Here is a 54,940-nt window from a genome sequence, read left to right as displayed (position 1 = left end):
CTGCTCTACTTGGTCCACGCCGCGCAACACCTGCTGGCCGAGGGCTCGAGCGTGGTCTTCATCACCAGCAGCGGCTCGCGCATGCCGTTGCCCAACTACGGCGCCCTGGGAATCGGCAAGGCGATGGCCGAGGCGACCATCCTCTATCTGGTCGCCGAACTGGCGCCGCGCGGCATACGGATCAACGCCGTCGCGCCGGGCCTGGTCCATACGACCTCGGTCGCGGCCATGGTCGGCAGCGAGGCGACCGCCGCCGCCGTGGTCGAACGCGCCGCCCGCGCCAGTCCCTCGGGCCGCGCCAGCCGCGACAGCGACTACGCCTCCCTGGTCGAGTACCTGCTGACGCCGGACGCCGCCTTCATCCAGGGCCAGGTGATCGCCGCCACCGGCGGGACGGGTTTGGTCGGCTGACTCGCCTTCTTCACATTTCCCCGCTATAGGCCGGCCGTCATGAACCGCGTCGCGCATCATCACGGCCATCACCATCCGACCTCGCTTGCGGGATCGGCCCAGGATCGCTTGGCCTAAAAGCGACCTCGCCCGAGCCCCCGCACCAGCGGATGGGGCTCGTGTTTTCTCAGCTCCATCCGTCGAACATTCCGCGCTTAAGGAACCCGACGATGGACTTCTGCACCCTCTCCCAAATGCGCCCGCGCCTTGCCGCGCGCGCCTTCTGCCTTTAGGCGAGCGGCATGACCGACGCTCCCCGCCCCGAGGCCCGCGCTCCGCGCGGTTTCAACGACCGCCGCGCCCGCGATCTGGCCGCCGAGCGCCAGATCCTGACCAAGGTCTCCGCCGTCTATGAACGCTACGGTTTCGAGGCCTTCGACACCGGCGCCTTCGAATATGCCGACGCGCTCGGCAAGTTCCTGCCCGACGCCGACCGTCCCAACGAGGGCGTCTTCGCCCTGCAGGACGACGACGAGCAGTGGATGGCCCTGCGTTACGACCTGACCGCGCCGCTGGCGAGGTTCGTGGCCGAGACCAAGGAGGGCCTGCCCAAGCCGTTCCGCCGCTACGCCTTCGGCACGGTCTGGCGCAACGAGAAGCCTGGCCCCGGCCGGTTCCGCGAATTCACCCAGTGCGACGCCGACACCGTCGGCTCGGCCCGGCCCGAGGCCGACGCCGAGATCATCGCCATGGCGGTCGAGGGCCTGGAGGCCGCCGGCCTGCCGACCGGCTCGGCGATCATCAAGATCAACAACCGCAAGCTCCTGAACGGCCTGCTGACCACGGCCGGCGTCAAGGACGACGGGCAGAAGCTGGCGGTGCTGCGCGCCGTCGACAAGCTGGACCGCCTGGGTCCGGAGGGCGTGCGCCTGCTGCTGGGTGAGGGGCGCAAGGACGAGTCCGGCGCCTTCACCAAGGGCGCGGGCCTGGCCGCCGCCGGCGCCGAGGCCGTGCTGGCCTTCACCGCCGCCGGCGCGGGCGGCCGCACCGAGACCCTGGATCAGATCGCGGGCATCATCGGCGGTTCGGCCGAGGGCGATGCTGGCCTGGCCGAACTGGCGGCGATCGACCAAGCTCTCAAGAGCCTGGGCGTCGGCGTCGAGCGCGCGGCCTTCGATCCGTCCATCGTGCGCGGCCTGGAATATTACACCGGCGCGGTCTTCGAGGCCGAGCTGCTGCTGAAGACCAAGGACGAGAAGGGCCGCGGCGTTCGCTTCGGCTCGATCGGCGGCGGCGGGCGCTATGACGATCTGGTCGCCCGCTTCACCGGCGAGCAGGTTCCGGCCACCGGCTTCTCCTTCGGCGTCTCGCGGCTGATCTCGGCCCTGCGCGCCGCCGGTCGCGACCTGGGCGACCAGGTCCGTGGCCCGGTGGTGGTCATCGCCTTCACCCCCGACGACATGACCCACTATTTCGAAGTGGTCACCGAGCTGCGCAACGCCGGGATCGCCGCCGAGGTCTATCTCGGCACGGCGGGCATGAAGGCACAGATGAAGTACGCCGACCGCCGGATGGCGCCGGCCGCCATCATGCTGGGCGGCGACGAGATCGCCGCCGGCAAGGTGACGATCAAGGATCTGGATCGCGGCCGCATGCTGGCGACCGACGTTGCCGATAACGCCGAGTGGCGCGAGCAGCGCCCGGGCCAGCAGATCGTCGACCGCGCCGACCTGGTCGCCACGGTCCGCAAGATCGTCGACGCTCAGAAGATCGAGGCGGGCAAATGAGGGCCGAGCCGAACCTTCCCCCCGAGGCGCTCGCCGCCATCCGCGCCCCGTTCCTGGCGACCGGCGCCGAGGCCGTCGACGCCCCGATCCTGCAGCCGCTCGCCCTGATCCTGGAACTGGCCGGCGAGGCGATGCGCGCGCGCTTGTTCGTGGTCCAGGCCGAGGGCGGGCAGGAAACCTGCCTGCGCCCCGACTTCACCGTGCCGGTGGTCCGCCAGCACCTGGACAGCGGCAAGCTGGCCGGGCGCTACGTCTATGAGGGCAAGGCGTTCCGCGCCTCGCCCGACGCCGACCGGCCCGAGGAGTTCCGCCAGATCGGCCTCGAGCGCTTCGACGACGCGGCCGCTCCCGTCGCTCCGGCCGACGCCGAAATCGCCGCCCTGGCCTGGACCGCCGCCCTGGCCGGCGGCCGGGACGACCTGTCGCTGTGGCTGGGCGACATCGCCCTGTTCGCCGCCTTCATCGACGCCCAAGGCCTGGCCCCGTCGCTGGCCGCTCGGCTGAAGCGGGTGGCGGCGCGTCCGCGCCTGCTGGCCGCCGAACTGGCACGCGCCGGCGCCGAACCGGAAACCCAGGCCGACAGCGGCAAGCTCGCCGGCCTGCTGTCGGGCCTGTCGGAGGCCGAGGCCGCGACGGTGCTGGAAGAGGTCTGGGCCCTGGCCGGGATCGACCCGGTCGGCGGTCGTGGCCCCGCCGCCATCGCCCAGCGCCTGATCCGCCGCGCCCAGGCCGCCAGCGCCCCGGCGCTGACCTTGGAGCAGGCCGACAGCATCACCCGCTTCCTGGCCGTGGACGACGCGCCGCAAGCCGCCTTCGCCGCCATCCGCGCCATCGCCGGGGCCAAGGCGTCCGCCCTGGACGGCGCGCTCAGCGACTGGACCCAGCGGCTGGACCTGCTGGCCCAGGCCGGCGTGCCGCTGGAGCGGACGCGGTTCGCGACCGCGCTCGGCCATGCCTTCGACTATTACGACGGCCTGACCTTCGAGGTCCGGTCCGCCGCGCTCCACCCCGACCGGGCGGTGGCGGTCGGCGGCCGTTATGACGGCTTGCCGGCGAGACTGGGTGGAGCGCCGGGCGCTCGCGCCGTCGGCTGCATGGTCCGGCCCTGGCGGGCCTGGACGGGAGGCGAGTCATGAGCAACCCCCTGATCCTGGCCGTCCCCTCCAAGGGGCGGCTGAAAGAACAGGTCGAGGCCTGGCTCTCCGATTGCGGACTGTCTCTGTCTGTCACCGGAGGATCGCGCGGCTACATGGCCGAGCTGAAGGGCGTTCCGGGCATCCAGGTGCGCCTGCTCTCGGCCGGCGACATCGCCGAGGCGCTGGACCTCGGCGAAGTGCACCTCGGCATCACCGGCGAGGACCTGCTGCGTGAACGCGCCGGCGACGTCGACGCCCGGATCCTGCTGCTGCGCGCGCTGGGCTTTGGCCGCGCCGACCTGGTGGTGGCGGTGCCGAAAAGCTGGATCGACGTCGAGAGCATGAGCGACCTGGAGGAGGTGGCCCACGACCTGCTGGCCCGCTCCGGCCGGCGCATGCGCGTCGCCACCAAGTACCTGGCCCAGACCCGGTCCTTCTTCGCCCGTCACGGCGTGGTCGACTACCGGATCACCGAGTCCGGCGGCGCCACCGAGGGGGCTCCGGCCGCCGGGTCGGCCGAACTGGTGGTCGATATCACCACCACCGGCGCGACCCTGGTCGCCAACGGCCTGAAGATCCTGGCCGACGGCGTGATCCTGAAGAGCCAGGCCCAGCTTACCGCCTCGCTGCGCGCCGACTGGAGCGGCGAGCGTCTGGCGGCGGCCGAACGGCTGCTGCGGGTGATCGAGGCCCGCGCCGCGGCCCATGACAGCGCCACCCTGGCCTGGCCCGCCGATCCTCGCGAGGCTCCGGTGGTCGAGGCCTTGATCGCCGACGGCGCCTCTCGGCGTCCGAACGGCCTGCTGGTGGCGGCCAGCCGCATCGGACAGGCCTCGCTGGCCCTGACCGCGGCGGGAATCGGTCCGGTCACCGCCTCGCGTCCGGACTTCGTCTACGAGACAGGTTGTGTTCCGTATAGCGAGCTACTCAAGCGGGTGCAGATTTGACGCTTGTGTCAAAAAGAATCCCTTTGTGGGCAAGAAGTGTGGCCCTCGCGCAAATCTGATCGAAATTTACCTGCGCCGATGGTTTGCGTGCATTGACTTGGGTCAGAAATTGCCGTTTTCTCAGTCCTGCGAGAGACATGGCGGCCAACAGATCCACCAGTCTCCGGCGTTTCGGGGAGGAAACGCCCGCTCTATATGAGCGACTGCTCAAAATAAGGCCCGTTGCGATTATCCCCCGCAACGGGCCAAATTTTTGCCTGACGTAAATTTTGACTCAACTGTCAAAAATGGCAGGTCGCTCGCCACTCGTCATCCTCCGGGCTCGCGAAGCGAGATCCGGGGGACCCAAAACGGGCTCACCACATTCTGCGAAATCAAGTTGGGTCCCCCCGGATCAGCCTTCGGCTGACCGGAGGATGACGAGGTGGGGTGGTGTCGGCCCCGTCGATGGCTCCATCAAGATAACGATGTTATATATATCCCGCGCGTAGGCGCTCAGGGAGCGAGCATCCATGGCTGAGGTAATCGTCGTCACCCCGACAAGCGCGCCGCGCCCGTTGAACATCGTGGGCGAGCAGCTCACCGTCCTGGCCTCGGGCGCTCAGACCGGCAGCTACGAGGTGTTCCATCAGGTTGGACCGGAGGGCAGCGGGCCGCCGCCGCACAATCATCCCTGGGACGAAGCCTTCTACGTCATCAAGGGCGAGATCGCCTTCGGCGTCGGCGACCGGGAACTGGTCGCCCAGGCCGGGACGTTCGTGCACCTGCCGGCCGGGACGACGCATTGGTTCCGGTTCGGCGCCGGCGGCGGTGAAATGGTGTCGATGACGTCCCGCGAAGGCGCGTCGCACATGTTCACGGACTTTGATCGCGAGATCTCACCGGCCCAGCCGGATCTGGGCAAGCTCATCGAGCTTGGCCGACCCTACGGTCTGGAAGTTCCGGCCTAGGCTTCGCCCGATGGCGGCGCGCTCGCGCCGCCATCGTCGCCCGCTACCAGATCCGAACCCGCTCGGCGGGCGCGATATACATGCCGTCGCCGGGCTTCACGCCGAACGCCTCGTAGAAGGCGTCGATGTTCTTGATCGGCGTCTGCACCCGGTACTTCGGCGGCGAGTGCGGGTCGGTGACCAACTGCTGGCGCATGCGGTCCTCGCGATACTTGCCCCGCCAGACCTGCGCCCAGCCGAGGAACACCCGTTGGTCGCCGGTCATGCCGTCGATCACCGGCGCCGGCTTGCCGCCCAGCGAGACGTGATAGGCGTCCAGCGCCAGCAGCAGCCCGCCCAGGTCGGCGATGTTCTCGCCCATGGTCAGTTCGCCGTTGATGTGGGCGCCGGGCAGCACCTCGACGGCCGCGTACTGCTTGCCGAACTTCGCCGCCTGGGCGTTGAACTTCGCCGCGTCCTCGGCGGTCCACCAATCGGTCAGCTTGCCGTCGCCGTCCGACTTGCGGCCCTGGTCGTCGAAGCCGTGGGTGATTTCATGGCCGATCACCCCGCCGATGCCGCCATAGTTCACGGCCGGGTCGCCTTGCGGATCGAAGAACGGCGGCTGCAGGATCGCGGCTGGGAAGACGATCTCGTTCTTCGTCGAGGAGTAGTAGGCGTTGATGGTCGGCGGGGTCATGCCCCACTCGTCGTCGTCCACCGGGCCGCCCAGTCGCGCGGCGCGGTAGTCCCACTCGAAGGCCGCGGCGCGCTCCATATTGCCGTAGAGGTCGCCGTCCTTGACGCTCAGGGCCGAGTAGTCGCGCCACTTGTCGGGATAGGCGATCTTCACCCGGAACTTGGCGAGCTTCTCCTGCGCCTTGACCTTGGTCGCCGGGCTCATCCAGTCGAGCTTGTCGATCCGCGCCTTCATCGCCGTGCGGATGTCGCTGACCAGGGCCTCCATCTTGGCCTTGCTGTCGGCCGGAAAGTAGGCCTCGACATAGAGCTTGCCCAGCGCCTCGCCGATGTTGTTGTCGGCGGCGCTGACGCCGCGCTTCCAGCGGGGCTGCTGCACCGGCTGGCCCGACAGGGTCTTGGAGCGGAATTCGTAGTTCGCCTGGTCGAAGTCTTTCGACAGATAGGGCGCGGCCTGGTCCACCACGTTGAAGGCCGACCAGGCCTTCAGGGTCTCGATCGGGGTCTTGGCGTAGATGGCGGCGATCTTCGGGAAGGCGGTGTTCTCGGCGACCACGACCCGCGTGGCTTTGGCGAGATTGGCGCCGGCCAGGTACTGCTTCCAGGCGAAGCCCGGCGCGTACTGCTCCAGCTGGGCGATCTCGAAGGGGTTGTAGGTCTTGTCGTCGTCGCGCTGCTCGGCGCGGGTCCACGAGACCTTGGCGATCTCGGTCTCCAGGGCGACGATGGCCTTGGCGTTCTCGGCGGGCTTCTCCCAGCCGGCCAGAGTCAGCATCTTGGCGACATAGGCCTCATAGGCGGCCTTCTGGGCCTTGAAGCGCTCTTCCAAATAGTAGTCGCGGTCGGGCAGGCCGAGCCCGCCCTGGGCCAGATAGGCCGTGTATTTCTCCGGGTCCTTGGCGTCGTCATGCACATAGGCGCCGAAGAACGAGCCGCCGAACTTGCGCATCGAGGCGCCCATCAGCCCGGCCATCTCCTCGCGGGTCTTCACTGCCCGCACGGCCGCCAGGTCGCTGGCTAACGGCTTGGCGCCCAGGGCGTTGACGGCCGCCTCGTCCATGAAGCTGCGATAGAAGGCGCCCAGCTTGGCCTCGTCGCCGGTCGCCGCCTTATTGGCCGCGGCCTTCTCGGACACGGCGCGCATCCGCGCCTGCGACAGTTCCTGCAGCGCGTCGAAGGCGCCGTAGCGCGACCGGTCGGCCGGGATCTCCAGCGTCTTCAGATAGGTCCCGTTGGCGTAGTCGAAGAAGTCCTGGGTCGGCGCGACGGCGGTGTCGCGCCCGGCCATGTCGAAGCCCCACGGTCCCATGCGCGGGGTCTGCGAGAGGTCCGGGAGGTCGGCGGCGAGCGCCGGGGCGGCCGTGGAGATCAGGACCGCCGCGGAGGCGGCGCCCAGCCAGAGGGTCTTCATGGAGTTGTGAGCCTTCGGAGCATCTTAGAAAGAAGGCGCGACCGTGGACCGGCCGCGCCCGTTCAGGCACGTTACTTTTTTGTTACGTTGGGCGTCCCGCTTCCCCTTTTCCTCCCCTGCGTAGCGGGGGAGGAAAGGCGGAGCCTACGCCGTCGCCGACAGCGCCTCGATCGCCTGGGCCTTGATGGCCTTGTAGTCGAGCTTGCCGTTGGGGGCGCGGACCACAGGGGCCAGCACCAGTTCGCGCGGCGCCTTGTAGTCGGCCAGCAGGCTCTTCACGTGGGCCGACAGTTCGGCCAGCGTCGGGGCCTTGTCGCCGATGAAGTCGACCACCGCGCAGATCCGCTCGCCGAAGCGCGGATCGGGCACCCCGACCACGGCGGCGTCACGGACGCCGTCGAAGCGCTTCAGGGCCTCTTCGACTTCCTCGGGGAAGACCTTCTCGCCGCCGGTGTTGATCACCTGCGAGCCGCGGCCCAGCAGGGTGATCGAGCCGTCGGCCTCGACCGTCGCCCAGTCGCCCGGCACGCTCCAGCGCGTGCCTTCGAAGACCCGGAAGGTCTTGGCCGACTTTTCCTCGTCCTTGTAGTAGCCGACCGGGGTGTGGCCGCCGACCGCCACCAGGCCGCGCACGCCCGAACCGGCTTGCACCCGCACGCCGTCCTCGGTGAACACCGCCGCGTTCGGGCCGGTGGCGAACTTCGCCGTGCCGGCCGCCGCCCCGCCGCCCGAGGTGGAGGCCGCCAGGCCCAGGGCCTCGGACGAGCCCAGGCTGTCCATCAGCATGATGTGCGGCAGGTGCTTCAACAACCCCTGCTTGTTCTCCAGGCCCCACATGGCGCCCGACGACACGATCCGGCGCAGCGAGGGCAGGGGCCAGCGGCCAGGATTGGCGTCCAGCACTTCCAGCATTGGGGCGGCGAAGGCCGGGCCGACGATGATCAGGCCCGAGACCCCCAGGCGATCGACCTCGTCGAACAGCTGGGCCGGGTCGAACCGGCGCGGAACCAGCGTCGCCACCGCGCCGCCGGAGATCAGCTGGCCGAACGAGATGAACTGGCCGGTGGCGTGCATCAGCGGCGCGACCGGAATGGTGATGGCCTGCGGCTCGCCGCTGGCGGCGTTGACGCTGGCGCGTTGTCCGGCCTCGTCGATGGTCTCCAGAGGCGCCAGGCCGAGCAGCAGGTTGGCGCCGCCGCCCAGGGCCTTGAACAGATCTTCCTGACGCCACATCACGCCCTTGGGCATGCCGGTCGTGCCGCCGGTGTACATGATCAGCAGGTCGTCGCCCGACCGGCCCCACGGCGCTTCGTAGTGATCGGCGGCGCGGGCGACGATGGCGTCATAGTCCAGCGCCCAGGCGGGAACCGGGTGGCCGGCCTCGGCGACCGCGATCCAGGCCTTCACCTTGGGCAGGCGGCCACGGACCTTCTCTACCATCTCGGCGAACGAGGCGTGGAACACCACCACCTCGGCGTCGGCGTTGTCGAACAGATAGGTCAGCTCGTCGCCGCCATAGCGGTAGTTCGTATTGAACGGGACCAGGCCGGCCTTGAAGGCGGCGAAATAGGTCTCGAGGTATTCGGGGCCGTTATAGAGATAGGCGGCGACCTTGGACTGCTTGGACAGGCCGGCCTCGACCATGGCCTGGGCCAGCGCGTCAGCCCGACGGTCGAAGTCTTTCCAGTTGATCGTCCGATCACCATGGATCAGGGCGGCGCGGTCGGGGGTGGCCTTGGCCACCGACTCCCACAGGTTGGCGTAATTCCAATCCATAGCGATCCTCCATTCTTAAAATATGGGGGGCATAGACGACAGCGCGGCCGGGGCTGTCAACGCTAGCCGAACGCCTGTTCGGACAACGGCTGCGGCGGGCTGGGCCAATCGACATTCGGCCGGAGGTGTTGCTTTTCTCCGCTCATCCCGGCGAAGGCCGGGACCCAGGTCGTAGGGCGCAAGATTTCAGGATTGTCCGCCAGCACGGCGGCTGCATCTGGGGCCCGGCCGTCGCCGGGATGAGCGGATGTGGTTGGGTGTTGCCCAAGGCCGCGGCCTTGGGGATGGCTGACCGCGGACTCAAGGGGCACCCGCTGCGCCCGCCCGCCATTTTTTCGCCCTCGACGGCCCCATTGGGCGGCCTAACGGCCTCTGCGTGGGTTACGCGAGCGACGTCCAGGCTTCATAGTGCCGCTCATCACATAAGGAGAGCGCATGGAAGGTCACGTTTCGCCCGGCGAATACAAGGACGTCATTCTGTTCCTGGCTACCGCAGGCGTGATCGTGCCCCTGTTCCGCCGCTGGCGGATCAGCCCTATCCTCGGCTTTCTTGGCGCTGGCGTCGTGCTGGGCCCCTTCGGCCTCGGCGCGCTCAGCGCGACCTTCCCCTGGCTCGGCTACCTGACCATCGGCAATCCGCAGGAGATCGCCCAGCTCGCTGAGTTCGGCGTGGTCTTCCTGTTGTTCATGATCGGGCTGGAGCTGTCCTGGGAGCGCCTGCGCCTGATGCGCAAATGGGTGTTCGGCATGGGCGCCCTGCAGGTCACGCTCTGCCTGCTGGCCATCGCCGTCGTGGCCATGATCTTCGGCCAGCCCCCGGCCTCGGCCGCCGCCATCGGCGCGGCGCTGGGGCTGTCGTCCACCGCGGTGGTCATGCAGATCCTGACCGAGCACAAGCGGCAGCACTCGCCGGCCGGCCGGGCGACCTTCTCGGTGCTGCTGTTCCAGGATCTGGCCGTCGCGCCGATCCTGGTGACCCTGGCCATCCTCGGACGCGGCGGCGACGGGGAGGGGTTCTCGCCCAAGCTGCTGCTGGCCTTCGCCCCGGCCGCGATCGGGGTGATGCTGATCGTCGCCTTTGGACGCCTGCTGCTGCGGCCGATGCTGAAGTCGGTGGCCCGCGCCAAGAGCGAAGAGCTGTTCATGGCCGCCTGCCTGCTGGTGGTGATCGGGGCCGGGCTGGTCAGCGCCCTGACCGGCCTGTCGATGGCCCTGGGGGCCTTCATCGCCGGCCTGCTGCTGGCCGAGACCGAGTATCGCCACGAGGTCGAGGTCACGATCGAGCCCTTCAAGGGACTGTTGCTCGGCCTGTTCTTCCTGTCGGTCGGCATCGGCCTGGACGTTTCGCTGCTGGCGGCCAAGCCGCTGCTGATCCTGGGCATCGCGCTCGGGCTGGTGACGCTGAACGCCACCGTCGTGTTCGGGCTCGGCCGGCTGTTCGGCCTCACCTCGCGCGGGGCGATAGAGGCCGGGCTGCTGCTCGCCGGCGGCGGCGAGTTCGCCTACGTCATCCTGGCCTCGGCCATGGGCGAGGGGATCGTGCCGCGAGGTCTGGGTCAGATGGTGCTGGTCTCCTCGACCATCTCGATGATGTGCATCCCGGTGCTGGCGGCGCTGGGGCTGAAGCTTGGCGGTCGCAAGGTCGGCGGCCAGGGCCTGTCGCCCGAACCCGTGATGCCTGAGGACGCCCTCGACGCCCCGAAGGTCCTGGTGGTCGGCTATGGTCGTGTTGGGCGGCTGGTCGGCGACATGCTGCATCGGCACGACATCGCCTGGGTCGCCGCCGAGCGCGACCCCCGGCTGGTCGAGGGCGCGCGTCACGCCGGCGAGGCGATCTTCTTCGGCGACGCCTCGCGGCCCGAGTTCCTGAAACGCTGCGGCCTGGAGAACGCCTCGGCCCTGGTGGTGACCATGGACGCGCCCGACGGGGTGGAGGCGATCGTCGCCACGGCGCGGGCCATGCGGCCCGACCTGACCATCGTCGCCCGGGCCCGCGACGCCCGCCAGGCGGCGCGGCTTTATGAGCTGGGCGCCACCGACGCCGTGCCCGAGACCGTCGAGGCCAGCCTGCAACTCTCGGAGGCGGTGCTGGTCGAGATCGGCGTGCCGATGGGGCTGATCATCGCCTCGATCCACGAGCGTCGCGACGAGTTCCGCAAGGCGCTGAACCGGCCCGAGGCGCTGGGAGGGCGCATGCGTCGTTATCGGCGAACGCAAGAAAGCTGAAGCTATTTGGGAACTAAGGTGCGGAGTCGACGTTGAGGCCTCGAGGGAAGCGAGGACTCGCGTCCTGGGCGAGGGGCTGAATGTCTTCTGAGGTGTGTGAAGATTTGACGGCGTACACTGGGCTTGGCTCGGTGACGGCGCCCGTGGTCGCCTCCCCTTTACAAGTTTTTACAAAGACTTCGATTGACCAGAGCGTTCACCTAGGGTTAGCGACTCAGGGTAAGATCAAAGTCTTGATAACGAGATTCGGCTCCGTCACGCGCCCCAGGCGTGTGGTTGGAAAGCCGGACGGGAGATGTGTCTCTCGCCCCGAAGTTGATCGCGGAGGGGAAGAATGTGTAACGTCCTGGGGTGCTTCGGGGGTTGTGGCGAATTGGCGACGGTGTTGCCTTGGCGACACTTTCGTAATGCTTCGGCCTTGATATAACAGCGCTGGGTCATTTGGCCGCAGCAGAGGGCAAGAGAGGGCTCTGAATATGAAATTCAAACTCCTAGCGGGGGCCGCCCTCGCTGCGGTGTTCGCCGCGTCTGGCGCGTCCGCGCAAGACGCCGGCTGGTACGGCGCGGTCGATCTTGGCTATCACCTGCCGGAAGGCATTGAAGCTGAATCGTCCAACAACGCCGCCAACGGCAATCCCTATCACTGGGACTTCGGTCAAGAAGACGACTGGGTTGGTTTTGCTCGTCTCGGCTATCAGCTGAACGAACATTGGCGCGTGGAACTCGAAGGCGGCTACCGTCCGGGCGACATCGAGTCGATCCGCGGCAACGCCAACAACTCCATCGTCGGTCTCTGCACGCCGGGCGTCATCCGCACCGCGGCTGCTCCGAACTGCGGCTCGCCCTCGGGTGAGATCGAAGCCTGGACCGTCCTCGGCAACGTGATCTATGACATCGCCCCCGGCGCGGTCATTAATCCGTTCATCGGCGCCGGTATCGGCATCAACCACGTCAAGGTGAAGTCGGTCGGCCAATTCTCGACCGTGACCTCCGGCGCGGCCCACCAGAACCTGACCATCGACGACGATGACACGGCTCTGGCTTGGCAAGTGCTGGCCGGTCTGGCCTGGCGCGCGACGGACCGTCTGAACGTCGACCTGACCTACCGTTACCTCGGTGGTTCGGATCTCGACTTCGCGTCGGTCGGTTCGGGCGCTCTGCAACCGGGCGTCTTCTCGGGCGAATATCGGGACCAATCGGTGACCGTCGGTCTCCGTTACTCCTTCGCGGCTCCGCCGCCCCCGCCGCCTCCGCCCCCGCCGCCCCCGCCGCCTCCTCCGCCCCCGCCTCCTCCCCCGCCGCCTCCGCCGGCGTATGAGGCCAAGCAATTCATCGTCTACTTCCCGTTCGATCAGTACGTGCTGACGCCGGAAGCCCAGACGGTGGTTCAGGAAGCTGCGAACTACGCGACGAGCGGCAACGCCACCCGCGTGATCGTGGTCGGCCACACCGACACCTCGGGCTCGAACGCCTACAACGTCCGCCTGTCGGAACGCCGCGCTAAGGCCACCGCCGACGCGCTGGTCGGTCTCGGCGTCGGTCAATCGGCGCTGCAAGTCGACTGGAAGGGCGAAACGCAACTCGCCGTTCCGACCGCTGACGGCGTGAAAGAACCGCTGAACCGCCGCTCGACGATCGACATCAACTTCTAAGATATCGATCTTCGGCGATCAGCCGATCTAGCGAAGAGCCCGGCCGAAAGGCCGGGCTCTTTTGCGTTCGGGCGCAGCCTTCCGCGCCCGCTTGCGTTCTTCAGGCTCGACCAGGCGAGGGGCGTGAATGACGTTGCAACAGGGGCTGGCCTTCGGGCTGATCGGCCTCACCATCGCGGCCTTCGTCTGGGGTCGGTTCCGCTACGACGTGATCGCGCTGTGTGCCCTGCTGGCCGGCGTGGTGATCGGCGTGGTTCCGGCCAAGAGCGCCTTTGACGGCCTCTCCAACGACATCACCATCATCATCGGCGCGGCCCTGGTGGTCAGCGCCGCCTTCGCCAAGTCCGGGATCGTCGAGGCCGCGCTCCGCCCGCTGATTCCGCATCTCAAGACCGAGCGCAGCCAGGTCCCGGTGCTGACCGCCGCCGTCACCCTGCTGTCGACGGCGACCAAGAACGTCGGGGCTCTGGCCATCCTGATGCCGGTCGCCCTGCAACTGTCGCGGCGCACCGGCTCCTCGCCCTCGCGCCTGCTGATGCCCATGGCCTTCGGGGCCATGCTGGGCGGCGTCGTCACCCTGGTCGGCACCGCACCGAACATCATCGTCTCCCAGGTGCGCGAGGAGATCCTCGGCAAGCCGTTCGGCATGTACGACTACACGCCCGTCGGCCTGGCCCTGGCGGTGATCGGCCTGGTGTTCCTCGCCTTCGCCTACCGCATTCTGCCCAAGGACCGCGAACCGGCCGCCAATATTGAGGCCGCGCTCGCCGCCAACGCCTATTTCACCGAGGTCGAGGTCCCCGAGGACTGGTCGGCGGCCAATTCGCGGGTCGCCGACCTGCACGCCCTGGCCCACGGCGAGGCCCAGGTGATGCTGCTGCTGCGCAAGGGCCGCCGCCGCGCCCGGCCGCACGCCAGCATCAAGGTGCTGCCCGGCGACGTGCTGTTGCTGCAGGGCGAGCCCCAGGCCTTGGACGAGTTGATCCGCCGCGCCAAGCTGCGCCTGATCCGATCCGACCGGCCGGTGGCCATGGAGCAGCCCAGCGACGAGGTGCGGGTGGTCGAGGCGGTGATCTCGGCTGAGTCGGCGCTGATCGGCCGCTCGGCCCAGCAGAGCGACCTCTACGGTCAGCACAGCATCAACCTGCTGGCGGTCAGCCGCGCGGGCTACAGCCTGAAACAGCACATCAGCCGCGTGCGCCTGCGGGCCGGCGACGTGATCGTCCTGCAGGGCGGCGAGCGCAGCCTGCCCGGCGCGCTCTCCACGCTCGGCCTGCTGCCGCTGGCCGAGCGTGAGGTCCGGCTGGGCGGCATCCGCCGCACCGTCGCGCCGGCCCTGATCCTCGCCGCCGCGATGGTGTTGGTCGCCTTCCAGATCGCGCCGGTGGCCATCGCCTTCTTCGGGGCCGCCGTGGTGATGATCATGATCGGCTCGATCCGCATGCGCGAGGTCTACGCCGCCATCGACGGGCCGTTGATCGTGCTGATCGCCGCCCTGATCCCGGTGTCCGAAGCCATCCAGACCACCGGCGGCGCCGACCTGATCGGCGCCTGGCTGTCGATGATCTTCAAGGACCAGTCGCCGATGATCGCGCTGGTCTCGATCATGGCCGTGGCCATGGCCGCCACGCCGTTCCTCAACAACGCCGCCACCGTGCTGATCGTGGCCCCGGTCGGGGCCAGCCTGGCGCAGAAGCTGGGGCTCAATCCCGACCCGTTCCTGATGGCGGTGGCGGTCGGCGCGGCCAGCGATTTCCTCACCCCCATCGGCCACCAGTGCAACACCCTGGTCATGGGGCCGGGCGGCTACCGGTTCGGCGACTACGCCAAGCTGGGCGCCCCGCTCACCGTCCTGGTCCTGGTCCTAGGCGCGCCCCTGATCGCCCATTTCTGGCCGCTGACGGCGCGCTAAAGCGGAAGGTCGAAGACCAGCAGTCCGGGCTGCTCCAGCGGCAGCTGCGCCGCCACCTCGCCGGCTGGGTCCAGCACCGCGGTCGGTCCCCAGGAAATCCGCCCGTCCCGCTCGCCAATCACGTCGGCCGAGATCAGCCACAGGCCGGTCTCGCGGCATCGCTCGCCGCGCGCGGGGTTGTGCAGCTGCTTCCACCGCTCCGCCGTCTGCCGCGCCATCATGTTGTTGGCCGGGCAGACGATCAGGGCCGCGCCGCCGCCTGCGACCTTCGCCGCCGCCTGCGGGAAGTTCATGTCGTAGCAAATGTTGATTCCGAACCGCAGGCCCCCGACCTCGAACACCGGGCTGTCGTCTCCGGCCGCGAACGCCGCCTCGCCGCCCAGCAGATGCGCCTTGCGATAGCGCCCGACCAGCACGCCGCGATCCACCACCACGGCGGTGTTGTAGAGCCGTCCGTCCGCCACCTCGATCAGTCCCATGACGATCATCGGCCCGGCCTTGGGCGCCTGGTCCAGCACCGCCGCGAAGGCGGGCGAGGCGAGGTCGAGCGCATGACGCCGCGCCGGTTCCTCCGTCGTCAGATAGCCCTGCAGAAAGCCCTCGGGAAACACCAGCAGCGCCGCGCCCTGCGCCTGCGCCCGCCCGGCGACCTCCACCGCATAGGCCAGCGCCGCGGGGACATCCTCCCGGAACTCAGGCGTCTGGGCGGCGGCGATCCTGATGGTCGGCATGGCGGCTTTCGCTCCCCGCCGGGGAGCCGGCCTTGCGGATGATCGCGCGCCGCCCGCCGTCTGGAAAGCCTCGAAGCTTGACGACAGGGGACATCCCGATAGAGCCACTATCGGGTTTGGCTCGAGCACGGACGCAATGATCAACTTCCCTGACGACATCTTCAGCGAGCCGGCGGACGTCGATCCGGACACCCTGGCCAATCTGGGTCCGCTGACGCGGCTGGCCGGCGTGTGGGAGGGACGCAAGGGCGTCGACCTGAACCCCAAGGCCGATGGGCCTGAGCAGCGCGACTATCTCGAGCGCATCGAGATGCAACCCATCGACCCCCAGGCGAACGGGCCGCAGCTCTTCTACGGGCTGCACTATCACGTCCACATCGTCGCCTCGGACGAGGACACCACCTTCCACGACCAGGTCGGCTACTGGCTGTGGGAACCGGCCACCGGGCTGATCATGCAGACCCTCGCCATCCCGCGCGGCCAGGTGGCCCTGGCCAGCGGCCGCGCCTCGCCGGACGGGTCCGGCCTGCTGGTCCGCGCCGACCGGGGTGGTCCAGGCTACGGGATCTGTTCGACCGACTTCCTCGAATGGGCGTTCCGCACCGACTCTTACGAACTCGACCTGCGCTTCAACGCCGACGGCGGCTGGTCCTACGTGTCGACGACCATGCTCCAGGTCCGCGGCCGCGACGAACCCTTCCGCCACGTGGACAAGAACACGCTCACCAAGGTCGCCGAGCCCCGGCCCAACCCCTCGGCGCGGATCGCGGCGGGCAAGGCGACCCTGGCCCAGGCGCACGGCTTCACCACCATCGGCGGCGGGGCGGGCAAGGGCGACTAGCCCCTGCGCATCATCGCCTCGCCCAGGCCCGGCGCCACCCGCATGAGCATGGGCAGCAGCTTGGCGCGCGCGACATAGACCTCGTCGCGGTCCGCCTTGATCCCCGTGATGATCTCGGCCGCGGCCTGGGCGGGGCTGATCTTGCCGGCGCCGCGTCCGGCGGTCATGTCGGTGTCGACCAGCGGCATGATCGCCTCGGTCACCTGCACATGGGGCGCGCCGTCCTCGCACTGATAGCGCAGCGCCTTGGTGAAGCTGCGCACCGCCGCCTTGGTGGCGCAGTAGACCGGCGAGGAGGTCTTGGGCGCCAGGGCCAGGCCGCTGGTCACATTGATGATCGCCGCCGAGGGCTGGCGGCGCAGGTGGGCGAGCAGGCCCGTCGAGACCGTGACGACGGCCTCGAAGTTCAGCGAGATCTCGGCGCGCAGGGCCGGCCGCATCGCCTCGCTGTCCTCGCGCGGGAAGTCGGTCAGGGTCTGGGCGCCGGCGTTGTTCACCACCACCGACAAGGTCGGATAGCGGGCCGGCAGGTCGCGGACGAAGGCGTCTGTCGCCAGGGGATCGGACAGGTCGACGGCCCAGCCGTGGATCTGGCTGGGATGGGAGATCTCCAGATGGGCGAGGCGGGCCTGGTCGCGGCCGGCGACCACGACCCGCGCGCCCTCGGCGACGAACTGCCGCGTCAGCTCCAGCCCGATGCCCCGGGCGCCGCCGGTGACCAGGATCGTCCTACCGTTCAGTTGCATCGTGATCCGGCCCGGGCTTTTCGCCGAACACCAGCCCGATCAGCGCCCGCGCCGCGCCGGGGTCGGGCGGGACTTGCCGCACCAGCAATTGGAAAAACGGCGCGCCCATCAGCAGGTCGAGCATCAGGCCGGTGTCGGCGCCGGCGGGCGCCAGGCCCTGGCGCTTGGCCTCCTCCACCAGTGGGCGCAGCGCGCTGTGCTCGCGCATCCCGGCGTTGACCGTCTCCATGGCGCCCGCCAGTTCCGGCTCGTGCGCGGCATGGGAGATCACCGCGGTGATCGCCCCGCCCAGCGGCCCCTGCGACAGCGCGGTCATCTTGGCTTCAAGGATGCGGGCCATGTCCTCGCGCACGTCTCCGGTCCGCGTCGAGGCGGCGTGCGCGTCGCGCAGGCCCTGCAGCACGGCCTGCGCGACCAGCGCCGCCTTGCTGGGCCAGCGGCGATAGACCGTGGCCTTGCTGGCGCGCGCCGCCGCCGCGACGTCGGCGGTGCTCATCCCGTCATAGCCGCGCTCGGCCAGCAGCCGCAGGGTCGCGGCCAGGATAGTCGCGGTCGCATCCTCGTCGCGCGGCCGGCCGGGAGATTTCATTTCGGTACTCATGAGTACCAAGCTGGGCGTGAAAATGAGTACCGTCAAGTACCCATCCTGGATTTGAGGGCGTCGGTGGACTTGTCCTGTCGCCGCGAGGGTTGGTTAGCGGGCCTTCCGCCAGAACCACGCTGCGATGAACACCAATCCGACCAACCACAGCCCGACCATGAGGGCGGCGACGTAGAGATTTTTGGGTCTGTCGGTCGAAACGGCTTCGGCTCGAAAATCCGCCATCAAGGCGGCCGGTATCATGCGGATTGCGAGGGCGATCCCGAGCGGCACGATGACGATGTCATCGAGATAGCCAAGGATCGGAATGAAATCGGGAATCAGGTCGATTGGGCTCAACGCATAGGCCGCGACCGCACCGGCGACTATTTTCGCGGCGACGGGTGTTCGCGGACTTCTGGCGGCTATCCAGAGGGCGACCACGTCACGTTTCAGGCTTTTGGCCCATGACTTCACTCGCTCCAGCATGGCTAGGATTGTGCCTCCACGGCTGAACGTCCGCAATGGTTCGGTGGAGCGCCTGGCGCCCGCTAGCGGACTTCGTGCCGCGTCCGCTTCCGGGGCCAGGCCCTGGACATCTCGAAGATGTGCCGAAAACGCCGCGCCGCTACAAAGTCGACAACATCTTCTGCTGCAAGGCTTGTCTGAGTCACGCAGGACCACGCCCTTCGGCAGGCCTTCGCGGGACGTGGAGGGGATTATGCGTAGGATTGTCTTGGTGCTGACGGTCGCCGGCATGGCGTTCGGGCTCGCGGCGTGCGGCCACAATGTGGAACAGCGGGCGGCGACCGGCGCGGCCACCGGCCTGGTGCTCGGCGGCCCCATCGGCGCGGCGGTCGGCGCGGGCGTCGGCGTGGTGGTCAGCAAAGCCCAGGACCGGTAGCCGCCGGCCAGGGTCCTAGGCGGCGCGCGGCAGCTCCGACGTCGCGCCGCATCGCCGGATGGTCAGGGTCAGGCCCGGCGCGGCGACAACCTCCAGGCTGGCGCCCAGTTGCTTGACCAGGGCCTCGACGATCACCGTACCCAGGCCGCCCTGGCCTCGCGGCGCCTGGCCGTCGCTCTTGCCGACGCCGTTGTCGGCGACGATCAGCGTCCAGTCTTCGGCGTCTTCCCCGGCCTGGAACGTGACCAGCACCTGGGCGTCCGGGCGGGCGTCGGGGAAGGCGTATTTGAGCGCGTTGATCACCAGTTCGGTGACGATGAGGCCAAGGCTGACGGCCTTGTCCGACCCGATCTGGCCGTCGTCGGCGACGACCTTCAGGTCGATCCGCCGATCCTCGCTGACGATCGAGGCGGCGAGGCTGGAGCAGAGCTTGGTCAGGTAGGATCTGACCTCGATCCGGTCGACGCCGCCGGCGGCGTGCAGGTGCGACTGCACCTCGGCCACCGACATCACCCGCTGGTGGGCGTCGCGCAGATGGTGGCGGGTCTCGTCCGAATCCACGGCCCGCGCCTTCAGCAGCAGGATGCTGGCGATGATCTGCAGGCTGTTGGCCACCCGATGCTGCATCTCCTGCAACAGCACCTGCTGGTGCGTCAGCAGCTCGTCGGTCCGGACCTGCAGTTCCGCTTTTTCCTGCTCGATCAACCGCCGGGCGGTGACGTCGGTGAAGGCCAGCAGGATGGTGGCGTCGGCGCTGGTCTCGTAGAGCACCTTGCGGGCGTTCAGCAGCATCTTGCGCCGGCCCAAGCCCGGGAAGTCGTGATCGACCTCGAAGCCGTCCATCGCCGTTCGCTCGGGAATGATCGTCTCGAGCAGCAGGCGCAGGGCCGGGATGTTCCACTGCCCGTCGCCCAGCGAATAGAGCAGGCGCCCGATGGTGTGCTCGGGAACGACCTGGAAGGTTTCGTAGAAGGCGCGGCCGGCGGCCAGGACGCGAAGCTGGGCGTCGAGCACCAGCAGCGGCTCATGAATGGTGTCGACGATCGCCTGCGCCAGGGTCTGGGCGTCTTCGATCGTCTTGAGCAGGCTCGTCATGGCTGGGATCCGGGGCGCGAGCACGGGACGTCGCGGTCGGCGTCCCGTTGGGCGCCCAGGCCAAGCTTACGCCTATTGCGGCGCGGAGTCGTGGCTGACGCGCTTTAGGAGAGCCGGTCGCGGAAGTCCGTATAGTCGAACTGGCGGACCAGCCGCAGGTCGTCGGTCTCGCTGTTCCACAGCGCGATCGCCGGCAGCGGCACGCCGTTGAAGGTGTTGGTCTTGACCATCGAATAGTGCGCCTGGTCCAGGAAGGCGATGCGCGTGCCCGGCGTGGGCGGCGCGGCGAAGACGTAGTCGCCGATGATGTCGCCGGCCAGGCAGGACGGCCCGCCGATCCGCACCGCGACGCCGCCTGTGCTCTCGTTCAGCATCGCCGGTCGATAGGGCGCCTCGATGACGTCGGGCATGTGGCAGGTGGCCGAGATGTCGGTGATGGCCACGCTCACCGAATTGTCGAAGGTGTCGAGGATCTCGCCGACCAGGATGCCGGCGTCCAGCGCGATGGCCTCGCCCGGTTCCAGATAGACCTCGACCCCGTGGCGCTCGGTGATCTGGCGCAGCAGGGCGACCAGGTCCTCGCGTTGGTAATCGGCGCGGGTGACGTGATGGCCCCCGCCCAGGTTCAGCCACTTCAGCTGCGGCAGCATCCCCGCGAGCTTGGGCTCCAGTCCGGCCCAGATCCGGGCCAGCGGCGCGAAGTTCTGTTCGCACAGGGCGTGGACGTGCAGGCCGTCGACGCCGTCCAGGTGCTCGGGGCGCAACTGCGACACCGGGAAGCCGAGCCGCGAGCCGGCCTGGCACGGATCGTACTTCTCGACCTCCGATTCGCTCTGCTCGGGGTTGAGGCGCAGGCCGATCTCGAACACCTGGCCGTCGGCGCGCGCCGCGGCGATCTCGTCCTTGAACCGCGCCAGCTGGGCCGGCGAGTTGAAGATCACCGTGTCGGACAGCGCCAGGATCTCGGCCATGTCCTCTCGCTTATAGGCCGGCGAATAGGTGGTCAGCTCGCCGGCATAGTGCTCGCGCGCGAGCCGCGCCTCCCACAGTCCCGAGGCGCAAACGCCGTCGAGATATTCGCCCACGACGCCGGCCAGCGACCACATGGAGAACGCCTTGAGCGCCAGCAGCACCTTGGCGCCGCCGCGCTCGCCGACATCCTTGAGGACGGCCAGATTGCGCCGCACCGCCGCCTCGTCGACGACGAAACAGGGCGAGGGCGTGCGGCCCAGGTCGAAACGAGCAAATGCGCCTGGGCCGGCGGCTTGGGTTTCCATGGTCGCGGGATCGATCAGAAGGCGAGGGGGGAGGGCAGTTCCTTGACCTGCCAGGGCAGACCGTGCCGGTTCAGCATGTCCATGAACGGATCGGGATCGAGCTGCTCCATGTTGAACACGCCCGCGCCCTTCCACTGGCCGGTTAGCATCAGCGCCGCGCCGATCATCGCCGGAACGCCGGTGGTGTAGCTGACCGCCTGGCTGCCGGTCTCGGCGTAGGCGCTCTCGTGGTCGCAGACATTGTTGACGTAGACCGTCTTCTGCTGGCCGTCCTTCTGGCCGGTCGCGATGGTCCCGATATTGGTCTTGCCCCGCGTCGTCGGCCCCAGCGAGGCCGGCTCGGGCAGCAGCGCCTTGAGGAACTGCAGCGGGATGATCTCGCGGCCTTCGAACATCACCGGATCGATCCGGGTCATGCCGACGTTCTGCAGCACTTCCAGGTGCTTGAGATAGGCGTCGCCGAACGTCATCCAGAAGCGGATGCGTTTGATCTCCGGGTAGAACTTGGCCAGGGACTCCAGCTCCTCATGGTACATGAGGTACATGTTGCGCGGGCCGACCTGATCGAAGTCGAAGCTCTGCTTCTGGGCCAGGGCCGGCCCCTCCACCCATTGGCCGTTCTCCCAGTGCCGCGACGGCGCGGTCACTTCGCGGATGTTGATCTCGGGATTGAAGTTGGTGGCGAACGGATGGCCGTGGTCGCCGCCGTTGCAGTCCAGGATGTCCAGGGTGTCGATCTGGTCCAGCAGGTGCTTGCGGGTGTAGGTCGTGAACACCGAGGTCACGCCCGGATCGAAACCGCAGCCGAGCAGGGCCATCAGCCCGGCGTCCTTGAAGCGGTCCTGATAGGCCCACTGCCAGCTGTATTCGAACTTGGCCTCGTCGCGCGGCTCGTAGTTCGCGGTGTCGAGATAGTTCACGCCGGCCTCCAGGCAGGCGTCCATGATCGCCAGGTCCTGATAGGGCAGGGCCAGATTGACCACCAACTGCGGCTGCACGGCCTTGATCAGCGCCACGGTCGCGCTGACGTCGTCGGCGTCGAGCGCGGCGGTGTCGATGGTCACGCCGGTGCGGTCCTTGACCGACGCGGCGATGGCGTCGCACTTGTGCCTTCGGCGGCTCGCCAGCGTGATATGCGAGAAGACGTCGTTGTGCATCGCCATCTTGTGAACGGCCACGGAACCAACGCCGCCTGCGCCGATAACCAGCACCCTACTCATCTCTGACATTCCTAACGCTGAATAAGCTTTCGCAGCATACCGCCGCTGAGCGGCGCCAGATATCACGAGGGCGGCCGGTTCGCTAACCACCCGATGCTGAACTTCGCGCCCTGCGCGTAACTAGCGCCCCGCGACTGGGACGCTCGCTCCTTTTACTACACCTCCATGACGAATTCTCCTCTCCCCCTCTGGAGAGGGCTATCGCATATGGGCGAGGAGCCGCTTTCCTCCCCATCTTGATGGGGGAGGGGAGGAACGAGGTGGCCGATCAGGTCCGCCGCTCCTCGGTTCAGAAGCGTTCCTGAACCAGCTCCTCGCTCTTGGCCCAGAGCGCCTTGGCGTTCTCGGCGTTGATCGCGTAGGCCCGCACGCCGCCGCGAGTCGGGTTGTCGCCATCAAGGGTCTCGGCCACGTGGCAGTCCTCGCAGTAGCGCCCGCCGACCTCGTCGGCCTTGGCGACCGCGGCGGCCCAGACCGAGGTCGCCGCGCCTTGCGGTATGGTCTTGAACTCGAACGCCGCCGCGCCGCTCAGGCGATTGGCCTCGTTGATCTGCTCGATCATCCGGGCGGTGTCGTCGGCGCTCATGTGCCGGCCCAGTTCGGTATGGATACCGCCGGGGTGGATGGCCGTCGCCCGCACGCCGCGATCCTTGTGGCGCCGGTCGAACTCGACGGCGAACAGGGCGTTGGCGGTCTTGGAGCGGCCATAGGCGCCGAACGGCGTGTAGTCGGTGGTCTCGAAATTGGGGTCGTCCAGGTTCACGTCGGAGAACCGGTGGCCCGACGAGGAGAGCGCCACCAGCCGCGAGCCGGACGTCAGCAGCGGGGCCAGCCGGTTCACCAGCACGAAGTGGCCCAGGTGGTTGGTGCCGAACTGGATTTCAAAGCCGTCGGCCGTGCGGCCCAGCGGCGTGGCCATCACCCCGGCGTTGGTGATGATGATGTCGAAGGCCTTGCCGTCCGCCAGCAGGGCGTCAGCGCATGCCCGCACGCTGGCCAGGTCGGCCAGGTCGAGCTCGACCAGCTCCAACGCGCCGCCGTGGGCGGCCTGGTCCCGCACCGCCTGCGTGGCGCGCTCGGCCTTGGCCAGGTCGCGGGCCGCGCCCACCACATGGGCGCCGCGCGCGGCCAAGGCGCGGGCGGTTTCGACGCCGAGGCCCGCCGAGGCGCCGGTCACCAGGATCCGCTTGCCGCTCAGGTCGACGCCGGCCAGCACGTCGTCGGTTGTCGAGGTCGCTCCGAAAGGTCCGCTCATGGACTTAACTCTCCGCAAGAAAGGGGTCGTTGTCAGGGGCCGTCCCGCCCATCTATAGGAAGTGGAGGCGACCTCCGATTATATGCGGAGGCAGCCTCCGTTTTCCAAGGAGCCATCGTGAGCGTCGGGCCGGAGAAAGAGCGCAAGCCGCGCGCCGACAGCCTGCGCAATCGCGAGCAACTGCTGGAAGCCGCCAAGATCGCGTTCGCTGAGGTCGGCGCCGACGTGCCGCTGGAAGAGATCGCCCGCCGGGCCGGCCTGGGCATCGGCACCCTCTACCGCCACTTCCCGACCCGCGACGCCCTGCTGACCGCCGTCTATCGGCGCGAGGTCGATCAACTGGCCACGTCGGCCGACGCCCTGCTGGCCGCGCGCCCGGCCCTGGAGGCGCTGGAGGCCTGGCTCCACATGCTGGTCGACTACATGGCGACCAAGCGGGTGATCGCGCCGGCCCTGCGCGCCTCGTCCGGCGAGGGCGCGCAGGTCTACGCCTCCTCCGGCGCGGCGATCACCGACGCCCTGGCCAAGCTGACCCGCGCCGCCGTCGCCAGCGGCGAGGTCCTGCCGGAGATCGGACCAGAGGACGTCTACCGCGCCATGGTCGGCCTCAGCCACGGCTACGACCAGCCCGGCTGGGAGCCCAGCGCCCGCCGCCTGATCGGCGTGTTCATGGCCGGGCTGAAGGCGCCCCGTTAAGGGCGCCCCGTTCCGCCGCTACCCCGTTCCGCCGCTACCCCGCTCCGCCGCTACCCCGCGACCAGGATCCACACGCCGATGGCGGCGAACGAGGCAGCGGCCGCCCAGCGGATGTATTTCAGCGGCAGGCGGGTGGCCGCGGCCTCGCCGATCAGCACGGCCGGGACGTTGGCGATCATCATGCCCAGCGTGGTGCCGGCCGCGACCAGCAGCACCTGATGGAACTTGGCGGCCAGGGCCACCGTCGCCACCTGGGTCTTGTCGCCCATCTCCACGAAGAAGAAGGCGATCATGGTGGTGATGAACACCGAGGCGCCGGCCCGCTCGCGCGGGGCGTCGCCGTCCTCGAACTTGTCGGGAATCAGCGCCCAGCCGGCGAAGGCGATGAAGGCCAGGCCCAGCACCCACTTCATCCACGGACCTTGCAGGAATTCGCCGGCCGCCACGCCGACCATCGCGGCCAGGGCGTGGTTGCCCATCGTCGCCACCAGGATGCCGAGGATGATCGGGACCGGTTTGCGGAATCGCGCGGCGAGCAGAATCGCCAGCAGTTGAGTCTTGTCGCCAATTTCGGCGACGGCCACGAGGCCGGTTGAGACGAGGAAAGCTTCCATCGAGCAGACGTCCAGGGCGGGGTCGAGACATACCAATGGCTTTCCGCGCCGCCGACCCCGCTATGGACCGACACACGAAAGCCAAAGGTCTCGCCAAGCACTTGCTGGATACGCCATGCATCGAGCCAAAAAGGCCGTCTGCAAGTTTGTTGACGCATCCCCCGTTGGAGCTACGGGCGGCTACTCCCCAGTGACGGGGTGTGGATAGGGTGGGGATGAATGGTGGGCAAGTGAGAACGACTCGCGACTTCGTCGGCTGCGGGCATTCACATGCGCGTGAGCAGACCCCTTCCGCGTCACGAGTCGGCCTGTGGAAAACTCAAGCGCAGCAACCAGTCAAGATCGGCGTTAACCTTTCGTTAAATAAAAACTCATGGGGACGAGTGCTCATCCCCGTTGACGAGTCATTAGCCTTCATGGCCCCATATGATGCGTATCGAGGGCGGGGCTGCCACTAGATATAGCGATGGAAGCGGCCGGGCGGTGTCCCGGAGAGAAACGTCTGATAGTTATGGGTTTTGGGTCATGAGCAGCGGCGAAGCGGTAATGCGGACGGTTTCGGAAGCGACCCAGGCGGCGTCTGATCGGTCCGATCGACCGCAGCTTCAGCTCGTCCGCAAGGTCGAGGTCGACCGCTCGCGCGACGCGCTGCTGACCGACTTCGGCAAGACCACCCTGGAAGACCGCTACCTGCTGGCCGGCGAGAGCTACCAGGACATGTTCGCCCGGGTCGCCACGGCCTATGCCGACGACGCCGACCACGCCCAACGGATCTACGACTACATCTCCAACCTCTGGTTCATGCCGGCCACCCCGGTGCTGTCGAACGGCGGCGCGGGCCGCGGCCTGCCGATCTCCTGCTTCCTGAACGCGGTCGGCGACAGCCTCGGCGGCATCCAGAGCGTCTGGAACGAGAACGTCGCCCTGGCCTCCAACGGCGGTGGCATCGGCACCTACTGGGGCGGCGTGCGCTCCATCGGCGAAAAGGTGAAGGGCGCGGGCCAGACCAGCGGCATCATCCCCTTCATCCGCGTGATGGACAGCCTGACCCTCGCCATCAGCCAGGGCTCGCTGCGCCGCGGTTCGGCCGCGGTCTATCTCGACATCCACCACCCGGAGATCGAGGAGTTCCTCGAGATCCGCAAACCCTCGGGCGACTTCAACCGCAAGTCGCTGAACCTGCACCACGGCATCTCGATCACCGACGAGTTCATGGAAGCGGTCCGCGCCGGCGAAATGTTCGGCCTGCGCTCGCCCAAGGACAACGAGGTCCTGCGTGAGGTCGACGCCCGCTCGCTCTGGCAGAAGATCCTCGAGATCCGCCTGCAGACCGGCGAGCCCTACCTGATCTTCTCCGACACCGTGAACCGCTCGATGCCGCAGCATCAGCGCGAGCTCGGCCTGTCGGTGCGCCAGTCGAACCTGTGCTCGGAGATCATGCTCCACACCGGCGTTGACCACCTGGGCCACGACCGCACCGCGGTCTGCTGCCTCTCCTCGGTCAACGCCGAGAAGTTCATGGAATGGCGCGACCACCCGACCTTCATCGAGGACGTCATGCGCTTCCTCGACAACGTGCTGCAGGACTTCATCTCGAACGCTCCGGCCGACATGAAGAACGCCGCCTATGCCGCCATGCGCGAGCGTTCGGTGGGCCTGGGCCTGATGGGCTTCCACTCGTTCTTGCAGATGCAGAACGTGCCGTTCGAGAGCGCCCTGGCCAAGTCCTGGAACATGCGCCTCTTCAAGCACCTGCGCCGTCAGTGCGACGCGGCCTCGCGCGTGCTGGCCGAAGAGCGCGGCCCGTGCCCGGACGCCGCCGACCGTGGTGTGATGGAGCGCTTCAGCCACAAGCTGGCCATCGCCCCCACCGCCTCGATCTCGATCATCTGCGGCGGCACCAGCGCCGGCATCGAGCCGATCCCGGCCAACATCTACACCCACAAGACCCTGTCGGGCTCCTTCGCCGTCAAGAACCCCTATCTGGAGCGCGTGCTCGACGGGAAGGGCAAGAACACCGCCGGCGTCTGGGACACGATCTTGGAGAACGAGGGCTCGGTCCAGCACCTCGACTTCCTCAGCCAGGATGAGAAGGACGTCTACAAGACCGCCTTCGAGCTGGATCAGCGCTGGGTGATCGAACTGGCCGCCGACCGCACGCCCGACATCTGCCAGTCGCAGTCGGTGAACATCTTCCTGCCGGGCGACGTCGATAAGTGGGACCTGCACATGCTGCACTGGCAGGCCTGGGAGCGGGGCTGCAAGTCGCTCTACTACCTGCGCTCCAAGTCGGTGCAGCGCGCCGCCCACGCCGGCGGCGAGGGTATCGTCATGATGGACACCGGCCCGACCGAGCGCGTCGACTACGACGAGTGCCTGGCCTGCCAATAGGCTTAAGGGCCGCCTCGGCGGCCCGACCAACCCCGCTCATCCCGGCGAAAGCCGGGACCCATAGCAAAACGGCTCCGAGGTCATCGGAGCCGTTGACGTATCTGGGCCAGGGCGCGGTTGCGCCAGGGCCTCAGTCGAAAATGTCGAAGATCGAGTGGCGCTTCTTGCGATAGCCGCCATGGCCGTATTCGCCGCGCTCCCCGTACTCGCCGCGCTCGCCATATTCCCCGCGCTCACCGCGTTCGCCGTATCCGGTGTTCCAGGGCGTCGCCGCCTGGGGCGGCGGAGCCATGGGAGCCGGCGCAGGCGCGCTCATCCCGGGCGCCGGCGCGGGGGCTTGAGCCCCGGCGGCCATAAGCTTCTCCAACTCCCCGCGATCGAGCCACACGCCCCGGCAGGTCGGGCACATGTCAAACTGAACGCCGGCGCGGTCCACGGTCTGCATGGAGGTGTCGTCGTTGGGGCATAGGAGCAGGGGCATCGAGGCTTCCTTCTGGGCGATGGAGGCGCGACAGCTTCAGGGCCGGCCTCACGTGGCGACGTGATACGTCCGACATCGCAACCACCGACCAGGTCGGCGATCACCAGAGGGGCCCGGTCCGCGCCCACCAGATGGGAGCCCGCCGCCCGCCTGGCAAGCCCCCTCGTGGCGTTGCGGCCTTGCCGCCGCGCCTTGCGAGGTGAAAAGAGGATCGGCGCCCGGCGAGACCGACGAGGAGACGTGGCTTGATCGTTCTAGACGTGCTGGATCCGGGGCAGCTGCTCGCCGTCCAGCAAGGCCTGGCCGGCGCCCCGTTCCGTGACGGCCGCGCCACCGCCGGCGCCGCCGCTGAACGCGTGAAGCTGAACGAACAGGCTCGCGGCGACGACCCTGGCGTGATCGACCTGGCGCGCAAGGTGCGGCTCGCGCTCGAAACCCATCCCACGTTCCGAAGCCTGGTGCGGCCCGCCCGCTGGTCCAGCCTGATGTTCTCGCGCTATGGCCCAGGCCAGCAGTACGGCCTGCACGCCGATAACGCTGCTATGTACGACGACGACGGCTGGCCGCTGCGGACCGACATCAGCTTCACCCTCTTCCTGTCCGATCCGCAGACCTATGAGGGCGGCGCCCTGCTGCTGCGCGACCTGGCGGGGGACCGCGAGTTCCGGCCGGCGGCCGGTTCGGCGGTGCTCTATCCGACCGGCCAGCTGCACCGGGTCACGCCGGTCACAAGCGGCGTGCGGCTCGCCTGCGTCGGCTGGGTGCAGAGCATGATCCGCCGCGCCGACCAGCGCGAACTGCTCTTCGACCTGGAGCGCGTCCGCCGCCGCCCGGACGCCGAGGACGCCGAACTCCTGCTGGATAAGACCATCGGCAACCTGCTGCGGATGTGGGGCGAGGACTGAGAGCGCCCCTCTCCTCTCCCCGTCGGGGAGTGGCCGGGTGAGGGGCTTGCTGCGTGGCCGTCTAGACATCGGCGCCGACCCGCTGCGCGGCCCCTCACCTAACCTCTCCCGAGGGAGAGGGACGCGTCCAGCTGTCCCGTGGCGATTCTAACACGGCGAAGCCCGGCTTGGTCGAACGGCGAGGGAAGGCCGCAACCTGGGCCGCTAAACGCCCCTTGAATGGCTGGCGCGGAGTCAGCGCTTAAGGGATGCTTCGATGACCAAGTTTCAAGGCCTGGCCTTCGCTGCGGCGACGGTGGCCCTCGCCCTGGCGGCGACGCCCGCCGGCGCGGCCACCACGACCGTAATCAACTTCGACGACCTGACCGGCGTTGGTCTGGTGCAGGAGGGATATGCCGGTCTCAAATGGAGCGGCGATTTCAGTCACTACGATCTGCCGACCCCGCAATTCCCGACCGCATCGGGCCAGACCGCGATCTATGCGAACTACGCCAAGTACCAACCGGGCGCGGTGTCGGCGCCGGGCTTTGAGTTCGGCGAAGCGGTCCAGTTCAACGGCGCCTACTTCTCGGGAAATCCGGTGGGCCTCAATTTCCGCCTCTATCTGGACGGCCAGTTGGTGCACGAGACCGGCAGCTTCGCAGCCTCCGACATCGCGACCTATCTGGCGAGCGGCTACAGCGGTCTGGTCAACCGGGTCGAGGTCTTCGGCTACAGCGGCTCCTGGGTGATGGACGACCTCACCTTTACGACCGGCCTGTCCAGCGCCGTGCCCGAACCCGCGACCTGGGCGATGATGATCGTCGGTTTCGGCGCCGCCGGAAGCATGGTGCGCAGCGCGCGCCGCCGCCGCGGCGCCATCTACGCCGCCTAGTCGCGCGCGCCGCCGGGGTTTTCCGGCGCCGCCGTGATCGGTCCCAGGCGCTGGAGACGCTTCAGATAGGCCTTCAGGATGCAGGCCTTCGCATCAGGCTGCGCGGCGCACATGCGGCTCGACCTGTACCATTCCGCATGGCCTGGCTTGAGGCCGGCGTCGGCGGCGGCTGGCCGCGCGAGGCGGGCGGCGAGGGCGGCGCGGGCAGATCGCGGCGTCCATCGCGGCCCTGGTCTTTGTGATGCTGGTCGCCGCCGTGGCCTCGGGCGTCCTGAACCAGAACCTCTTCAAGATGACCGTCTCCATCAGCAACACGGTGCGCGCCCTGCCGCTATATTATGCGGTCGCCAACAACTGGCTGCTGTTCGGCTGGGTCTATCTGGTGTTCGGCGGCGGCGTCGCCGCCATCCTCTCGGCCTTCGCGGCTCAGGAGCACGAGCGCAACCTGGCCCTGGCGCGCGAGGCCGCCCAGGCGGCGCAACTCGCCGCCCTGCGGCTGCAGATCAATCCGCACTTCCTGTTCAACGCCCTCAACGCCGTGTCCGAACTGATCACCGAGGACCGCAAGGCCGAGGCCGAACTGATCGTGGCGCGTCTCTCCGACCTGTTCCGAGCCGCCTTGACCGAAACCCCGGGCAAGCTGGCGCCTCTGCACGAGGAGCTGGACGTGGTGGGCTTCTATCTCGACATCGAGAAGACCCGTTTCGGAGAGCGGCTGACCTTCGACATCGACCTGCCGGCCGACCTTCGTGATGCGCTGGTTCCCCCGTTTCTGGTGCAGCCCCTCGTGGAGAACGCCTCCAAGCACGCCGTCGCCCCCTCGAAGGGGCCGGTCACCGTCGAGCTGCGGGCCCGCAGACAGGGCGACGCCCTGGTCCTCAGCGTGGCCGATCACGGCGCCGTCGTGGTCGGGACGCAGCCCGGTTTCGGCATCGGCCTGTCGAACATCGCCGCGCGGCTGGAGGCCCTCTATGGCGCTGAAGGGCGACTGGAGGCCGGACCTGAAGTCCATGGCTTCGTCGCGCGCATCAGCCTGCCCCTTCAGTTCGCGAATGATCGGCGGGGCGAGGCGGCGGAATGAGCCTGCGCGCCCTCATCGTCGACGACGAACCGCTTGCCCAGCGCCGCCTTCGCCTGGCGCTGGAGGAGATCGCCGATGTCGAGGTCGTCGGCGTGGCGGCCGATGGCGACGAGGCCGTGTGCGAGATCGAGAGGCTGCTCCCCGAGCTGGTTTTCCTCGACGTCCAGATGCCGGGGCGCAACGGCGTGGCGATCGCCCGGGCGCTGCGCAGCCGGCCCTCGGTGCAGGTCATATTCGTCTCGGCCTTCGCCGAGTTCGCGCCGGTCGCCTTCGAGCTGGACGCCGTGGACTACCTCTTGAAGCCGATCCGCTTCGACCGTGTCCGCTCGGCCGTGGAGCGCGCTCGGCGGCGCCTCGATCTGGCCCGGACGGCGGTCAGGCTCGACGAGCTGGAACGCCAGATCGAGGAGGGGCGCCAGGGCTACGACTCCGAAATCTGGGTCAGCCAACGCGACGGGCATATGCGGGTGGCGGTTGACGCCATCCTGCGGATCGAGGCGGCGAAGGACTACGCGCTGATCCACACCGCCAGCCGCACCCACATCCAGCGCACCACGATGGCGGCGCTCGAACGGCGGCTGGACCCGGGCAAGATCATGCGGGTTCATCGCTCGTCCTTCATCCGCCTGTCCAGCGTCCGGCAGGTCCAGTGGAGCGGCCGCAACCTGCTCAGGCTCCATGCCGAGGATGGCGCCATCGTCGAGGTCGGCGCGAGCTATAGCCGCTTGGTCGTGCTGGCCCTGGGACTCGAAACCGCCTCCTCGGCGAGCCGAGCCTAGCGATCCACCTGGGGTGCTTGGTCGAGCAGCCAGGCCGACAGCTCGGCGATCGGCTCGAAGCCGAGGCTGGCATAGAGCGGCCGGCCCGCCTCGCTGGCGCTCAGGTGGAAGCGCTCCACGCCGCGGCGTCGATAGTCCTCGATCACCTGGGTCAGCAGCGCGCGGCCCATGCCCTGGCGTTGGTGCTCCGGCGGCGTGGCCATGAGCGAGATCCCCGCCGTATTTCCCGTCGGCGTCACCGAGACCGCGCTCATCGGTCCGGCCTCGCCCCAGGCGATATAGGTCTCCACGCCGGCGGTCGGCGTGATCACCACATCGATGCACCGGGCGATGGCGTCGCGGGGCGAGTCGAAGGCGGCGGCGACCAGATCGCCGGCGATGGCGACCAGCTCAGGCCCCAGCGCGCGGGCGACCTTCACGGGGCGGCCCGGCGCAACCTCCGTCCCTGCGCGCAGCACCATCAGCGGCGCCGCGCCCACGGGCGTCAGGCCCAGCTCCGCCGCGACCGGCGCCAGGGCCGGCGCCACACGAGGGCTCATCATCGCCAGCAGCGGCAGCCCGCGCGCCCTGGCCCGCGCCACCGACCGGGTGAGGAAGCCCTCGGCGCCTGGATCGTCGCCCAGGGTCAGCATGTTGAAGTCGGCCAGCGGCTCGCCGGTCAGGCCCAGGATGCAGCTTCGCGTCATGGTCAGCTCGACTCCCGGCACGCCCGCCATCTGGGCGACCAGCGCGCGCACGCAGAGGCAGATCAGCTCTTCGGTCTCATCCATCGCTCTCGCCCCCGCGCTTGGCCCTGGTCCAGCTTGCCACAACGCCGCCAAAGCCGCCCCAACGAACGGCGTCGGACCACCCTCAGCGGCTCGAGGCGGCGGTGAAGACCGCCAACTGGTCGTCGAAGGCGCGCTGGTAGGCGGGCCGCGCCTCGCCCCGGGCGATGTAGGCGCAGAGGGTTGGATATTCCTCCAGCAAGCCCGATCCGTCCAACCGGCGCAGCACGCTCACCATCATCAGGTCGCCGGCGCTGAACGCGCCATCCAGCCAGTCGGCCTCGCCAAGGTGGCGGGACAGCTCGCCCAGCCGGTGGCGGACGCGATCCTCAAGCATGGGCAGGCGGGCCTCATGCCAGGGCTTGTCGCGCTCCAGCAGCACCGCGAACGAGCGATCGACGATCGGCGGCTCCACCGTACTGAGCGCGGCGAACATCCAGGTGATCGCGCGCGCGCGGGCGTTCGCGTCCTTCGGCAACAGGCCGCCATGGCGCTGGGCGATATGGAACACGATGGCGCCGGACTCGAACAGGGCCAGGTCGCCCTCCTCATAGGTCGGGATCTGGCCGAAGGGATGCAGCGCCAGATGGGCGGGCTCTTTCATCGCCTTGAACGACACCAGCCGCACCTCGTAGGGCTGGCCCACCTCCTCAAGCGCCCAGCGCACGCGCATGTCCCGCGCCAGGCCCCGGCCGCGGTCGGGTGAACTTTCAAAGGCGGTGATGGTGGGGCTCATAGCGCGGCTCCCGGCGACGGCATGACGCGGGTCAGCATGACACGGGCGATGGCGGTGATCTTGGGCATTGTCTTCCTCCAGGGGCTTCCTATCCCAAGGACGAACGACCAGGCGGCTCTCCGACATCCCGCGTCATATCGGCCGGCTGGATCTTGGCGACGTCCCCATCTGGCGCGGGCGAGTCGTAGCTCTGGATTTCCGCGTCATTGTGGCTGAGAAAGTAGGCCGCCTGACTTCTCCGTTCGCGCGTCGCCGCTGGTGGAGGCAGGCTGCCAGTTCTCTACTGATTTGAAACCGCGCTAATTTTCCCAAGGGCTATTCATGCAGTTTGATGACGTCATCCTCGGTCGCCGCAGCATCCGCGGTTACAAGCCGGACCCGGTGCCCAAGGCGCTGATCGAGGAAATCATCGGCCTGGCGATGCGTGCGCCGTCGTCGATGAACACCCAGCCCTGGAATTTCTACATCATCACCGGCGAGCCGCTGGACCGTATCCGCGCCGGCAACACCGAGCGGATGGTGGCGGGCGTGCCGCAATCGCGCGAGTTCCGCCAGGGCCAGGCCTTTGAAGGTCAGCACCGCGATCGGCAGGTCGGCGTCGCCAAGCAGCTGTTCTCCGCCATGGGCATCGCGCGCGACGACAAGGAGATGCGCCAGGATTGGGTGCTGCGCGGGTTCCGCCAGTTCGACGCCCCGGTCTGCGTGATCGTCACCTATGACCGCGTGCTGGACGGCAGCGACGACACCCCCTTCGACTGCGGCGCGGTGACCACCGCCCTGGTCAACGCCGCCTGGTCGCGCGGCCTGGGCGCAGTGATCAACAGCCAGGGCATCATGCAGTCGCCGGTGGTGCGCGAGCACGCCGGCATCGCCGCCGACCAGGTCATCATGAAGAGCATCGCGCTGGGCTGGCCCGACGACACCTTCCCGGCGAACGCGGTGGTGTCCGAACGCAAGGCCGTGGCCGAGGCGACGGTGTTCGTCGGCTTCGGCGACTAGGCTTCCCGCCGGATTCTCTGGACACCTGTGAAATAACGGATCACCGTCGAAGTGCCAGAATTGAAGGAACCCAGCCATGACCAGGATTATGGTTATTGCATTGGTCGCCGTCGTTTCGAGTATCTTCGCCAGCGCATCATTCGCTGAACAGAGAGGTTCAGCTCCGCCAATGACCCCTGGTCAGCGCTGTACTAACAGTTACGGCCTTTGCGTTAGGGATTGTTACGTTGTCCATGGGACTGGAACTGATCCCGAGGCCGCGAACTGCACCAAAATGTGCTCTGATCTCTACCGAACGTGCAAGGCGAGCCTCCCCAGGGCGGGCTCGCCGACGCCGATGAAGCCCAAGGACGCCGCTAAGACGCTCGCGCCCACGCGGTGACGTCGCCGGCCTTCCAGATTGCGAGCCTAGTTGCGGTGGTGGTCGCCTATCTCCTCGGGGCCACCCCCACCGGCTATCTGGCGGGCAGGCTGCTCAAGGGCGTCGACATCCGGCGGCTCGGCTCCAGCTCCACCGGGGCGACCAATGTGCTGCGCACCCTGGGGCCGTGGCCGTTCTGGGGCGTGCTGCTGATCGACGTGCTGAAGGGCGTAGCGGCGATCGTCTTCGCCCGCTGGTTCTGTCCCTGGTTCTCGGCCTGGGCGTCCGCCACGCCGCCGAGCGCGCTTGATCTGCAGGCCTGGACGCCTTGGGTGGTGTCCCTGGCCGGCCTCGCCGCCCTGCTGGGGCATAGCCGTTCGATCTGGCTGAACTTCACCGGCGGCAAGTCCGTCGCGACCGGGCTCGGCGTCTTGCTGGCGATGTCCTGGCCGGTGGGCCTGGGCGCCCTGGCGGTGTTCGGCGCGGCGCTGGCTGTCACTCGGATCATGTCCTTCAGCTCGATGCTGGCGGCCCTGACCGCGGTCGCCTTCATCTGCGCCCTGGATCAGCCAACACCCTATCGCCTGATGGTGATCGCTGGCGGCGTCTACGTGATTGTCCGCCACCGCGCCAACATCCAACGGCTGCTGGCCGGGACCGAGCCGCGCCTGGGGGCAGGCAAGGCCGAGCCGCAAACCTAGCGCGCTTCAGCGCCGCCCAGGTCGGGCAAATTCAACACCTCTCCCACCCCGCTCGTCCCGGCGAAGGCGGCGATCCAGATGGGATGGCTCAGACGCGGATTCTACAGACTCGGAACTGATCCAGACAGCCGCCGGCCTTCGCCGAGATGAGCGGTATTGAGTACGGACCCGAAGCGCGGAGAGGGGCTCTATCTGCACCTTCGCGCTATGTCCGCTTCGACCCTTGGCGGACCTTCATGATAGCGGCTTTGTTTAGTCGCCTCTCGACACTAGGCTCTAACCGGGAGGGCTCAACATGAGGCAAATACGGGTTGCGCGACCAGAGGATGGTGACGCGCTCGCCGCGATCTATCGGCCTTACGTCTTAGACACGGCGATATCGTTCGAGGACGTTCCGCCGACCCCCGCGGAAATGAGCGAACGAATTGCGGCGACTCTAACGACCTGTCCGTTTCTGGTCTTCGAGGATGATACCGGGGTGCTTGCATACGCATATGCGGGACCACACCGTGCTCGCCCGGCGTACCGCTGGTCAGTTGATGTGACGGTCTATGCCGCCCCACGCGCTCATCGCCGTGGTATAGGCCGGGCGCTCTACACTGAGCTCTTGGATCGGCTCACCCGCCAAGGCTTTCACGCGGCCTTTGCTGGCATTGCATTGCCGAACGACAAAAGCGTGGGCCTGCACGAAGCTCTGGGATTTCATCACTTAGGCACATACCGCGAAGTCGGCTTCAAATTCGGCAGATGGCACGACGTCGGTTGGTGGCGACGGCCTTTGAATGACGGCTTGCCGACGAGTGATCCACTCTCGCCACTTTCCTAAAGTCCGCTCGCCACCCTGCTAAGACACTAGGAGCGTCCGCATCCGGCGCGGGGGGCTGACGTTCCCCGGATGCCCGCGCCGCCTAACCCGCCATCCTCGGCAGCCCGTCCATGATCGCGGTCAGGGCCAGCACCGTCTCGCGCTCCATGGCGCTGTGGCCGGCGTTGGTCATCACGAAGGTCGCGGGCGGCGCGCCCAGCGCCTCCAGGCTGGCGACCAGGCGCGAGGCCTGCGGCAGCGGGCAGACCTGGTCGAAGCGGCCATGGACGATATGGGTCGGGACCTTCGCCATCTTGGCCAGGTTGGCGATGATGTAGTCCGGCGTCAGGAACAGGTCGTTGGCGAAGAAATGCGCCTCGATCTGCGCGAAGCACAGCGCGAAGGCCTCCTCGCCGAACTTGCCGGCGTCGTCGCTGGCCGGGATCATGTTGGAGATGGTCCCCTCCCAGACCGACCAGGCCATCGCCGCGCGCAGCTGCCGCTCGCGCTGCGCCTCATCGCTCGGCGTCATGTCGAAGATCGCCTTGTAGGCGCCCATCATGTCGGCGCGGCCGTCCGGCGCGATCACCTCCACGAACGTCTTCCATTCGTCCGGATAGGTCACGTAGGAGCCGGGCTCGCTCAGCGCGAAGGGCGCGTTCTCGAACGTCGCGGCGTTGCCCTGGTACATGTAGAGCAGGTCTTCTTGGGTCCCGAGGAAGATGCCGCGCAGGATCAGCGACTGGACGTTTTGCGGGTGGCGGATGGCGTAGACCATCGCCAGGGTGCTGCCCCAGCTGCCGCCGAACACATGCATCTTGCCGTCGATCCCCAGCGTCTCGCGCAGGGCGTTGATGTCGGCGACCAGGTGATCGGTGGTGTTGTGCGTCAGGGCGATCTTCGGCCCGGCCACCGCCACCGACGGCTCGCTCTTCCCGCAGCCGCGCTGGTCGAACAGGATCACCCGGTAGCGGGCCGGATCGAAGAACCGCGACATCACTGGGGCGCAGGCGCCGCCCGGCCCGCCGTGCAGGAACATCACCGGCTCGCCGTCGGGGTTCCCGTATTCCTCCCAGTAGAGCCGGTGGCCCGCCGCGTCATCGACCTGCAGCAGGCCCGTGCGGTTGGCCAGCCCTTGCGGATAGGCCCACTCGCCCACGACCTTGCTCGTCGTCTGCAGCTTCGAAAAATCCACGGCGCAACCTCTCCTGCCAACGGGGAGAGTTTTGCTACAGTTCATACGGCTTTCGCAAACAACTTGGCGGTGAAGCGCGGGGCAGGGGCCCAGCCGTGCGTCAGTCGGTGATCGTCCGCCGTCCTGGCCCGACCATCAGGCCCTCGATGCGCGAGCCCTCGGCCTTCAGCACCGGGCGGAGCCGGCGGAACAGCCGGGCGTAGTTGTAGAACGGCACGCTGGGCCACAGGTGGTGCACCAGGTGCAGGTTCTGCTGCAGCAACAGGAACGTGCCGCCGGGCCACAGGCTGGCGCGGGTGTTCAGGTAGCGCTCGGTCTGGTCGAACGGATGGTGCGGCAGCCACTGGAAGAAGATGTTCAGGGCCAGCATGCCCAGCCGCGTCGGCAGGAACCACAGCATCAGCCATTGGGCGACATGGCCCGTCGCGACCGCCGCGATCAGCAGCGCCAGGGTGAACAGCGTGACGGCCGAGACCTGGGCGATCTCGGCCGGGCTGAGGATCGTCCCCAGTCGCTTGTAGCGCTCGGCGTTGATGAACCGCAGCGTGAACATCGGCATCAGCGACATCGACGCCGAGATCAGCCACTTGCGCAGCAACTGGACGAAGGTGCCCTTCACGAAGATGTCCGGGTCGCGCTCGGTGTTGGTGTGGGAGTGGTGCAGCACGTGGGTGCGTTGCAGGGCGGGCCAGCCCATCCCCATGCCCAGCGCGCCGATCCAGCCGACAACGGTGTTGATCCAGGCGGCACCCTTGGGCTTGGCGACCACGTTGCCGTGGATGGACTCATGGACCAGCGTGTAGTGGGCGTAGGAGACGATCGCCAGCACCGGCGTGCAGAGCCACAAAGGCAGGGCGCCGGTGAAGCCGAGCGCGATGACGCTGAGCAAGGTGATCGGCAAGGCCAGCGCCAGGATCAGCGTCGGCCAGGCCACCGCCGGCGACAGCTCCACCGCGATCCGCCGCTCGTCGGCGTGAGAGATCCCGATCGCCGCGCGCAGCGCTTTCGGGTCGTGCGAGCCGTCCGCCATGGCCTGTCCTCCCTATCCGTTTCCTCAAGATTTCGCCGGACGATAGCTACTTTGAAAATCAAAGCGACTCAAAAGTGACGAGGGCGTCATTTTTGTGATTGGGGCTGGACAGCGAAGATATGAAATTCATAGTGTCGAGCAACTTCGAAAATCATACCGAACCGGAACCAGGCGAATGGGCGCTTCTGAGCACGACATCGGCGACGACACCCTGTGCCCGATCGCCCACTCCACCGGCCTGGTCGGGGACCGCTGGTCGATCCTGATCGTGCGCGAACTGCTGCTGGGCCAGAGCCGTTTCCAGGACCTGCAGGCCCAGACCGGGGCCACCAGCCAGATGCTCGCCGCGCGCCTGAAACGCCTCGAAGCCGACGGCCTGGTCGAGCGGCACGCCTATCTGGAGCGCCCGCCGCGACACGAATATCGCCTGACGCCCAAGGGGCGCCACCTGATGCCGGTCATCCTGGCGCTGCGGACCTGGGGCGAACAGTGGTGCAAGCCGCAGGGCCAGCAGCCGGCCACCCGGATGTTCCACCGCGCCTGCGGCTCGGAGCTCGAACTCGACGGCAAATGCCCCGCCTGCGGCGGCCTGGTCGCCTGGACCGAGATGAGCGGCCAGCCGAGCCAGGCCTGGGCCGAGGAGCGCGCGCGCCGCGCCGCCGAATTCACCGATCACCGACGGGCCGCGACCAGCCCCTCAGCGGAGCCGGAGCAATGACCACGCCCGGAATCCTGATCGAGGCCGAGGACTTCGACAGCTACGGCGGCTGGCTCCTCGACTCGCAGTTCGAGACGCAGATGGGCTCGCCCTACCTGCTGGCCCACGGCCTCGGGCGGCCGGTCGAGGATGCGACCACGCTGATCGAGGTCGCTGATCCGGGCGAGTACGAGGTTTTCGTCCGCGCCAAGGACTGGGCGCCCCCGCACCATCCGGGCCGCTTCACCCTGTCGATCAACGGCGTGACGCTGGACACCGAGTTCGGCGCCGACGGCCAGGACTGGGCCTGGCGATCGGCCGGCAAGATCGCGCTTGCGAAGGGCGAGGCCAGCCTGGCGCTGCACGACCTGACCGGCTTCGACGGCCGCTGCGACGCCATCTTCCTCAGCCAGGACGGAACCGTCCCGCCGAACGCGGTCGACGAAGCCAGCCGCGCCTGGCGCAAGGCGCTGCGCGGCCTGCCGGACCAGCCGCTGGACGCTGGCGACTTCGACCTGGTGGTGGTCGGCGGCGGGGTCTCCGGCTGCGCCGCGGCCCTGACCGCCGCGCGCCTGGGCCAGACCGTGGCGCTGATCCACGACCGTCCCGTGCTCGGCGGCAACGCCAGCAAGGAGATCGGCCTGATGCCGCGCGGCACGCAAGGCGCGCTGCTGCTGGAGCTGTCGCAGCGCACGCCGGACGGCGACCTGGCGGCCCTGTCGCTGCTGCAGGCCGAACCGACCGCGAGCGTCTTCCTCGAACACCGGATCATCGCCGCCGCCCGCGAAGGCGACGCCATCGTCTCGGTCGACGCCGTCCAGGCCAAGGGCGGGGTGGAGCGTCGCTTCAAGGGGGCCATGTTCATCGACACCAGCGGCGTGGCGATGCTCGGCGTGCTGGCCGGCGCCGAAACCCTGTTCGGCCGCGAGGCGCGCTCGGAATACGACGAGCCCTACGCCCCCGAAGTCGCCGACGACATGCACCACGGCAACACGCTATTCTTCCGTACACGGATGGCCGACCAGCCAGCGCCGTTCCCCGAGGTGCCCTGGGCGACCGAGATCTCGAAGGACTACGCCAATCTCAGCGGCCAGCTGACCAAGCCCGGCGCCGAGAACGGCCCCGGCCCGGCCGCCAGCCCCAACCCCGACAACGCCACCTTCCAGTTCAGCGCCGATCCCAGCCAGGCCTGGATGATGCAGTTCCCAGCCACCCACTACTGGGAGTACGGCCAGTGGCTGGACCCCTACACCTCCGGCGAGCTGGTCCGCGACTACCTGATGCGGGCGCTGTACGGCACCTTCTCGAACGTCAAGAACCTAGAGCCGGAGACCTACGCCAACCTCGAATTCGACTGGATGGCCTTCGTCGCCGCCCAGGGCGAGTTCCGCCGCTACAAGGGCGACCACGTCCTCACCGAAAACGATATCCGCGACCACACCCGTTACAACGACATGCTGGTCGCCAATGACGGGTTCTTCTGCATCCACTGCGCCTGGAACCCGGGCGAGGGGAAGTACGATTTCCGCCTCAAGGACTGGATCATGGACGTTCGTGACCAGCAGCCCTACGGCATCCCGTTCCGCTGCCTGTACTCGGCCAATATCGACAACCTGATGATGGCCGGCAAACACATCAGCGTCACCCACGTGGCCGGCTCGTCGGTCAAGCTGATGGGCAACGGCGCCCAGCACGGCGTCGCCACCGCCGCCGCCGCCTTCCTGTGCAACCAATACGGCACGACCCCGCGCGGCCTCTACGACGAGCACCTGGACGAGCTCATCGCCCTCGTCGACAAACTCAGCGGCCACGACCACCAAGGCGCCGGCCCAGGCGGGCGAAAGTTCGTGGCGACGCCAGGGTAGGGGGCGGAGAGCGGCTTTGGGCCGCCACGCGTCGGCGTTCTTGCCCAAGCGGACATTGGCGTCCCTCGAACGCGCGGCGCGACCTGGTCATGGCCCGGAAAGGCGACTAGATCCTCGGCGGTGAGCACCGCCTCAAGCATCCCTCCGCCGCCTACTCGCCCTCACGAGGACGAGTGCTGCCGACGCGGCTGCGACCCTTGCATCTTCGACTACTATGAGCGCGCCCTAGACCGATGGTGTGATCGGGTTCGCAAGATGGGAGCCGATCCCGACGCCATTCTCGGCCAGCACTCGCCGCCCGCCCGCTAGCGTCGACGCCGGGCGATAGGTCAGCTACGCGCCGCCAGAAGCGGAAGTTGGCGTCTGTGCGGAGAGCAGGGCGTTTGGGATGAGACATCGGCGGCCTTCCCGGCGGTAGTCGTGCTAACTAGCCAAGGCCACCGACTAAATACTCAAGCCGTGGATCACCATCCCTACCCCGCAGGGGACGTCTGCGCCTTCCGTCCGAGTTCTCCAAATTTCCACTAGAGCGACCGCGAGTCACCAATCGCTATGGATAAAGTGCCTATGACGTCTCAAGGCTATCGCGCCCTGGACGAAGACTTGAAGCGGCTTACGACGATCGAGCGGCCCGCCGTAACCGTCGCTATCGGGGAGGCGCGCCTCCACGGCGACCTGAAGGAGAACGCCGAGTACCATGCCGCAAAGGATCGGCAGGGGTGGATCGAAGGACAAATTGTTCAGATTGGCGACATGATCGCGCGCGCGCAGGTCATTGACGTCACGAAGCTGTCCGGAAGCCAGATCAAGTTCGGGGCCACCGTCTCCATGATCGACCAAGATACAGAGGAGCCGGCTCGCTACCAGATCGTGGGTGAGCATGAGGCGGATGTGAAGGCGGGCCGCGTTTCGATCACCTCCCCCATCGCCCGCGCGATGATCGGCAAGGAGAGCGGCGACCTCGTCGAGGTGACAAGTCCCGGTGGCTTGAAAGCGTACGAGATCACGAAGGTGGAGTGGATTTGATTCACTAAGGAGGACACTCCGAACCCTAGATGAATCACAGGCGGTCGAGCCGGCTCTCGATAGGTCTCGCAGGCGACCTATGACCAAATTTTCCGGTCGGCGCTGCTTCCCCTTAGGCCGCTAACCTGACAACGGTGCCGCGAAATGACCGAGCACCACCTGCCTGTATGTGTCGCCGCCCTTTACCGGTTCTCGCCGTTCAGCGATTGCGAGCAGCTGCGCGATGGATTGGCGGGCGTCTGCGCCGAGCACGGGATCAAGGGCACGCTGCTGCTGGCGCCGGAGGGCGTCAACGGCACCATCGCGGGAACGCCAGACGGGATCGATGCGGCGCTGGCCTATATCCGCACGCTGCCCGGTTGCGAGCGCCTATCGGTGAAGATCTCCCGCGCTGCGGTCATGCCGTTCTACAGAATGAAGGTCCGCATCAAGCGCGAGATCGTCACCATGGGGCAGCCGCACATCGATCCCCTGGAGGCCGGACACTATTTGTCGGCCGACGACTGGAACACCCTGATCAGCGAGCCGGACACGCTCGTCATCGATACGCGCAATGACTACGAGGTCAGGATCGGCACCTTCGCCGGCGCCGTGAACCCAGGGACGCGTAGTTTTCGGGAGTTTCCAGGCTGGTTCCGCGCCAACCGCGAGGCCCTGCTGGATGGGCGGACGTCGCCGAAGATCGCCATGTTCTGCACCGGTGGAATCCGCTGCGAGAAGGCGACCGCCTTCCTGAAGTCGGAAGGGTTGGACGCCGTCTATCACCTCGACGGCGGCGTCTTGAAATACCTGGAGACGGCGAGCGAGCCGACCAGCCTTTGGCAGGGCGAATGCTTCGTCTTCGACCAGCGCGTGGCGCTCGGCCCTGGTCTTGCGCCGGGAACCCATGTGCTGTGCCGCGCCTGCCGCATGCCCGTAACGCCGCAGGAGCGCGCCTCGCCGCTCTTTGAAGACGGCGTCAGCTGCCCAGCCTGCCATGGCGAGCGGGACGCGCAACAACGGACGGGCTACGCCGAGCGTCAGCGCCAGGTCGCCCTGGCCGCTTCACGTGGCGTCGACCACTTCGCCAGCGGGCCACCGGCCAAGCCAGATCGCTAGCCTCCGCCTGGCGCCAGGAGCGGAAGTTGGCATCGTCCCCAGAAGCGGACCCAGCAAGGCCAGGACATTGCCCGCTGCGGACCCTGAGTGAAGACTTGGGGACATCCGTGGTAGCATTAGTTGACTTGATCAAGGCGAGGGTGCGGGCGTGAACCTTAGATTAGTCGGCCATCTTGCATTCGCTGGACTACTGGCCTTGCACGCCGTGGCCTTCTTCTTTTTGCCCGCGGCGGCGTCGTTTGGGCAAAGCGAGCTCGCACTACACATGCTCCTCGTATTGCTGGCTTCCGCAGTTACATCGATCGGCTGCTATGTGATCAGTCGTCCGCTTGTGGGACTGCTTCTCGCGTCCCTGGGAGTGGCCGCTGCGGTCACGATGTGGGGATGGCAGAGCTGGGAGGATCGCCCGCGACCTGCCGAACGCATCGAGGCGACGTTTCCAGATTTCAAGCTCATCATTCCCGCGGGTGAAGCCTGCTTCCCGAGCTTCGGCGGCAATGGCGTTGCGTTTGTGACCCTCCCCCCCAAGGACGGCGAGTGTCCCCGGTTGGGCGAAGGTACGAGGGTTCGGATGGCAGCATCGCACCAGCCCGCTGCCGCGATTGGAGAATTTTCCGTCGCGTCGAATTTGCTACCGCCAATTTCAATAACCCGGCAGCAAGTTCCTGAACTCAAGTCGGAAGAGCGCCTTGCGATGTCAGATATCGCCTATGGAGGCGCAATCGTTCTACTCGGCGGCAAGTTGCCTTCTCCTCTCTATTCGTGTCGATCAGGCTACTGCAATGGCGCGGCGCGCTACAGGACTGCGCTGGTGGCAATGAACTGGTGGGAGGAACCGCACCGCCCAGGTGATCAAACAATGATGGATGTCGCTCAAAAATTGGAACGCTGGACGCAATGACCTACGCGCGGTCCGGTCCGTCCAGCGCAACAGCGGACATTGGCGTCAGGCGACTAGGCGGACAGCCGACGTCGAGCCGAAGGTGGAAGAGCAGGGTGAACAAGCTCGCGCGAAGTAGGCGGTGTTAACTTCCGCTACGATCCCAGCTCTGTCGTGGCGCCGCATGACCGCAAGTGTTCCGGATGCGCGGAGGGCCGCTGAGGCGCGCCTCACCCGGCGATCCGACGGGCTCCGCGCCCCAAACCGGCGCTCTGTGCCGAACTGGCACGGAAGTCCGCCGCCGGGTCGATCAACTTAGATGTGAACTCGTCTAAACCCACATTTGTGAACGGATTTTCCATTGCGTCATCGCACCATCATGGAAGGATGCTTGTAGAGCCGCACGCGTAATGATGCGGCATGGGAGGTTCATCATGAGGCTGTTGGCTGGGCTGGCCATCGCCTTTGGTTGTTGCGCCGCGACGGGTGTCGCCGCGCAGGATATGTCGCCGGCGACCGGCGCCTCGCGGCTGAGAGACGCCGCCTTCGCACCCGATTTCGCGCCCCGCGCGCCGGCGGGCGACGACTTCTCGAAACTGATCGATCGCGAGCAGGCCCGGCCCGATGGCGGCCTCGTCCGTTGGCGGACCAATGAGCTGAAACTCGGCCAGACCAAGACCGGCGCGGTCGACTCGCTGCGGCTCAGCGTCGGCGGCTCCCTGCGCTCTCCCAGCGGCCTGCCGCAGAACCTCGACAACCGCGCCGCCCAGTTCGACGCCGACGCCTATGAGATCGCCGTCACCCGCGATTGGGCGCCCGTGCGCTTCGAGGCCGGCGCCTATGACGTCAATCTGACGCCCCACACCGGGATCGGCGTCGCCAACGGCGGCGGCCAGGCCGAGGCCGGGGCCATGCTGACCGTCGGCCAGAAGCGCGACGACGCGGCGGTCGACCGGCTGAACGATCTGGGCGTGCGCGACGGCGCGGCCTATGGCGACCAGGGCCGCTGGTATCTGTTCGCCGCGGCCAGCGGCCGGGCGGTGGGCATGAACCTGCTGCACGGCGACAACGGCTGGGACCGCGACGGCTGGACCACCGACAAGGCCAGCGCCCTGATCGGCGACGCCCATGTCGGGGTCGGCTGGCGCAAGGGCGCGATGCAGACCTCGCTCGGCTACATCCACCGCGAGGTGAAGGGCGAGCACATGGTCTTCGGCCAGCAGACCAAGGAAGACTCGATGCTGGCCTTCTCCCTGTCGATCAAGCCGCAGAAGTAAGGTCCCTCCGCCGCCTCGCAACTCCGCCAACAGCTGTCATCCCGGCTGGAGCGCAGCGGAAGGCCGGGACCCATGAACACCGGATGGGCGTGATCTAACTGTCGTTTCCAAGAAGGTTGTTCACACGCTGCCAGGGTGTGAGACCGTTGATGCCGGCGTGAGGTCGGGCGGTGTTGTAGTTGTCAGTCCACGGGCCGATGGCGGCGGCTCGCTGGTCTGATGAGGCGTACGGCCTAGCGTAGGCCCATTCCCGCAGGCTGGTCTGGATGAAGCGCTCGGCCTTGCCGTTGGTGCGAGGCGTGTAGGGCCGGGTGCGGACGTGCCTGGCCCCGGCCTGCCGGAGGGCGGCGGCGAAGAGCTTGCTGCGATAGGCCGAGCCGTTGTCGGTCATCACCCGCTCGACGTTGACGCCATGGCGGCCCAGCCAGGCCAGCGCCCGCTCGAGGAAGGCGGTGGTGTCGTGCTGGCCCTCGCTGGGCAGGATCTCGGTGTAGGCCAGGCGCGAGGCGTCATCGACGCAGACGTGCAGGAAGTCCCAGCCGGCCTTGCGCGAGCGGCCCGCCTGGCGATCACCGGTGATCCGATGGCCTTCGACGGCGAAACGGCCCAGCTTCTTGATGTCGAGGTGGATCATCTCGCCCGGCGCCGAGCGCTCGTAGCGGACCACCGGCGCTCTGGGCTCCAGCGCCTTCAGCTTGCCCAGCCCCAGCCGCCGCAGGATCACCCCCACCGTCGAGCGGGCCATGCCCAGCCGCGTGGCGATCACCGGTCCGGTCAGATGCTCACGCCTCAGGGCCTCGATCCGCGCCACCTGCTCCGCCGGCGTCCGGCGCGGACATCGTCCCGGCGCCGAGCTGCGGTCGTGATGCCTTCGCTCGCCGCCCAGCCGATGCCGACCCAGCCACTTTTGCGCTGTTCTTCTGGAAACGCCGGCCGCTCCCGCAGCCGCCTTCACCGTCCAGCCACGCTCAACGCGACCGGCCAGCAAGGCTCGACCAACGGGCGTCAGGCGCGCATTCTTGTGCATGTTCATCCGGGGGCTCCCGGTTCAGAGGTTGGAGTGTCGCAACACCACTCTCTCAACCCGCCCCCGGGTGAACAACCTTCATAGTTTCGACATCTAGCACGGTCCGCGCCTCGACCTCCCAGGCGGCGCTAACGGGTCCCGGTCTTCGGCCTGCGGCCGAAACCGGGATGACATCCTAGCAAAAGTCAGCCGCCCATCCGCTCCACCCACAGCGCCGCCAGCCGCGGGTCCGCGTCGACGCGCCGGACCACCTCGCCCATTCTCGGCGCGACCGCGTAGAACCGCTCGCGCCGGGGTCGGAACCGCGAGACCACCGCGACATAGAGATCGAGCACGCTGAGCTCCTCGCCCAGGATGTAGCGGCCCGGCGCCGCCTGCCGCTCCATCATCCCCCAGCACTCGGCGATGCGGTCCATCACTCGCTCTTCCAGCGCCCTATGGCCGGCGGGATCGGGGACCAGCCGGGACGGATCGTCCTTCACCCAATAGAGCGAATAGATCGCGCTGGAGACAAAGCTCATCCAGCGCAGGAACTGCGCGCGGCCAGGCGCGCCGGGCAGGGGGCAGAGCCTGGCCTGCGGATGCTGCTCGGCCAGCCAGGTCAGGATCGCGGCGCTTTCGGTGACCACCTCGCCGCCGGCCAGCACCAGTGCGGGAACTTGCCGCATGGGATTGGCCGCCAACACCTTGTCGCCGCTCTCGCGGTCATCGGGGTCGAAGGTGTAGGATTCGATCAGATCGTAGTCCTGGCCGATCAGCCGCAAGGCGGCCTCGACCGCGACCGCGCCAGAACCTTTTGCGCCATAAAGGGTTAGCTTCGACATCCGGTTTTCTCCCCAGGCCGTTCACAACATCTTGGGTCTAGGGGGCAAGTCGGCACTAGATGTTGGTGAATGGTGCGTTAAGCTAGCATCGCTCTCGTCCGAATCCGTCCAGTTGGAAAGCCCGCCGTGACCGCCAAATCCACCCTGCCAGGCCTGCTCACGCCGTCGTTCGCCTACAAGCCGTTCCGCTATCCGTGGGCCTACGACTTCTGGAAGAAGCAACAGCAGGTCCACTGGATGCCCGAAGAGGTGCCGCTGGGCGAGGACCTCAAGGATTGGGCCGCCAAGCTCAACGACAAGGAGCGCAATCTCCTCACCCAGATCTTCCGGTTCTTCACCCAATCGGACGTTGAGGTGAACGACAACTACATGGAACGCTACAGCCGCGTCTTCAAACCCACCGAGGTGAAGATGATGCTGGCCTCGTTCTCCAACATGGAGACGATCCACATCGCGGCCTACGCCCTGCTGCTCGAAACCATCGGCATGCCCGACAGCGAGTTCACGGCCTTCCTGGATTACCAGGAGATGCGCGACAAGCACGACTACATGCAGAAGTTCGGCGTCGATTCGAACGCCGACATCGCCCGCACGCTGGCCATGTTCGGCGGCTTCACCGAGGGCCTGCAGCTGTTCGCCAGCTTCGCGATGCTGCTGAACTTCCCGCGCCACAACAAGATGAAGGGCATGGGCCAGATCGTCTCGTGGTCGGTGCGCGACGAGAGCCTGCACTGCGAAGGCATCATCAAGCTCTACCATGCCTTCAACGCCGAGACCGGCGCGGTGACCAAGTCGGTGGCCGACGACATCATCGACTGCTGCAAGACGGTGGTGGGCCTGGAAGACGCCTTCATCGACCTGGCGTTCAACGCTGGCGAGGTCCAGGGCATGACCCCCGACGACATCAAGAACTACATCCGCTTCATCGCCGACTGGCGCCTGCGCCAGCTGGGCCTGCCGGAGGTCTACGGCGGCGTCCGCGAGAACCCGCTGCCCTGGCTGCAATCGATGCTGTCGGGCGTCGAGCACGCCAACTTCTTCGAGGCCCGTTCGACCGAATACTCCAAGGCCGCGACCAAGGGCCAATGGCACGGCGACGCCGGCGTCTGGGCCGCCTTCGACAAGACCCTCGCCAAGCGCAGCGACGTCCCGGCGGAGTAGAGCGGCTCTCAACCCTATCTGCTCGTCATCCCCGGGCTTGTCCCGGGGACCCATAAACACAAACCCCTCGGGGAAAACTCCGACCTCGGAGTCTATGGATGGCCAGCGCAAGCGGCCGGCCATGACGAAGCATTGAGGGGAGGATCTAGGCCCCCTTCACCGCCAGCACGTGCAGCCAGGTCCGCGGCACGCCGTCGAAGCCGCCGCCCTGGCCGGTGGTGACGTCCAGCGGCGCCCAGGCTCCCGCCGCGCCATAGGCCGCCCGCAGCCGCTCCTCGCTCGGGAAATTGTAGTACCGGCCCAGGCTGTCGCGATCCCCGCCGTCGCCGGACTTGAACCCCGCATAGAACCGCCCGCCCGGCTTCAGCGCCCGGTGGATGCGCGTGAGCACGTCGGCCAGGCCCTCCTCGGGCACATGCAGCAGGCAGGCGTTGGCCCAGACGCCGTCATAGGCGGCGACCTCCTCCAGCTCCTCGAACCGCATCACCCGTACCGGCTGGCCCAGCCGGGCCTCCGCCTGCGCGGCCAGCCCGCTCGAGCCGTCGGTCGGGGTGACCTCGAAGCCGGCCGCCAGCATGAACTCGGCGTCGCGCCCGCCGCCGCAGCCCAGCTCCAGGATCTTGGCGCGCGGCCGCAGGGTCATCAGGAAGTCGCGCAGCCGCGTCGGCTCGGCCTGGGTTCGCGCCGCATAGGCGCTCGCCTCGCGGTCGTAGAAGGCCAGGGTGTCGGCGTCGTGCAAGGGCGGCTGGGCGGTCATGTCGGCTCCTTCGGGCTGGCCTCCACCTCCCACCCCGTCCATTCTGTCGTCAACGCCGATCACGACAACAGGGGGAATACGCCATGACCAATCTCGTCGAGGTTTCCGACGCCGGCCACGTGCGGACCATCCGCCTGAACCGTCCGGAGAAGAAGAACGCGCTGAGCCAGCAGCTGGCCTGGGGGATCGTCGCGGCCATCGACGAGGCCGCGCGCGACGACAATGTCTGGGTGGTGGCGGTGACCGGCTCGGGCGACGCCTTCTGCGCGGGCCTGGACCTCTCGGGCGCCGAGCCCTTCCATCCCGCCCCGCCGATGACCGCCCAACTGGACGACATCAGCTGGGTCGGCCAGTTCGTGCTCGCCACCCGCAAGCGTTGCGACAAGCCGGTGGTCGGCGGCATCAACGGCGTGGCGGTCGGCGCGGGCCTCGGCCTAGCCATGGCCACCGACGTGCGGCTGATCGCCTCCAGCGCGCGGCTGATGGCCGGCTACACCCGCATCGGCGGCTCGCCGGACGCCGGCCTCACCATCACCCTCCCGCAGGCCATGGGCTATGAGCGCGCCATGCGCTTCATGATGGAGAACCGCACCCTGACCGGCCAGCAGGCCGTCGACTGGGGCATGGCCGGCGAGGTCGTCTCCGACGATCAGTTCACCGAGCGCCTGGCCGAGTATTGCGCCCAGCTCTGCGAGTGGTCGCCGATCACCCTGCGCCTGCTCAAGCGCGGCATCGTGAAGTCCTACGAGTCCCACGATATGGAGCAGCAGCTCCGCTACGAGGTCTCCAACATCGGCCGCGCCTTCGGCAGCCAGGACGGCAAGGAGGCCCGCAGGGCCTTCCTCGAAAAGCGCAAGCCGGTCTTCATCGGCCGCTAGCCCAGATCCCGCGCCGCCGGCCCTTGCGACCGGCGGCGCGGAAGACTTGGCCCTAGGCGGGCATGCGGTGCATGGCGCACAGCTTGTTGCCGTCCGGGTCGCGCAGATAGGCCAGGTACATCTTGCCCATGCCGCCGGCGCGCACGCCGGGCGGATCCTCGCAGGTGGTGCCGCCATTGGCCACGCCGGCCGCGTGCCAGGCGTCGGCCTGTTCGCTCGACTCGCAGGCGAAGCCGATGGTGGCGCCGTTGGCGTGGCAGGCCGGCTCGCCGTTGATCGGCTCAGACACGCCGAACACGCCGCTCTTGGTCATGTAGAACATCCGGTGCCCGTCGATGAACGACGGCGGCACGTTCAGCGTGCCCAGCACCGCGTCATAAAAACCCTTGGCCTTGGCCAGGTCGTTGGTCCCGACCATCACGTGTGAAAACATCTGGCTTTCCTCTTACTTGTTCTTGATCGACGCGGCCGGCGCGCGGCCTGTCCCAGACGCCATAGCACTCCAGCCTGACCCCTGTGCAAGCTCAACGCTGGGTGATCTTGGTCAGCAACGACACCAGCTCGCGCTCGCGGGTCACGCTCAGCTTGGCGAAGATGCTCTTGATCTGGCTGCGGACGGTCTGCAGCGAGGCGCCGCGCGCCGCCGCGATCATCTCGCGCGGTTCGCCCAGGGTCAGCAGGGCGCCGACCTGCGCCTCGGCCGGGGTCAATCCGAAGGCGCGGATCAATATGGCCTCCAGCTCGACCTGATTGCGCTCCCCGCCGCGCAACACCACCACCGCCCGCGGCTCGAAGCTGAGCGGCGAGGCCTGGCGCGGCAGGGTGATCACGTCGATGACCTGCACGCGGGCGAGCTCACGCAGGTCGCGGTTCACGACGGTCCGCGTCGTCGGTTCAGGTCCGGCCAGGTCGGACGAGGCGGCCGCCGCGATGGCGGCCTCCATCTCGGCGCAGTCGTAATGCGCCGGCGCCGAGAGGTGGCCGTTCACCAGCCGGATACGCCCGGCCTCCAGGGCCGACTGCGCCACCGGCGTCAGCACACGGACCAGCGCCAAGCCGTCGCAGATGAAGGCGGCCAGGCCCAGCGCCCCAAACGCCGCCCCGATCAGCAGCGCCCCTTGTTTGGCCAGGGCCGGTTGGCCGACGACGGCGGCGGGGTTGTCAGGGGCGGGGTTGTCGAACGTCCGCGGCTCGGGCGCACGCCAAGTTCGATCGGGCGCCCCGCGCGCAGGCGTCTTCGCAATCGTGGCGCGCCGGCCCTCTGCGTTGATCATGGGCCGCGACCCCGCTCAGGTGAAAACAACGTCTGACGCTGGTTACACTGGCGGCGAGGTTACTGCAGCGCCGGGGCCAGGCAAGTTTTCGCACGGTCAAATAGAGCCGTATCATCCCTCAATTGCGGGATGACGGGCCTGCGTAAACGGGCGCCTGCTGGTCGCTTGGCGGGATCGCCGCCGGTTGTCGAGCAACGGTGATTGAGATGATGAGAACTGCTCCGTTCGTCACGATGGCGGCCTGCGCCGCCGCGGCCGCCTTGAGCGCCGCGCCGGCCTTCGCCGGTGAAGTCACGGGAACCGGCAAGGACACCGCCGGCCCCGCGCACGCCAACTCGATCTGCGCGTTTTCAGGGCTGAACGACATCCCCGAAGGGGCTCCGGGCAACCCGGCGGGAAAGACTCAGAACTACGGGCATACGATGCAGCTCTTCGACATCGTGGCGCGCTACTTCAACCCCGGGGACGCCTGTAATCCGCACGCGGAGCCAGAGCCCGAATAAGGTTCCAACACCAGGCGCCGACGTCAGGGCGAACGCCCGGCCCGGTCCCCACCGGGCTGAGCCGGGCGTCCCCTGATCCCGGCGCCGCAGCCACCATTCATCGAAAGGGGCTGAACATGACCAGACTGACCCTGTTGATCCAGACCGCCGCCTGCGTGGCGGCGATCGCCGCCGCCGGCGCCGCGCGCGCGGCCGATGGCGAACTGTCGGCGCCGGGCCAGGATCTCGGCGCCCAACCTGCTCCCTCTTGCCAGGCCTCGGGCGTGAGCGGCGCGCCCTTCGGCTTGGTCGGGCATGCGCCGGCCCTGTCGACGCGCTCGCACACGGCCGGCGGCTACACCGATCCAAAGGACTTCAAGCTGGTCTTCTTCTGCCCCAGCCGGTCGCTCCCCGCCGTTTAGCCGCCGATCACGATCTCGACCCGCCGGTTGCGCTGGCGCCCCGCCGGGTCGTCGGACCCGTCGGCCTTGACGTTCGCCGCCACCGGCCGCTGGGCGCCAAAGCCCCGCGCGGTCAGCGCCCCGGCTGCGCCGCCCAGCCGCGCCTTCAACGCCGCCTCCACCGCCTTGGCCCGGCGTTCCGACAGGCCCTGATTATAGGCGTCCGAGCCCTTGGCGTCGGTATGGCCCTCCACCGCGATCGGCTTCCCCAGCTTCCCCAGCTTCCCCGCCCCGGCCGCGATGGCGTCCAGCACCGGCAGGGCGTCCTGGCGGATATCGGCCTTGTCGAAGTCGAACAGCACGTCGCTCTGCAGGTTCAGCCGCAGCTGCTCGCCCTCGACCCTGGCGCCCAGCCCCGGGAACCGGCTGCTGAGATCGGAGGCCAGGTTCGCCAACGGCTCGGAGCGGCCGCTCGTCGCCTGCTGCAAGCCGGTCAGCGGATCGACCCGCGCCTTCAGCACATCGACCCGTCCCCTGGCCAGAGCCGCCCGCGCCGCCGCATCAGCCCGCGGACTGCTCCCATCCAGCGGCCCCCACGGCTCGGCGGCGGCCGGCAAGGCGACGAAAAGGCCCGCGACGGCCAGGGCGCAGATGCGCGTCATCACAGGCCTCAGCGGTCGCTTAAGGGGATGTTCTCGATCGCCTCGACCTCGGGAAGGGTCAGGCTGACGGTCTTGATCTCGGCCGGCGGGGCCGGGAACTTGCCCCACCAGGTGCCGGCCAGCGGCGCGTCCTTGGTCACCTTGACCATCATGTCCGGCGGCGTCAGCGGCATGCCGTCGGCGTCGGTCAGCAGGAAGTATTTCCGATCCCCCGCCACCACGGCGATCTCTTCCTGGGCCTTCTTGGGATTGCCGTAGAGCGTGTGGAAATCGGTCCCGCCGCCCGGCGCCCGCACGGGCCCAAAGCGGATCTTCAGCGTCAGGATGCCGTTCTGCCGCACGGCCTCCACCACCTGGGCCTCGGCCGTCCCGTGCGAGGTCATGCCCCGCGCAATCACGCTCTCCTTGGCCGCCGCCCGCACGTCTTCGGCCTGGGCCTTCGCCTCAGGACCAGCCCCCGCCGCCGCGACCGCCCCCGGCGCCCCGCCCTCGGCGGATTTCTCCCCGCAGGCGGCCAAAGCCAGCGCCGAGCCCAGGCTCAACACCACCCAAACAGAACGCGACGCCATACTGATAACCCCAACAACAACGCCCAGCCGGAACAAGGCCACAGGTCCGAAAAACGCCCCTAGGTGGTAACTGGTTGCCAAAAAACCGGCGGTTTTTATGCTGTGGTGCAATGCTGAGTGGCGAAAATTGACGCTGTCCACGAGGCAGAAGCTCTAAGAGCCTCAGATGGTTGGTTAGCGGACTTCGCGTCCAGCGGCGATTTTCGCCGTGAATTCTGCAAACGCCCGACGCACCGCTACGGGATTCTCGATCCAGGGAAAGTGACCGCCGCCGGGAATGGTTTGCTCAATAACGTTGGCGGTCTGGAAGCGTGGCGCCTTCCAACCGCCTTGCCAGACAATGCGATCGTTTTCTCCCGCGATGCGAAGCACCGGGAAGGTTTCGGGCCACCAGCGCGCCTCATAGACGTCGTCGAAGTGGGCCTCTGACCAATCTACCGCCGCGCTGTTATACGGCATCCTCGCGAGCAGTTCTCGCCCAGCGGCCACGCCCGCCGCGGTGAAATTCCAGGGCGCCGCGGCTACCGTGACGGCGGCGATGTTTGAGTCGCATCGGTCGGCTTCGTAGACCGCGCTCGCGGCCTCGACGTCGGGCAGTGGAAACGCCTGCGTCATCGCCACAAAGTGCGGATGCCATTTGGCGTCAGGAGCGGTGTCAACCAACGCCAAGCCTCTCAGCAGCGGCGCCAGCTCGGGCGTATCGAGCAGGTACATCCCCCCGGTCGAATGGCCGACGAACACGACGTCAGGCAAAGCCTGGGCTGCTTCAAGCACAGCTCGTGGCCACACTGAGAAGATGTCGTCCGGCGCGCCTGGGGGCGTGCGATTCGAGCCGTCACCTGGGAGATCAACCATCCAGACGGAACCCGGTACGTTCATCGTATCTGCAAGCTCGTGAAGGCTCTCCGAGCCAATTCCCGGTCCCCCCGGCAAGAGGAGCCAGTTGAGTGGTCCCGGTCCCGAAACGCGCCGGCGAAGACGAACCCCGGAAGGCGTGTAAAGAATGTCGTTCATCCACGTAGCTTAGCAGTGACGTGTTTGAGGCGCGAAATTTCGACCGGGCCCTACCAGGAGCAGACGTTTTCGCTGTCCACAACGGCGACGAAAATCGGACATCCCGCCGCATCCCAAGAGCCGAGCTGCTCGACATCCTGCGGTGCGGCCCGAGATAAATGTTCTCCAAATGTTCCGGCCAACCCCCGACCGTGCTACGCTCGCCCAATGCCCGCGCGCGCCTACCGGCACACCGACCCCCACGCCCGCCAAGACCTTCTGACCCGACTCGCCGCCGGCGAAACCCTCGCTAACATTTGCGCCGAGCCGGGCATGCCATCCTACGCCAGCGTCCATGCCTGGGAGCGGGCCGAGCCGGGCTTCGCCGCCGAGCTCGCCGCCGCCCGGCGTCGCGGCGCGTTCATCCGCCACGGCGCGTTCAATGAGGCCAAAGGCCAGGCCCTGCTGACGCGGTTGCGGGCCGGCGAGCCGATCACCCAGATCCTGCGCGACCGCGCCATGCCCAGCCGCCGCCTCTACGCCTATTGGCGCGCCACGCAGGCGCCGTTCGCCGAGGAGATCCATCGCCTGAAGCAGATCGGCGCGGCGGCCCGCGACCAGGGGCGGCGGGGTCGCTGGCGGGCTTTCGACCTCGCCCTGGCCGACGCCATCGTGGTGCGCGTCTCGGGGCGAGCCGTTGGCGACCATGCTCAAGTCCGCCGCCGGCCTGCCGTCGCGCGGCGTGGTCGCCCGCTGGCGGCGGACGGAGCCGCAGTTCGACCAGGCGCTGGTCATCGCCCTGCGGATCGGCCGCCGCCGACGCCGCGCGCTCGGCGCCTGCACACCAGACTTGACCCAGTTCATCGCCGACGAAATCCGCCAGGGCGCGTCCTTGGCCAGCCTCGCGCGGCGCCCGGACATGCCGTGCGCCACGACCCTCTACGCCTGGGTCGGCAAGCAGCCGGTCTTCGCCGCCGAGATCGCCCAGGCCTGCGAGGACCGCGAGGACTGGTTCACCGACCAGGTGATGATGCTGGCCGAGGGCTCGGGCGCCCTGACCAACCGCGCCAGGATCACCGAACTGAAGCGCCGCCTTGGCCGCCTGCAACACCGCCCTGGGGCCCGCCGCTCACCAGATGC

Annotated in this window: 54 protein-coding genes, 2 pseudogenes and 1 riboswitch (1 of these 57 cut by a window edge); of the genes and pseudogenes, 32 read left to right on the top strand and 24 right to left on the bottom strand. The window is 67.9% G+C overall.

Going from position 1 to position 54,940, the window contains the following annotated elements:
• The 5 genes from ASE02_RS18855 to ASE02_RS18835 all read left to right on the top strand — a co-directional run.
• Window positions 1-411: the 3' portion of an SDR family oxidoreductase gene (locus ASE02_RS18855; RefSeq protein ID WP_056736275.1), read on the top strand. It extends 336 nt beyond the left edge of the window; the window shows 411 of its 747 coding nt (coding positions 337-747); its start codon lies off the left edge, out of view; it ends in the stop codon at window positions 409-411.
• A gap of 281 nt (window positions 412-692) precedes the next feature.
• On the top strand, window positions 693-2,177 hold the full coding sequence (gene hisS / locus ASE02_RS18850; RefSeq protein ID WP_056736273.1) for a histidine--tRNA ligase: 1,485 nt from the start codon (window positions 693-695) through the stop codon (window positions 2,175-2,177).
• Complete coding sequence (locus tag ASE02_RS18845; protein ID WP_056736270.1) at window positions 2,174-3,313, top strand: ATP phosphoribosyltransferase regulatory subunit; 1,140 nt, start codon at window positions 2,174-2,176, stop codon at window positions 3,311-3,313. The genes hisS and ASE02_RS18845 overlap by 4 nt, the downstream gene beginning before the upstream one ends.
• On the top strand, window positions 3,310-4,260 hold the full coding sequence (gene hisG / locus ASE02_RS18840) for an ATP phosphoribosyltransferase (RefSeq protein WP_056736268.1): 951 nt from the start codon (window positions 3,310-3,312) through the stop codon (window positions 4,258-4,260). The genes ASE02_RS18845 and hisG overlap by 4 nt, the downstream gene beginning before the upstream one ends.
• Before the next feature lie 512 nt (window positions 4,261-4,772).
• The gene (locus ASE02_RS18835) at window positions 4,773-5,210 is read left to right on the top strand and encodes a cupin domain-containing protein (protein WP_056736266.1); all 438 of its coding nucleotides are present in this window, start codon (window positions 4,773-4,775) and stop codon (window positions 5,208-5,210) included.
• Between the two features lie 43 nt (window positions 5,211-5,253).
• Here ASE02_RS18835 and ASE02_RS18830 read toward each other — a convergent pair whose 3' ends face one another.
• Window positions 5,254-7,299 (bottom strand): M13 family metallopeptidase, encoded by a 2,046-nt coding sequence (locus ASE02_RS18830; RefSeq protein WP_056736257.1) that lies wholly within the window; start codon window positions 7,297-7,299, stop codon window positions 5,254-5,256.
• A 144-nt stretch (window positions 7,300-7,443) separates the two neighbouring features.
• Window positions 7,444-9,075, bottom strand: coding sequence for an AMP-binding protein (locus tag ASE02_RS18825; RefSeq protein ID WP_056736256.1), 1,632 nt, complete (start codon window positions 9,073-9,075; stop codon window positions 7,444-7,446).
• A 435-nt stretch (window positions 9,076-9,510) separates the two neighbouring features.
• Between ASE02_RS18825 and ASE02_RS18820 the strand changes: the two genes are divergently transcribed.
• The 3 genes from ASE02_RS18820 to ASE02_RS18810 all read left to right on the top strand — a co-directional run bounded on the left by ASE02_RS18820 (window position 9,511) and on the right by ASE02_RS18810 (window position 14,865).
• Window positions 9,511-11,301 (top strand): cation:proton antiporter, encoded by a 1,791-nt coding sequence (locus tag ASE02_RS18820; RefSeq protein WP_056736254.1) that lies wholly within the window; start codon window positions 9,511-9,513, stop codon window positions 11,299-11,301.
• Between the two features lie 476 nt (window positions 11,302-11,777).
• Complete coding sequence (locus ASE02_RS18815) at window positions 11,778-12,953, top strand: OmpA family protein (RefSeq protein ID WP_056736252.1); 1,176 nt, start codon at window positions 11,778-11,780, stop codon at window positions 12,951-12,953.
• A gap of 127 nt (window positions 12,954-13,080) precedes the next feature.
• Entirely contained in the window at window positions 13,081-14,865 is a 1,785-nt protein-coding gene (locus tag ASE02_RS18810; protein ID WP_056736250.1) for an SLC13 family permease, read from the top strand.
• On the opposite strand, the gene ASE02_RS18805 is transcribed toward ASE02_RS18810, so the two are convergent.
• Window positions 14,862-15,596, bottom strand: a complete 735-nt coding sequence (locus ASE02_RS18805; RefSeq protein ID WP_056736248.1) for a carbon-nitrogen hydrolase family protein — start codon at window positions 15,594-15,596, stop codon at window positions 14,862-14,864. The genes ASE02_RS18810 and ASE02_RS18805 overlap by 4 nt on opposite strands.
• A 136-nt stretch (window positions 15,597-15,732) precedes the next feature.
• On the opposite strand from ASE02_RS18805, the gene ASE02_RS18800 reads away from it, so the two are divergent.
• A complete protein-coding gene (locus tag ASE02_RS18800) occupies window positions 15,733-16,437 on the top strand; it encodes an FABP family protein (RefSeq protein WP_056736246.1) in 705 nt (234 codons plus the stop codon).
• Here the strand turns inward: ASE02_RS18800 and ASE02_RS18795 are convergent.
• The 3 genes from ASE02_RS18795 to ASE02_RS18785 form a co-directional block, all read right to left on the bottom strand.
• Window positions 16,434-17,183 (bottom strand): SDR family oxidoreductase, encoded by a 750-nt coding sequence (locus ASE02_RS18795; protein ID WP_056736245.1) that lies wholly within the window; start codon window positions 17,181-17,183, stop codon window positions 16,434-16,436. The genes ASE02_RS18800 and ASE02_RS18795 overlap by 4 nt on opposite strands.
• Window positions 17,167-17,772, bottom strand: a complete 606-nt coding sequence (locus tag ASE02_RS18790) for a TetR/AcrR family transcriptional regulator (RefSeq protein ID WP_056736243.1) — start codon at window positions 17,770-17,772, stop codon at window positions 17,167-17,169. Before ASE02_RS18790 ends, ASE02_RS18795 begins: the two co-directional genes overlap by 17 nt.
• Before the next feature lie 105 nt (window positions 17,773-17,877).
• The gene (locus ASE02_RS18785; protein WP_056736241.1) at window positions 17,878-18,252 is read right to left on the bottom strand and encodes a YkvA family protein; all 375 of its coding nucleotides are present in this window, start codon (window positions 18,250-18,252) and stop codon (window positions 17,878-17,880) included.
• A 232-nt stretch (window positions 18,253-18,484) separates the two neighbouring features.
• Here ASE02_RS18785 and ASE02_RS18780 point away from each other — a divergent pair, with 232 nt between their 5' ends.
• Window positions 18,485-18,667, top strand: a complete 183-nt coding sequence (locus ASE02_RS18780; protein ID WP_056736239.1) for a hypothetical protein — start codon at window positions 18,485-18,487, stop codon at window positions 18,665-18,667.
• Window positions 18,668-18,682: 15 nt separating this feature from the next.
• Here ASE02_RS18780 and ASE02_RS18775 read toward each other — a convergent pair whose 3' ends face one another.
• The 4 genes from ASE02_RS18775 to ASE02_RS18760 form a co-directional block, all read right to left on the bottom strand.
• Window positions 18,683-19,762 carry a sensor histidine kinase gene (locus ASE02_RS18775; RefSeq protein ID WP_056736237.1) on the bottom strand — a complete coding sequence of 360 codons (1,080 nt, stop codon included), beginning with the start codon at window positions 19,760-19,762 and terminating at the stop codon, window positions 18,683-18,685.
• Window positions 19,763-19,866: 104 nt separating this feature from the next.
• Window positions 19,867-21,039 (bottom strand): carboxynorspermidine decarboxylase, encoded by a 1,173-nt coding sequence (locus tag ASE02_RS18770; RefSeq protein ID WP_056736235.1) that lies wholly within the window; start codon window positions 21,037-21,039, stop codon window positions 19,867-19,869.
• Window positions 21,040-21,053: 14 nt separating this feature from the next.
• The gene (locus ASE02_RS18765) at window positions 21,054-22,259 is read right to left on the bottom strand and encodes a saccharopine dehydrogenase family protein (protein WP_056736233.1); all 1,206 of its coding nucleotides are present in this window, start codon (window positions 22,257-22,259) and stop codon (window positions 21,054-21,056) included.
• A 289-nt stretch (window positions 22,260-22,548) separates the two neighbouring features.
• Entirely contained in the window at window positions 22,549-23,514 is a 966-nt protein-coding gene (locus ASE02_RS18760; protein ID WP_056736231.1) for an SDR family NAD(P)-dependent oxidoreductase, read from the bottom strand.
• Window positions 23,515-23,631: 117 nt separating this feature from the next.
• On the opposite strand from ASE02_RS18760, the gene ASE02_RS18755 reads away from it, so the two are divergent.
• Complete coding sequence (locus tag ASE02_RS18755; RefSeq protein WP_056736229.1) at window positions 23,632-24,210, top strand: TetR/AcrR family transcriptional regulator; 579 nt, start codon at window positions 23,632-23,634, stop codon at window positions 24,208-24,210.
• Window positions 24,211-24,260: 50 nt separating this feature from the next.
• On the opposite strand, the gene ASE02_RS18750 is transcribed toward ASE02_RS18755, so the two are convergent.
• Entirely contained in the window at window positions 24,261-24,824 is a 564-nt protein-coding gene (locus ASE02_RS18750) for a TMEM165/GDT1 family protein (protein WP_056736585.1), read from the bottom strand.
• A 16-nt stretch (window positions 24,825-24,840) separates the two neighbouring features.
• Window positions 24,841-25,025, bottom strand: a riboswitch (yybP-ykoY riboswitch).
• A 324-nt stretch (window positions 25,026-25,349) separates the two neighbouring features.
• Here ASE02_RS18750 and ASE02_RS18745 point away from each other — a divergent pair.
• The gene (locus ASE02_RS18745; protein ID WP_056736227.1) at window positions 25,350-27,215 is read left to right on the top strand and encodes a ribonucleoside-diphosphate reductase subunit alpha; all 1,866 of its coding nucleotides are present in this window, start codon (window positions 25,350-25,352) and stop codon (window positions 27,213-27,215) included.
• Between the two features lie 130 nt (window positions 27,216-27,345).
• On the opposite strand, the gene ASE02_RS18740 is transcribed toward ASE02_RS18745, so the two are convergent.
• Complete coding sequence (locus ASE02_RS18740; protein WP_056736226.1) at window positions 27,346-27,696, bottom strand: zf-TFIIB domain-containing protein; 351 nt, start codon at window positions 27,694-27,696, stop codon at window positions 27,346-27,348.
• A gap of 245 nt (window positions 27,697-27,941) precedes the next feature.
• Between ASE02_RS18740 and ASE02_RS18735 the strand changes: the two genes are divergently transcribed.
• The 4 genes from ASE02_RS18735 to ASE02_RS18720 all read left to right on the top strand — a co-directional run bounded on the left by ASE02_RS18735 (window position 27,942) and on the right by ASE02_RS18720 (window position 31,335).
• Window positions 27,942-28,601 carry a Fe2+-dependent dioxygenase gene (locus ASE02_RS18735; protein ID WP_056736223.1) on the top strand — a complete coding sequence of 220 codons (660 nt, stop codon included), beginning with the start codon at window positions 27,942-27,944 and terminating at the stop codon, window positions 28,599-28,601.
• 256 nt (window positions 28,602-28,857) lie between these two features.
• On the top strand, window positions 28,858-29,475 hold the full coding sequence (locus tag ASE02_RS22735; protein WP_056736221.1) for a PEPxxWA-CTERM sorting domain-containing protein: 618 nt from the start codon (window positions 28,858-28,860) through the stop codon (window positions 29,473-29,475).
• Window positions 29,476-29,716: 241 nt separating this feature from the next.
• The gene (locus ASE02_RS18725; protein WP_056736219.1) at window positions 29,717-30,556 is read left to right on the top strand and encodes a sensor histidine kinase; all 840 of its coding nucleotides are present in this window, start codon (window positions 29,717-29,719) and stop codon (window positions 30,554-30,556) included.
• Window positions 30,553-31,335, top strand: a complete 783-nt coding sequence (locus ASE02_RS18720; RefSeq protein ID WP_056736217.1) for a LytTR family DNA-binding domain-containing protein — start codon at window positions 30,553-30,555, stop codon at window positions 31,333-31,335. The genes ASE02_RS18725 and ASE02_RS18720 overlap by 4 nt, the downstream gene beginning before the upstream one ends.
• On the opposite strand, the gene ASE02_RS18715 is transcribed toward ASE02_RS18720, so the two are convergent.
• Window positions 31,332-32,105 carry a GNAT family N-acetyltransferase gene (locus ASE02_RS18715; protein WP_056736215.1) on the bottom strand — a complete coding sequence of 258 codons (774 nt, stop codon included), beginning with the start codon at window positions 32,103-32,105 and terminating at the stop codon, window positions 31,332-31,334. The two genes, ASE02_RS18720 and ASE02_RS18715, sit on opposite strands and share 4 nt — an antisense overlap.
• Window positions 32,106-32,187: 82 nt before the next feature.
• Window positions 32,188-32,838, bottom strand: a complete 651-nt coding sequence (locus ASE02_RS18710; RefSeq protein WP_056736213.1) for a glutathione S-transferase family protein — start codon at window positions 32,836-32,838, stop codon at window positions 32,188-32,190.
• Window positions 32,839-33,159: 321 nt separating this feature from the next.
• On the opposite strand from ASE02_RS18710, the gene ASE02_RS18705 reads away from it, so the two are divergent.
• The 3 genes from ASE02_RS18705 (at window position 33,160) to ASE02_RS23410 (ending at window position 35,725) form a co-directional block, all read left to right on the top strand.
• Window positions 33,160-33,837 (top strand): nitroreductase, encoded by a 678-nt coding sequence (locus tag ASE02_RS18705; RefSeq protein ID WP_056736211.1) that lies wholly within the window; start codon window positions 33,160-33,162, stop codon window positions 33,835-33,837.
• Window positions 33,838-34,215: 378 nt separating this feature from the next.
• A complete protein-coding gene (gene plsY / locus ASE02_RS18700; protein WP_056736209.1) occupies window positions 34,216-34,899 on the top strand; it encodes a glycerol-3-phosphate 1-O-acyltransferase PlsY in 684 nt (227 codons plus the stop codon).
• Window positions 34,900-35,194: 295 nt separating this feature from the next.
• A complete protein-coding gene (locus ASE02_RS23410; protein WP_082602204.1) occupies window positions 35,195-35,725 on the top strand; it encodes an arsinothricin resistance N-acetyltransferase ArsN1 family B in 531 nt (176 codons plus the stop codon).
• 82 nt (window positions 35,726-35,807) lie between these two features.
• On the opposite strand, the gene pip is transcribed toward ASE02_RS23410, so the two are convergent.
• Complete coding sequence (gene pip / locus ASE02_RS18695) at window positions 35,808-36,899, bottom strand: prolyl aminopeptidase (RefSeq protein ID WP_056736208.1); 1,092 nt, start codon at window positions 36,897-36,899, stop codon at window positions 35,808-35,810.
• 100 nt (window positions 36,900-36,999) lie between these two features.
• Window positions 37,000-37,929, bottom strand: a complete 930-nt coding sequence (locus ASE02_RS18690; protein WP_056736207.1) for a fatty acid desaturase — start codon at window positions 37,927-37,929, stop codon at window positions 37,000-37,002.
• 175 nt (window positions 37,930-38,104) lie between these two features.
• On the opposite strand from ASE02_RS18690, the gene ASE02_RS18685 reads away from it, so the two are divergent.
• The 7 genes from ASE02_RS18685 (at window position 38,105) to ASE02_RS18665 (ending at window position 44,772) form a co-directional block, all read left to right on the top strand.
• On the top strand, window positions 38,105-38,647 hold the full coding sequence (locus ASE02_RS18685; protein ID WP_056736205.1) for a helix-turn-helix domain-containing protein: 543 nt from the start codon (window positions 38,105-38,107) through the stop codon (window positions 38,645-38,647).
• Entirely contained in the window at window positions 38,644-40,491 is a 1,848-nt protein-coding gene (locus ASE02_RS18680) for an FAD-dependent oxidoreductase (protein ID WP_056736203.1), read from the top strand. The genes ASE02_RS18685 and ASE02_RS18680 overlap by 4 nt, the downstream gene beginning before the upstream one ends.
• A gap of 120 nt (window positions 40,492-40,611) precedes the next feature.
• A complete protein-coding gene (locus ASE02_RS23405; RefSeq protein ID WP_156406124.1) occupies window positions 40,612-40,800 on the top strand; it encodes an oxidoreductase-like domain-containing protein in 189 nt (62 codons plus the stop codon).
• Between the two features lie 243 nt (window positions 40,801-41,043).
• The gene (gene greA, locus ASE02_RS18675) at window positions 41,044-41,517 is read left to right on the top strand and encodes a transcription elongation factor GreA (RefSeq protein WP_056736201.1); all 474 of its coding nucleotides are present in this window, start codon (window positions 41,044-41,046) and stop codon (window positions 41,515-41,517) included.
• A 144-nt stretch (window positions 41,518-41,661) separates the two neighbouring features.
• Entirely contained in the window at window positions 41,662-42,615 is a 954-nt protein-coding gene (locus ASE02_RS18670) for a rhodanese-related sulfurtransferase (RefSeq protein WP_056736199.1), read from the top strand.
• Between the two features lie 196 nt (window positions 42,616-42,811).
• On the top strand, window positions 42,812-43,516 hold the full coding sequence (locus ASE02_RS22480) for a hypothetical protein (protein ID WP_156406123.1): 705 nt from the start codon (window positions 42,812-42,814) through the stop codon (window positions 43,514-43,516).
• A gap of 413 nt (window positions 43,517-43,929) precedes the next feature.
• On the top strand, window positions 43,930-44,772 hold the full coding sequence (locus ASE02_RS18665; RefSeq protein ID WP_056736197.1) for a lipid A-modifier LpxR family protein: 843 nt from the start codon (window positions 43,930-43,932) through the stop codon (window positions 44,770-44,772).
• A 94-nt stretch (window positions 44,773-44,866) separates the two neighbouring features.
• On the opposite strand, the gene ASE02_RS18660 is transcribed toward ASE02_RS18665, so the two are convergent.
• Both ASE02_RS18660 and ASE02_RS18655 read right to left on the bottom strand, forming a co-directional pair.
• A complete protein-coding gene (locus ASE02_RS18660; RefSeq protein WP_056736196.1) occupies window positions 44,867-45,805 on the bottom strand; it encodes an IS481 family transposase in 939 nt (312 codons plus the stop codon).
• A 179-nt stretch (window positions 45,806-45,984) separates the two neighbouring features.
• Window positions 45,985-46,623, bottom strand: a complete 639-nt coding sequence (locus ASE02_RS18655; RefSeq protein WP_056736195.1) for a glutathione S-transferase family protein — start codon at window positions 46,621-46,623, stop codon at window positions 45,985-45,987.
• Window positions 46,624-46,749: 126 nt separating this feature from the next.
• Here ASE02_RS18655 and ASE02_RS18650 point away from each other — a divergent pair, with 126 nt between their 5' ends.
• Window positions 46,750-47,784 (top strand): ribonucleotide-diphosphate reductase subunit beta, encoded by a 1,035-nt coding sequence (locus ASE02_RS18650; protein ID WP_056736193.1) that lies wholly within the window; start codon window positions 46,750-46,752, stop codon window positions 47,782-47,784.
• A 145-nt stretch (window positions 47,785-47,929) separates the two neighbouring features.
• On the opposite strand, the gene ASE02_RS18645 is transcribed toward ASE02_RS18650, so the two are convergent.
• Entirely contained in the window at window positions 47,930-48,541 is a 612-nt protein-coding gene (locus tag ASE02_RS18645) for a bifunctional 2-polyprenyl-6-hydroxyphenol methylase/3-demethylubiquinol 3-O-methyltransferase UbiG (RefSeq protein WP_056736191.1), read from the bottom strand.
• 83 nt (window positions 48,542-48,624) lie between these two features.
• On the opposite strand from ASE02_RS18645, the gene ASE02_RS18640 reads away from it, so the two are divergent.
• Window positions 48,625-49,419: an enoyl-CoA hydratase/isomerase family protein gene (locus ASE02_RS18640; protein WP_056736189.1), complete on the top strand. Its 795-nt coding sequence runs from the start codon at window positions 48,625-48,627 to the stop codon at window positions 49,417-49,419.
• 52 nt (window positions 49,420-49,471) lie between these two features.
• Here the strand turns inward: ASE02_RS18640 and ASE02_RS18635 are convergent, their stop codons facing one another.
• Together ASE02_RS18635 and ASE02_RS18630 are read right to left on the bottom strand one after the other, a co-directional pair.
• Complete coding sequence (locus tag ASE02_RS18635) at window positions 49,472-49,852, bottom strand: VOC family protein (protein ID WP_056736187.1); 381 nt, start codon at window positions 49,850-49,852, stop codon at window positions 49,472-49,474.
• Between the two features lie 91 nt (window positions 49,853-49,943).
• The gene (locus ASE02_RS18630; RefSeq protein WP_056736185.1) at window positions 49,944-50,693 is read right to left on the bottom strand and encodes a LuxR C-terminal-related transcriptional regulator; all 750 of its coding nucleotides are present in this window, start codon (window positions 50,691-50,693) and stop codon (window positions 49,944-49,946) included.
• A gap of 209 nt (window positions 50,694-50,902) precedes the next feature.
• Here ASE02_RS18630 and ASE02_RS18625 point away from each other — a divergent pair, with 209 nt between their 5' ends.
• Together ASE02_RS18625 and ASE02_RS18620 are read left to right on the top strand one after the other, a co-directional pair.
• The gene (locus ASE02_RS18625) at window positions 50,903-51,196 is read left to right on the top strand and encodes a hypothetical protein (RefSeq protein ID WP_156406122.1); all 294 of its coding nucleotides are present in this window, start codon (window positions 50,903-50,905) and stop codon (window positions 51,194-51,196) included.
• 116 nt (window positions 51,197-51,312) lie between these two features.
• On the top strand, window positions 51,313-51,597 hold the full coding sequence (locus ASE02_RS18620; protein ID WP_056736181.1) for a hypothetical protein: 285 nt from the start codon (window positions 51,313-51,315) through the stop codon (window positions 51,595-51,597).
• Here ASE02_RS18620 and ASE02_RS18615 read toward each other — a convergent pair.
• From ASE02_RS18615 to ASE02_RS18605, 3 genes are all read right to left on the bottom strand, one after another.
• Complete coding sequence (locus ASE02_RS18615) at window positions 51,594-52,238, bottom strand: OmpA family protein (RefSeq protein ID WP_056736180.1); 645 nt, start codon at window positions 52,236-52,238, stop codon at window positions 51,594-51,596. The two genes, ASE02_RS18620 and ASE02_RS18615, sit on opposite strands and share 4 nt — an antisense overlap.
• Window positions 52,239-52,246: 8 nt before the next feature.
• On the bottom strand, window positions 52,247-52,807 hold the full coding sequence (locus ASE02_RS18610) for a hypothetical protein (protein ID WP_156406121.1): 561 nt from the start codon (window positions 52,805-52,807) through the stop codon (window positions 52,247-52,249).
• 174 nt (window positions 52,808-52,981) lie between these two features.
• On the bottom strand, window positions 52,982-53,821 hold the full coding sequence (locus ASE02_RS18605; protein WP_056736176.1) for an alpha/beta fold hydrolase: 840 nt from the start codon (window positions 53,819-53,821) through the stop codon (window positions 52,982-52,984).
• Between the two features lie 207 nt (window positions 53,822-54,028).
• Here ASE02_RS18605 and ASE02_RS23400 point away from each other — a divergent pair.
• Together ASE02_RS23400 and ASE02_RS23395 are read left to right on the top strand one after the other, a co-directional pair.
• Window positions 54,029-54,208 (top strand): annotated as a pseudogene (locus ASE02_RS23400) (hypothetical protein); the annotation flags it as partial.
• A gap of 298 nt (window positions 54,209-54,506) precedes the next feature.
• A pseudogene (locus tag ASE02_RS23395) lies at window positions 54,507-54,940 on the top strand (hypothetical protein); the annotation flags it as partial.

Origin of the sequence: Phenylobacterium sp. Root700 (genome assembly GCF_001429025.1) — a bacterium.
Taxonomy (GTDB): Bacteria; Pseudomonadota; Alphaproteobacteria; order Caulobacterales; family Caulobacteraceae; genus Phenylobacterium.
The sequence above is the reverse complement of the archived record's forward strand: the minus strand, read 5'-3'. Positions and strand labels throughout refer to the sequence as shown.

Coding starts and splice junctions, on each gene's coding strand:
- ASE02_RS18670 (WP_056736199.1), top strand. CDS start 41,662: ATGACCGAGCACCACCTGCCTGTATGTGTCGCCGCCCTTTACCGGTTC.
- hisG (WP_056736268.1), top strand. CDS start 3,310: ATGAGCAACCCCCTGATCCTGGCCGTCCCCTCCAAGGGGCGGCTGAAA.
- ASE02_RS18775 (WP_056736237.1), bottom strand. CDS start 19,762: ATGACGAGCCTGCTCAAGACGATCGAAGACGCCCAGACCCTGGCGCAG.
- ASE02_RS18805 (WP_056736248.1), bottom strand. CDS start 15,596: ATGCCGACCATCAGGATCGCCGCCGCCCAGACGCCTGAGTTCCGGGAG.
- ASE02_RS18760 (WP_056736231.1), bottom strand. CDS start 23,514: ATGAGCGGACCTTTCGGAGCGACCTCGACAACCGACGACGTGCTGGCC.
- ASE02_RS18645 (WP_056736191.1), bottom strand. CDS start 48,541: ATGACCGCCCAGCCGCCCTTGCACGACGCCGACACCCTGGCCTTCTAC.
- ASE02_RS18750 (WP_056736585.1), bottom strand. CDS start 24,824: ATGGAAGCTTTCCTCGTCTCAACCGGCCTCGTGGCCGTCGCCGAAATT.
- ASE02_RS18685 (WP_056736205.1), top strand. CDS start 38,105: ATGGGCGCTTCTGAGCACGACATCGGCGACGACACCCTGTGCCCGATC.
- ASE02_RS18665 (WP_056736197.1), top strand. CDS start 43,930: ATGAGGCTGTTGGCTGGGCTGGCCATCGCCTTTGGTTGTTGCGCCGCG.
- ASE02_RS18725 (WP_056736219.1), top strand. CDS start 29,717: ATGCTGGTCGCCGCCGTGGCCTCGGGCGTCCTGAACCAGAACCTCTTC.
- ASE02_RS22735 (WP_056736221.1), top strand. CDS start 28,858: ATGACCAAGTTTCAAGGCCTGGCCTTCGCTGCGGCGACGGTGGCCCTC.
- ASE02_RS18740 (WP_056736226.1), bottom strand. CDS start 27,696: ATGCCCCTGCTCCTATGCCCCAACGACGACACCTCCATGCAGACCGTG.
- ASE02_RS23410 (WP_082602204.1), top strand. CDS start 35,195: ATGAGGCAAATACGGGTTGCGCGACCAGAGGATGGTGACGCGCTCGCC.
- ASE02_RS18715 (WP_056736215.1), bottom strand. CDS start 32,105: ATGGATGAGACCGAAGAGCTGATCTGCCTCTGCGTGCGCGCGCTGGTC.
- ASE02_RS18705 (WP_056736211.1), top strand. CDS start 33,160: ATGCAGTTTGATGACGTCATCCTCGGTCGCCGCAGCATCCGCGGTTAC.
- ASE02_RS18795 (WP_056736245.1), bottom strand. CDS start 17,183: ATGCAACTGAACGGTAGGACGATCCTGGTCACCGGCGGCGCCCGGGGC.
- ASE02_RS18655 (WP_056736195.1), bottom strand. CDS start 46,623: ATGTCGAAGCTAACCCTTTATGGCGCAAAAGGTTCTGGCGCGGTCGCG.
- ASE02_RS18690 (WP_056736207.1), bottom strand. CDS start 37,929: ATGGCGGACGGCTCGCACGACCCGAAAGCGCTGCGCGCGGCGATCGGG.
- ASE02_RS18785 (WP_056736241.1), bottom strand. CDS start 18,252: ATGCTGGAGCGAGTGAAGTCATGGGCCAAAAGCCTGAAACGTGACGTG.
- ASE02_RS18815 (WP_056736252.1), top strand. CDS start 11,778: ATGAAATTCAAACTCCTAGCGGGGGCCGCCCTCGCTGCGGTGTTCGCC.
- ASE02_RS18820 (WP_056736254.1), top strand. CDS start 9,511: ATGGAAGGTCACGTTTCGCCCGGCGAATACAAGGACGTCATTCTGTTC.
- ASE02_RS18780 (WP_056736239.1), top strand. CDS start 18,485: ATGCGTAGGATTGTCTTGGTGCTGACGGTCGCCGGCATGGCGTTCGGG.
- ASE02_RS18770 (WP_056736235.1), bottom strand. CDS start 21,039: ATGGAAACCCAAGCCGCCGGCCCAGGCGCATTTGCTCGTTTCGACCTG.
- hisS (WP_056736273.1), top strand. CDS start 693: ATGACCGACGCTCCCCGCCCCGAGGCCCGCGCTCCGCGCGGTTTCAAC.
- ASE02_RS18680 (WP_056736203.1), top strand. CDS start 38,644: ATGACCACGCCCGGAATCCTGATCGAGGCCGAGGACTTCGACAGCTAC.
- ASE02_RS18800 (WP_056736246.1), top strand. CDS start 15,733: ATGATCAACTTCCCTGACGACATCTTCAGCGAGCCGGCGGACGTCGAT.
- ASE02_RS18635 (WP_056736187.1), bottom strand. CDS start 49,852: ATGTTTTCACACGTGATGGTCGGGACCAACGACCTGGCCAAGGCCAAG.
- ASE02_RS18825 (WP_056736256.1), bottom strand. CDS start 9,075: ATGGATTGGAATTACGCCAACCTGTGGGAGTCGGTGGCCAAGGCCACC.
- ASE02_RS18615 (WP_056736180.1), bottom strand. CDS start 52,238: ATGACGCGCATCTGCGCCCTGGCCGTCGCGGGCCTTTTCGTCGCCTTG.
- ASE02_RS18835 (WP_056736266.1), top strand. CDS start 4,773: ATGGCTGAGGTAATCGTCGTCACCCCGACAAGCGCGCCGCGCCCGTTG.
- ASE02_RS18620 (WP_056736181.1), top strand. CDS start 51,313: ATGACCAGACTGACCCTGTTGATCCAGACCGCCGCCTGCGTGGCGGCG.
- ASE02_RS18630 (WP_056736185.1), bottom strand. CDS start 50,693: ATGATCAACGCAGAGGGCCGGCGCGCCACGATTGCGAAGACGCCTGCG.
- ASE02_RS18790 (WP_056736243.1), bottom strand. CDS start 17,772: ATGAAATCTCCCGGCCGGCCGCGCGACGAGGATGCGACCGCGACTATC.
- ASE02_RS18625 (WP_156406122.1), top strand. CDS start 50,903: ATGAGAACTGCTCCGTTCGTCACGATGGCGGCCTGCGCCGCCGCGGCC.
- ASE02_RS18810 (WP_056736250.1), top strand. CDS start 13,081: ATGACGTTGCAACAGGGGCTGGCCTTCGGGCTGATCGGCCTCACCATC.
- ASE02_RS18745 (WP_056736227.1), top strand. CDS start 25,350: ATGAGCAGCGGCGAAGCGGTAATGCGGACGGTTTCGGAAGCGACCCAG.
- ASE02_RS18640 (WP_056736189.1), top strand. CDS start 48,625: ATGACCAATCTCGTCGAGGTTTCCGACGCCGGCCACGTGCGGACCATC.
- ASE02_RS18660 (WP_056736196.1), bottom strand. CDS start 45,805: ATGAACATGCACAAGAATGCGCGCCTGACGCCCGTTGGTCGAGCCTTG.
- ASE02_RS18720 (WP_056736217.1), top strand. CDS start 30,553: ATGAGCCTGCGCGCCCTCATCGTCGACGACGAACCGCTTGCCCAGCGC.
- ASE02_RS18605 (WP_056736176.1), bottom strand. CDS start 53,821: ATGAACGACATTCTTTACACGCCTTCCGGGGTTCGTCTTCGCCGGCGC.
- ASE02_RS18610 (WP_156406121.1), bottom strand. CDS start 52,807: ATGGCGTCGCGTTCTGTTTGGGTGGTGTTGAGCCTGGGCTCGGCGCTG.
- greA (WP_056736201.1), top strand. CDS start 41,044: ATGGATAAAGTGCCTATGACGTCTCAAGGCTATCGCGCCCTGGACGAA.
- ASE02_RS18710 (WP_056736213.1), bottom strand. CDS start 32,838: ATGAGCCCCACCATCACCGCCTTTGAAAGTTCACCCGACCGCGGCCGG.
- ASE02_RS18845 (WP_056736270.1), top strand. CDS start 2,174: ATGAGGGCCGAGCCGAACCTTCCCCCCGAGGCGCTCGCCGCCATCCGC.
- ASE02_RS18765 (WP_056736233.1), bottom strand. CDS start 22,259: ATGAGTAGGGTGCTGGTTATCGGCGCAGGCGGCGTTGGTTCCGTGGCC.
- ASE02_RS18830 (WP_056736257.1), bottom strand. CDS start 7,299: ATGAAGACCCTCTGGCTGGGCGCCGCCTCCGCGGCGGTCCTGATCTCC.